The sequence below is a fragment of the Paraburkholderia steynii genome (assembly GCF_900100565.1).
Lineage (GTDB): Bacteria > Pseudomonadota > Gammaproteobacteria > Burkholderiales > Burkholderiaceae > Paraburkholderia > Paraburkholderia terrae.
Genome location: NZ_FNDI01000001.1, coordinates 204,448 through 262,118, shown reverse-complemented (window position 1 = coordinate 262,118; position 57,671 = coordinate 204,448). Strand labels below are relative to the sequence as shown.

The 57,671-nt window shown below is 62.8% G+C and carries 46 protein-coding genes and 6 tRNA genes (1 of these 52 running past the window's edge); 33 read left to right on the top strand and 19 right to left on the bottom strand.

What is annotated here, in order from left to right; translation table 11 throughout:
• The 4 genes from BLT65_RS01195 to BLT65_RS01180 all read left to right on the top strand — a co-directional run.
• A protein-coding gene (locus BLT65_RS01195) for an ATP phosphoribosyltransferase regulatory subunit (protein WP_091774172.1) crosses the window boundary here: on the top strand, window positions 1-935 show its 3' portion. Its footprint begins 217 nt before the window's first position; 935 of the gene's 1,152 nt are visible here — the last part of the coding sequence; its start codon lies off the left edge, out of view; its stop codon occupies window positions 933-935.
• Between the two features lie 220 nt (window positions 936-1,155).
• Complete coding sequence (locus BLT65_RS01190) at window positions 1,156-2,502, top strand: adenylosuccinate synthase (RefSeq protein WP_007580438.1); 1,347 nt, start codon at window positions 1,156-1,158, stop codon at window positions 2,500-2,502.
• 2 nt (window positions 2,503-2,504) lie between these two features.
• Complete coding sequence (locus BLT65_RS01185; RefSeq protein ID WP_165576652.1) at window positions 2,505-3,089, top strand: phosphoribosyltransferase; 585 nt, start codon at window positions 2,505-2,507, stop codon at window positions 3,087-3,089.
• A gap of 303 nt (window positions 3,090-3,392) precedes the next feature.
• Window positions 3,393-5,279 (top strand): potassium transporter Kup, encoded by a 1,887-nt coding sequence (locus BLT65_RS01180; protein ID WP_091774170.1) that lies wholly within the window; start codon window positions 3,393-3,395, stop codon window positions 5,277-5,279.
• 917 nt (window positions 5,280-6,196) lie between these two features.
• On the opposite strand, the gene BLT65_RS01175 is transcribed toward BLT65_RS01180, so the two are convergent.
• Entirely contained in the window at window positions 6,197-8,533 is a 2,337-nt protein-coding gene (locus tag BLT65_RS01175; RefSeq protein ID WP_091774168.1) for a Tex family protein, read from the bottom strand.
• 171 nt (window positions 8,534-8,704) lie between these two features.
• Between BLT65_RS01175 and BLT65_RS01170 the strand changes: the two genes are divergently transcribed.
• From BLT65_RS01170 to yoaA, 3 genes are all read left to right on the top strand, one after another.
• Window positions 8,705-9,703: a colicin transporter gene (locus BLT65_RS01170; RefSeq protein WP_244186393.1), complete on the top strand. Its 999-nt coding sequence runs from the start codon at window positions 8,705-8,707 to the stop codon at window positions 9,701-9,703.
• Between the two features lie 102 nt (window positions 9,704-9,805).
• Window positions 9,806-10,024, top strand: coding sequence for a DUF465 domain-containing protein (locus tag BLT65_RS01165; protein ID WP_035990715.1), 219 nt, complete (start codon window positions 9,806-9,808; stop codon window positions 10,022-10,024).
• Between the two features lie 70 nt (window positions 10,025-10,094).
• On the top strand, window positions 10,095-12,359 hold the full coding sequence (gene yoaA / locus BLT65_RS01160; protein WP_091774863.1) for a DNA repair helicase YoaA: 2,265 nt from the start codon (window positions 10,095-10,097) through the stop codon (window positions 12,357-12,359).
• Between the two features lie 261 nt (window positions 12,360-12,620).
• On the opposite strand, the gene BLT65_RS01155 is transcribed toward yoaA, so the two are convergent.
• Together BLT65_RS01155 and BLT65_RS01145 are read right to left on the bottom strand one after the other, a co-directional pair.
• Complete coding sequence (locus tag BLT65_RS01155) at window positions 12,621-12,896, bottom strand: hypothetical protein (protein WP_081767573.1); 276 nt, start codon at window positions 12,894-12,896, stop codon at window positions 12,621-12,623.
• A gap of 231 nt (window positions 12,897-13,127) precedes the next feature.
• Window positions 13,128-14,375 carry a cupin domain-containing protein gene (locus BLT65_RS01145; RefSeq protein ID WP_091774161.1) on the bottom strand — a complete coding sequence of 416 codons (1,248 nt, stop codon included), beginning with the start codon at window positions 14,373-14,375 and terminating at the stop codon, window positions 13,128-13,130.
• Window positions 14,376-14,407: 32 nt separating this feature from the next.
• Between BLT65_RS01145 and BLT65_RS01140 the strand changes: the two genes are divergently transcribed.
• Window positions 14,408-14,959 (top strand): FKBP-type peptidyl-prolyl cis-trans isomerase, encoded by a 552-nt coding sequence (locus BLT65_RS01140; protein WP_042307157.1) that lies wholly within the window; start codon window positions 14,408-14,410, stop codon window positions 14,957-14,959.
• 116 nt (window positions 14,960-15,075) lie between these two features.
• Here BLT65_RS01140 and BLT65_RS01135 read toward each other — a convergent pair whose 3' ends face one another.
• From BLT65_RS01135 to BLT65_RS01120, 4 genes are all read right to left on the bottom strand, one after another.
• Window positions 15,076-16,305, bottom strand: a complete 1,230-nt coding sequence (locus BLT65_RS01135) for a hypothetical protein (protein WP_143036461.1) — start codon at window positions 16,303-16,305, stop codon at window positions 15,076-15,078.
• On the bottom strand, window positions 16,292-18,970 hold the full coding sequence (mutS, locus tag BLT65_RS01130) for a DNA mismatch repair protein MutS (RefSeq protein WP_091774159.1): 2,679 nt from the start codon (window positions 18,968-18,970) through the stop codon (window positions 16,292-16,294). The genes BLT65_RS01135 and mutS overlap by 14 nt, the downstream gene beginning before the upstream one ends.
• A 115-nt stretch (window positions 18,971-19,085) precedes the next feature.
• Entirely contained in the window at window positions 19,086-20,384 is a 1,299-nt protein-coding gene (gene lplT, locus BLT65_RS01125; protein WP_091774157.1) for a lysophospholipid transporter LplT, read from the bottom strand.
• A gap of 133 nt (window positions 20,385-20,517) precedes the next feature.
• Window positions 20,518-21,321: an inositol monophosphatase family protein gene (locus BLT65_RS01120; RefSeq protein ID WP_091774155.1), complete on the bottom strand. Its 804-nt coding sequence runs from the start codon at window positions 21,319-21,321 to the stop codon at window positions 20,518-20,520.
• Between the two features lie 365 nt (window positions 21,322-21,686).
• Between BLT65_RS01120 and BLT65_RS01115 the strand changes: the two genes are divergently transcribed.
• A complete protein-coding gene (locus BLT65_RS01115) occupies window positions 21,687-22,505 on the top strand; it encodes an RNA methyltransferase (RefSeq protein ID WP_208545716.1) in 819 nt (272 codons plus the stop codon).
• Between the two features lie 263 nt (window positions 22,506-22,768).
• Window positions 22,769-23,581, top strand: a complete 813-nt coding sequence (gene cysE, locus BLT65_RS01110) for a serine O-acetyltransferase (protein WP_091774151.1) — start codon at window positions 22,769-22,771, stop codon at window positions 23,579-23,581.
• A 48-nt stretch (window positions 23,582-23,629) separates the two neighbouring features.
• Here the strand turns inward: cysE and BLT65_RS01105 are convergent, their stop codons facing one another.
• From BLT65_RS01105 to BLT65_RS01090, 4 genes are all read right to left on the bottom strand, one after another.
• A complete protein-coding gene (locus BLT65_RS01105; RefSeq protein ID WP_042307166.1) occupies window positions 23,630-24,430 on the bottom strand; it encodes a UDP-2,3-diacylglucosamine diphosphatase in 801 nt (266 codons plus the stop codon).
• A gap of 65 nt (window positions 24,431-24,495) precedes the next feature.
• Window positions 24,496-24,990: a peptidylprolyl isomerase gene (locus tag BLT65_RS01100; RefSeq protein ID WP_042307168.1), complete on the bottom strand. Its 495-nt coding sequence runs from the start codon at window positions 24,988-24,990 to the stop codon at window positions 24,496-24,498.
• Between the two features lie 247 nt (window positions 24,991-25,237).
• Window positions 25,238-25,819 carry a peptidylprolyl isomerase gene (locus BLT65_RS01095; RefSeq protein WP_035990737.1) on the bottom strand — a complete coding sequence of 194 codons (582 nt, stop codon included), beginning with the start codon at window positions 25,817-25,819 and terminating at the stop codon, window positions 25,238-25,240.
• An 82-nt stretch (window positions 25,820-25,901) separates the two neighbouring features.
• Window positions 25,902-26,735 carry a tetratricopeptide repeat protein gene (locus BLT65_RS01090; RefSeq protein WP_091774148.1) on the bottom strand — a complete coding sequence of 278 codons (834 nt, stop codon included), beginning with the start codon at window positions 26,733-26,735 and terminating at the stop codon, window positions 25,902-25,904.
• Window positions 26,736-26,983: 248 nt separating this feature from the next.
• On the opposite strand from BLT65_RS01090, the gene cysS reads away from it, so the two are divergent.
• The 7 genes from cysS to BLT65_RS01055 all read left to right on the top strand — a co-directional run bounded on the left by cysS (window position 26,984) and on the right by BLT65_RS01055 (window position 34,870).
• Window positions 26,984-28,381: a cysteine--tRNA ligase gene (cysS, locus tag BLT65_RS01085; protein WP_091774146.1), complete on the top strand. Its 1,398-nt coding sequence runs from the start codon at window positions 26,984-26,986 to the stop codon at window positions 28,379-28,381.
• A 47-nt stretch (window positions 28,382-28,428) separates the two neighbouring features.
• Window positions 28,429-29,478, top strand: coding sequence for a DNA-3-methyladenine glycosylase family protein (locus tag BLT65_RS01080; RefSeq protein WP_091774143.1), 1,050 nt, complete (start codon window positions 28,429-28,431; stop codon window positions 29,476-29,478).
• Between the two features lie 133 nt (window positions 29,479-29,611).
• Complete coding sequence (locus BLT65_RS01075) at window positions 29,612-30,583, top strand: acetyl-CoA carboxylase carboxyltransferase subunit alpha (RefSeq protein WP_007580477.1); 972 nt, start codon at window positions 29,612-29,614, stop codon at window positions 30,581-30,583.
• 52 nt (window positions 30,584-30,635) lie between these two features.
• Window positions 30,636-32,054, top strand: a complete 1,419-nt coding sequence (tilS, locus tag BLT65_RS01070) for a tRNA lysidine(34) synthetase TilS (protein WP_091774141.1) — start codon at window positions 30,636-30,638, stop codon at window positions 32,052-32,054.
• Between the two features lie 455 nt (window positions 32,055-32,509).
• Window positions 32,510-33,760 carry an aspartate kinase gene (locus BLT65_RS01065; protein ID WP_091774139.1) on the top strand — a complete coding sequence of 417 codons (1,251 nt, stop codon included), beginning with the start codon at window positions 32,510-32,512 and terminating at the stop codon, window positions 33,758-33,760.
• Between the two features lie 208 nt (window positions 33,761-33,968).
• A tRNA-Ser gene (locus BLT65_RS01060) sits at window positions 33,969-34,062 on the top strand.
• A gap of 448 nt (window positions 34,063-34,510) precedes the next feature.
• Window positions 34,511-34,870: a hypothetical protein gene (locus BLT65_RS01055; RefSeq protein ID WP_091774136.1), complete on the top strand. Its 360-nt coding sequence runs from the start codon at window positions 34,511-34,513 to the stop codon at window positions 34,868-34,870.
• 103 nt (window positions 34,871-34,973) lie between these two features.
• On the opposite strand, the gene fabI is transcribed toward BLT65_RS01055, so the two are convergent.
• A complete protein-coding gene (gene fabI / locus BLT65_RS01050; protein WP_091774134.1) occupies window positions 34,974-35,765 on the bottom strand; it encodes an enoyl-ACP reductase FabI in 792 nt (263 codons plus the stop codon).
• A gap of 109 nt (window positions 35,766-35,874) precedes the next feature.
• Here fabI and BLT65_RS01045 point away from each other — a divergent pair, with 109 nt between their 5' ends.
• From BLT65_RS01045 to BLT65_RS01025, 5 genes are all read left to right on the top strand, one after another.
• On the top strand, window positions 35,875-37,809 hold the full coding sequence (locus BLT65_RS01045; RefSeq protein WP_091774132.1) for an extracellular solute-binding protein: 1,935 nt from the start codon (window positions 35,875-35,877) through the stop codon (window positions 37,807-37,809).
• Window positions 37,810-37,859: 50 nt separating this feature from the next.
• Window positions 37,860-38,900, top strand: a complete 1,041-nt coding sequence (locus BLT65_RS01040) for a microcin C ABC transporter permease YejB (RefSeq protein ID WP_042307184.1) — start codon at window positions 37,860-37,862, stop codon at window positions 38,898-38,900.
• A complete protein-coding gene (locus tag BLT65_RS01035; protein ID WP_397326899.1) occupies window positions 38,854-40,005 on the top strand; it encodes an ABC transporter permease in 1,152 nt (383 codons plus the stop codon). The genes BLT65_RS01040 and BLT65_RS01035 overlap by 47 nt, the downstream gene beginning before the upstream one ends.
• Complete coding sequence (locus BLT65_RS01030; protein WP_091774130.1) at window positions 40,002-41,621, top strand: ABC transporter ATP-binding protein; 1,620 nt, start codon at window positions 40,002-40,004, stop codon at window positions 41,619-41,621. The genes BLT65_RS01035 and BLT65_RS01030 overlap by 4 nt, the downstream gene beginning before the upstream one ends.
• Window positions 41,622-41,781: 160 nt before the next feature.
• Window positions 41,782-42,453: a C40 family peptidase gene (locus BLT65_RS01025; RefSeq protein ID WP_042307190.1), complete on the top strand. Its 672-nt coding sequence runs from the start codon at window positions 41,782-41,784 to the stop codon at window positions 42,451-42,453.
• A 100-nt stretch (window positions 42,454-42,553) separates the two neighbouring features.
• Here BLT65_RS01025 and BLT65_RS01020 read toward each other — a convergent pair whose 3' ends face one another.
• On the bottom strand, window positions 42,554-43,639 hold the full coding sequence (locus BLT65_RS01020) for a patatin-like phospholipase family protein (RefSeq protein ID WP_091774128.1): 1,086 nt from the start codon (window positions 43,637-43,639) through the stop codon (window positions 42,554-42,556).
• 301 nt (window positions 43,640-43,940) lie between these two features.
• Here BLT65_RS01020 and gltX point away from each other — a divergent pair, with 301 nt between their 5' ends.
• The 7 genes from gltX (at window position 43,941) to BLT65_RS00985 (ending at window position 46,849) form a co-directional block, all read left to right on the top strand.
• On the top strand, window positions 43,941-45,350 hold the full coding sequence (gltX, locus tag BLT65_RS01015; protein ID WP_091774126.1) for a glutamate--tRNA ligase: 1,410 nt from the start codon (window positions 43,941-43,943) through the stop codon (window positions 45,348-45,350).
• Between the two features lie 120 nt (window positions 45,351-45,470).
• Window positions 45,471-45,546 (top strand) — tRNA-Ala (locus BLT65_RS01010).
• Window positions 45,547-45,688: 142 nt separating this feature from the next.
• A tRNA-Glu gene (locus BLT65_RS01005) sits at window positions 45,689-45,764 on the top strand.
• 76 nt (window positions 45,765-45,840) lie between these two features.
• Window positions 45,841-45,917: transfer RNA gene (locus BLT65_RS01000), tRNA-Asp, on the top strand.
• 66 nt (window positions 45,918-45,983) lie between these two features.
• A tRNA-Glu gene (locus tag BLT65_RS00995) sits at window positions 45,984-46,059 on the top strand.
• A 77-nt stretch (window positions 46,060-46,136) separates the two neighbouring features.
• Window positions 46,137-46,213 (top strand) — tRNA-Asp (locus tag BLT65_RS00990).
• A 171-nt stretch (window positions 46,214-46,384) separates the two neighbouring features.
• Window positions 46,385-46,849, top strand: a complete 465-nt coding sequence (locus BLT65_RS00985; RefSeq protein ID WP_007580501.1) for a GNAT family N-acetyltransferase — start codon at window positions 46,385-46,387, stop codon at window positions 46,847-46,849.
• A 55-nt stretch (window positions 46,850-46,904) separates the two neighbouring features.
• Here BLT65_RS00985 and BLT65_RS00980 read toward each other — a convergent pair whose 3' ends face one another.
• Entirely contained in the window at window positions 46,905-47,744 is an 840-nt protein-coding gene (locus BLT65_RS00980; RefSeq protein ID WP_042307253.1) for an AraC family transcriptional regulator, read from the bottom strand.
• Between the two features lie 217 nt (window positions 47,745-47,961).
• On the opposite strand from BLT65_RS00980, the gene rraA reads away from it, so the two are divergent.
• Together rraA and BLT65_RS00970 are read left to right on the top strand one after the other, a co-directional pair.
• On the top strand, window positions 47,962-48,456 hold the full coding sequence (gene rraA, locus BLT65_RS00975) for a ribonuclease E activity regulator RraA (RefSeq protein WP_091774124.1): 495 nt from the start codon (window positions 47,962-47,964) through the stop codon (window positions 48,454-48,456).
• A 48-nt stretch (window positions 48,457-48,504) separates the two neighbouring features.
• On the top strand, window positions 48,505-48,912 hold the full coding sequence (locus tag BLT65_RS00970) for a gamma-glutamylcyclotransferase family protein (protein WP_091774856.1): 408 nt from the start codon (window positions 48,505-48,507) through the stop codon (window positions 48,910-48,912).
• 105 nt (window positions 48,913-49,017) lie between these two features.
• Here the strand turns inward: BLT65_RS00970 and aceB are convergent, their stop codons facing one another.
• Entirely contained in the window at window positions 49,018-50,610 is a 1,593-nt protein-coding gene (aceB, locus tag BLT65_RS00965; RefSeq protein ID WP_091774121.1) for a malate synthase A, read from the bottom strand.
• A 73-nt stretch (window positions 50,611-50,683) separates the two neighbouring features.
• Window positions 50,684-51,472, bottom strand: a complete 789-nt coding sequence (locus BLT65_RS00960) for a haloacid dehalogenase type II (protein ID WP_091774853.1) — start codon at window positions 51,470-51,472, stop codon at window positions 50,684-50,686.
• A gap of 149 nt (window positions 51,473-51,621) precedes the next feature.
• Between BLT65_RS00960 and BLT65_RS00955 the strand changes: the two genes are divergently transcribed.
• Together BLT65_RS00955 and BLT65_RS00950 are read left to right on the top strand one after the other, a co-directional pair.
• Window positions 51,622-52,524, top strand: a complete 903-nt coding sequence (locus BLT65_RS00955) for a LysR family transcriptional regulator (protein WP_007742223.1) — start codon at window positions 51,622-51,624, stop codon at window positions 52,522-52,524.
• Window positions 52,525-52,777: 253 nt separating this feature from the next.
• The gene (locus BLT65_RS00950) at window positions 52,778-53,212 is read left to right on the top strand and encodes a universal stress protein (protein WP_007580518.1); all 435 of its coding nucleotides are present in this window, start codon (window positions 52,778-52,780) and stop codon (window positions 53,210-53,212) included.
• 314 nt (window positions 53,213-53,526) lie between these two features.
• On the opposite strand, the gene aceA is transcribed toward BLT65_RS00950, so the two are convergent.
• The 3 genes from aceA to BLT65_RS00935 all read right to left on the bottom strand — a co-directional run bounded on the left by aceA (window position 53,527) and on the right by BLT65_RS00935 (window position 57,590).
• Window positions 53,527-54,834 carry an isocitrate lyase gene (gene aceA / locus BLT65_RS00945; protein WP_007742222.1) on the bottom strand — a complete coding sequence of 436 codons (1,308 nt, stop codon included), beginning with the start codon at window positions 54,832-54,834 and terminating at the stop codon, window positions 53,527-53,529.
• Window positions 54,835-55,225: 391 nt separating this feature from the next.
• Window positions 55,226-56,899 (bottom strand): DEAD/DEAH box helicase, encoded by a 1,674-nt coding sequence (locus tag BLT65_RS00940; RefSeq protein WP_091774119.1) that lies wholly within the window; start codon window positions 56,897-56,899, stop codon window positions 55,226-55,228.
• Between the two features lie 421 nt (window positions 56,900-57,320).
• Window positions 57,321-57,590 (bottom strand): acyl-CoA-binding protein, encoded by a 270-nt coding sequence (locus tag BLT65_RS00935; RefSeq protein WP_042307259.1) that lies wholly within the window; start codon window positions 57,588-57,590, stop codon window positions 57,321-57,323.
• Between the last annotated feature and the right edge of the window lie 81 nt (window positions 57,591-57,671).

Sequence of the window (57,671 nt, the reverse complement as noted above, 5' to 3'; positions counted from 1 at the left end):
GCACGCTCGGCCTGCGCGCCGACATCACGCCGCAGGTCGCGCGCATCGACGCGCATTTGCTGAACCGCCAGGGCGTGACGCGTCTTTGCTACGCAGGCAACGTGCTGCATACGCGCCCGCGCGGCCTGCACGCGACGCGCGAGCAGATCCAGATCGGCGCTGAAATCTACGGTCATGCGGGTCTCGAAGCGGATCTGGAGATTCAGCAACTGATGCTCGACGCGCTGCATCTCGCCGGACTCGGCCGCGTGCGTCTGGATCTGTGCCACGCTGCCGTACTTGGCGCGCTGATCGATGGCGAGCCGGCTGCCGCGTCGCTCGGCGAGGGCCTTTATGAAGCGCTCGCGGGCAAGGATGTGCCGCTGCTCAACGAACTGACAGCGAACCTCACGCCCGTCACGCGCGACGCGCTGCGCGCGCTGCCCACACTGTACGGCGACGCGTCCGTGCTCGAAGAAGCGCGCGCGCGGCTGCCGAATGCGCCCGAAATCGCACGGGCGCTCGACGACCTCGCGTTCCTCGCGCAACAGGTCGACGGCGCGGAAGTGATGATCGATCTGGCCGATCTGCGCGGCTACGCGTATCACAGCGGCGTGATGTTCTCGGCCTACGTCGACGGCGTGCCGAATGCCGTCGCGCGAGGCGGCCGCTATGACAAGGTCGGCCAGGCGTACGGCCGCGCCCGCGCGGCAACGGGCTTTTCGCTGGATCTGCGCGAAGTGGCGCGCATCTCGCCCATCGAGGCGCGCAGCAGCGCAATCCTCGCGCCGTGGCAGCACGACGATGCGTTGCGTACGAGCGTCGCCGCGCTGCGCGATGCGGGCGAAGTCGTGATCCAGGCGCTGCCGGGGCACGACCACGCACTCGACGAATTCGCGTGCGACCGCGTGCTGGTCGAGCGCAACGGCCAGTGGGTCGTCGAAGCGAAGTCGTGATGCCGTGAAGGCCTGCCGCGTCATGTGAAACGTGACGCCGCAACCATCGAACGCGTGGCCGCTCTGTGCCACGCGCGGCCGGGCCACAGCGCCTCGCCGCTCCCATGCCTTTGAGCGCAAAAGGAAATTTCGGAAAAAATCCCGGTATCAGTCCGTGAAAAAATCGGGAACCTTTCGCGAACATAGGTAAAATACGTTTTTAACCAGCTTAAGAAACAACATGTCTGCCAGCGCAGTGAATGTGAACCCTGGGCGCAATGTAGTCGTCGTGGGTACCCAGTGGGGTGATGAAGGCAAGGGCAAGATCGTTGACTGGCTGACGGACCACGCGCAAGGCGTCGTTCGTTTCCAGGGCGGTCACAACGCCGGTCATACGCTCATCATCGGCGGCAAGAAAACCATCTTGCGTCTGATTCCGTCGGGCATCATGCGCCCGGGCGTCGCCTGCTACATCGGCAATGGCGTCGTGTTGTCGCCTGAAGCGCTGTTCAAGGAAATCGAAGAGCTGGAATCGGCCGGCGTTGACGTGCAGAAGCGTCTCTTCATCTCCGAAGCCACCACGCTGATCCTCCCGTACCACGTCGCCATCGATCAGGCCCGCGAAGCACGCAGCGGCGCCGGCAAGATCGGCACGACGGGTCGCGGCATCGGCCCGGCCTACGAAGACAAGGTGGCGCGCCGTGGCATGCGCGTGCAGGACCTGTTCGAGCCGAAGACCTTCGCTGAACGCCTGCGCGCGAACCTCGATTTCCACAATTTCGTGCTCACGCAATACCTCGGCGCACCGGCTGTCGATTATCAGCAGACGCTCGACATGATGCTGAGCTACGCAGACCGTCTGAAGCCGATGGTCACGGACGTCTCGCGCCGTCTGTATGACGAGAACGCCGCGGGCAACAACCTGCTGTTCGAAGGCGCGCAAGGCACGCTGCTCGATATCGACCACGGCACGTATCCGTTCGTTACGTCGAGCAATTGCGTCGCGGGTGCGGCAAGCGCGGGCGCGGGTGTCGGCCCGCAGAAGCTGGACTACATTCTTGGCATCACGAAGGCGTACTGCACGCGCGTCGGCTCGGGCCCGTTTCCGAGCGAACTGTACGACGCCGACAACGCCAACCGCCAGGAAGAAGTCGGCCTGACGCTCGCGAAGGTCGGCAAGGAATTCGGCTCGGTCACGGGCCGCCCGCGCCGCACCGGCTGGCTCGACGCCGCCGCGCTGCGCCGCTCGATCCAGATCAACGGCGTGTCGGGCCTGTGCATCACGAAGCTCGACGTGCTCGACGGCCTCGATGAAGTGAAGCTGTGCGTCGGTTACACGATCGACGGCAAGAGCGCCGACATCCTGCCGCGCGGCGCGTCCGAAGTCTCGCGCTGCGAGCCGGTTTACGAAACGTTCGGCGGCTGGCAGGAAAGCACGGTCGGTATCAAGGAATGGAGCAAGCTGCCCGCGAACGCTCAGGCATACCTGTCGCGCGTGCAGGAAGTGGCGGGCGTGCCGATCGACATGGTGTCGACGGGTCCGGACCGCGACGAAACCATTCTTCTGCGTCACCCGTTCAAGGTTTAAGCATGATCCAGGGTGTACCCATGATTGAAATGAAGGACCCGCGCAACGACGAGCGCAACCTGTGGGTCGGCTGGGACGAATATCACCGGCTGATCGAGTTGCTTGCACTCGCCGTCCACGACTCGGGCTGGAAGTTCGACAAGATCCTGTGCCTCGCGCGCGGCGGTCTGCGGGTCGGCGATCAGCTCTCGCGCATCTACGATCTGCCGCTTGCGATTCTCGCGACGAGTTCGTACCGCGAAGCGGCGGGCACGGAGCAGGGCGACCTCGACATCGCGCAATACATCACGATGACGCGCGGTGAGCTGTCGGGCAACGTGTTGCTGGTCGATGATCTCGTCGATTCGGGTGTGACGCTCGCGCGCGTGCAGCAGCATTTGAAGGAGCGTTATCCCGCGATCACGTCGGTGCGTTCGGCGGTGCTGTGGTGGAAGGCGTGCTCGAAGGTGAAGCCGGACTATCACGTTCACTATCTCGCGACGAACCCGTGGATCCATCAGCCGTTCGAGGAGTGGGACACAGTACGTCCGCACAACCTGAGCGCATGGATCAAGCGTGGCCAGGAGCGTTCGACGGACGCCAGCTAGCATCCGCCCGCCGTCGTGCAAGTCGATGGCGGCGTGCTGCAAACTGAAACGGAGCCTCTCGAGGCTCCGTTTTTTATGTTCGCTTCACATTCGTCGATGACCGCGGTCAAACGGGAAGAATTTGACAATGCAGCCCTTGACACGCGCAAACACACGCCGGCCATGGGGTGTGATGCTACACTCGACCGACGCTGCCCGACTTCGTGGCGTCAGCACAACGGGCCGAATGGTGGGCTTTGTCGCCTATATTCTTTAGAATAGCGTTCGTTTTTTGCCGCTCAGGAACGGATTCTTTTCGCGTTTATGACAGACAACTCTCACGTCCCCAAGCAGCCGTTGCCCTCGCTTGCAGTCGCTGCGATCGGCGTGGTTTTCGGGGATATCGGCACCAGCCCCCTGTATTCGCTGAAAGAAGCCTTCAGCCCCTCCCACGGCATTCCCCTCACAGAGAGTTCTATTCTCGGCGTCATCTCGCTGCTGTTCTGGGCGATCATCGTGGTGGTCAGCATCAAGTACGTGATGTTCGTGATGCGCGCCGACAACAACGGCGAGGGCGGCGTGCTCGCGTTGATGGCGCTGTCGCTGCGCTCGTTCGACACGAAGAGCAGGGCGGCCGGCCTTCTGATGATGCTCGGCATTTTCGGCGCCTGCATGTTCTACGGCGATGCCGTGATCACGCCTGCCATTTCGGTGATGTCGGCTGTCGAAGGTCTGGAGATCGCTGCGCCCAAGCTCTCGCATCTGGTGCTGCCGCTGACGATGGTGATCCTCGTGCTGCTGTTCTGGATCCAGCGACACGGGACGGCGATGGTCGGCAGGCTGTTCGGCCCGATCATGGTGTTGTGGTTCGTGACGATCGCGGTTCTCGGCCTGTCGCATATCGTGCAGGCACCGGAAGTGATCAAGGCGCTCAATCCGTACTACGCGTTCTCGTTCATGTCGGCGCACCTGCTGCAGGCGTACGTGGTGCTCGGCTCGGTCGTGCTGGTGCTGACGGGCGCGGAAGCGCTGTATGCCGACATGGGCCACTTCGGCGCGGCGCCCATTCGTTGCGCGTGGTATTCGCTCGTGATGCCGTCGCTGGTGCTGAACTACTTCGGCCAGGGTGCGTTGCTGATGCACGACCCGAAGGCGATCGAAAACCCGTTCTTTCTGCTTGCGCCTGACTGGGCGCTGCTGCCGTTGGTTGTGCTGTCGACGGTCGCGACGGTGATTGCATCGCAAGCGGTGATTTCGGGCGCGTATTCGCTGACGAGCCAGGCGATCCAACTCGGCTATGTGCCGCGCATGAAGATCCTGCACACGTCGGAGCTGGCGATCGGGCAGATCTATGTGCCTGTCGTCAACTGGATGCTGTTGTTCATCATTCTGTGCATCGTCCTGGCGTTCAAGAGTTCGGACAATCTGGCCGCGGCCTACGGTATTGCCGTGACGGCGACGATGGTGATCACGACGATCCTCGCGAGCGTGGTGATGGTGAAGGTGTGGAACTGGAACAAGGGCGTCGTCGCGTTGATTATCGGCGCGCTGCTGATTGTCGACCTTGGGTTCTTCGGCGCGAATCTGCTGAAAGTGGCGGAGGGCGGGTGGTTGCCGCTCGGCATCGGCGCGTTGCTGTTCTTCCTGCTGATGACGTGGTTCAAGGGGCGCATGATCGTGAAGGAGCGCACTGCCGCCGACGGTATTCCGTTGATGCCCTTCGTGCAAGGACTGCTTGCGCATCCGCCGCATCGCGTGTCGGGTACGGCTATTTATCTGACGGGGAGCGCGACGCTCGTTCCCGTGAGCCTTTTGCATAATCTCAAGCACAACAAGGTGCTGCACGAGCGGACCATCTTTCTGACTTTCATCACTCGGGATATTCCTTATGTCGAGGATAGGGACCGGTTGACTGTCAAGGATGTTAGCGGTGGGCTATTTCTTGTGAAGGCTGCGTATGGCTTCAACGAGACGCCGGATGTGAAAGCCGTGCTCGAGCAGATCAGCGTGTCGCACGATATGTCGTTTGAGTTGATGGACACGTCGTTCTTTCTCGCGAGGGAGACTGTCGTGCCGACACAGTTGCCCGGTATGTCCGTTTGGCGTGAGCGTGTGTTTGCATGGATGCATCAGAATGCTGCGAAGCCGACTGATTTTTTTAGTATTCCCGCGAATCGTGTTGTTGAGCTTGGGACGAAGATAGAGATTTGAGGTTTTTTTTCGTCTTGCGACGCTGGGTGGTGTTTTTGCTTTTTCGCTGGCATCCGCGTTACGGCGTTTTGGCCTTTGCGCTGGCATCCGCGTTATGCCTACGTGCTTCAAGCGTCGCCCCTGTGCGGGGCGGCACCTACTTTTCTTTGCCGCCGCAAAGAAAAGTAGGCAAAAGAAAGCGGCTAACACCGCCAACATTTCTTCTTGCCTGAGGGCCCCCGAAGGTTCTTACGCTTCACGCGGCAATCACGTGACCCACGGTCGTTGCCAACGCTTTTAAAAGGCGCCTCACCCGCTTCAAACTCCCGCACAAAGGTCAGCGCCAGCGAATGGTTGCTGCCGCCCAGGTGGCATACTGTGTGTAGGTTGTCGCGGCGTATAGGTTGGCGCTCTTACATTGAGGCACGCCGCGCGCTATCGGGTTCGAAGTGAGGCGTGTGGAGCACCGAGGCCTACACACAGTTTGCCACCTGGGCGGCGGAGGAACATCTGGCGCGGCATCCGGCGACGCGCGCACATGAAGCGGGTGAGGCGTATAGAGAGAGCGTTAGCAACGCACATGGACCAGTGCGTTGCCGTGTGAAGCGTAAGACCGGTTGGGGGCCCTCAGGCAAATACAAGAACTGGCGGTGTGAGCCGCTTTCTTTTGCCTACTTTTCTTTGCGGCGGCAAAGAAAAGTAGGTGCCGCCCCGCACAGGGGCGACGCCTGAAGCAGGCTAACTAATCGCGGATGCCAGCGCAGTGGCAAAATCACCGGGCCAACGCATGAACAGCGAAGCCAAATCGCGGATGCCATTGAAAGACTAAAGCCTGCACCGCGCCCGGCGGCAACCCGCACCCGCTTCGCAGAGCAAAAAACCACCCCACGCGCAACGCAACAAAAACGGGGCACACGGGGCAAAAGCCCCGCCCACACTTACCGTTTCAATTTAGCAAAAGCCGCCGCCATAGCATTAACCGGCTCCGGCCCACGCGCGCGTTGCTGCGAACGCCCGGCACCTGCACCCGAGGCCGACCCGGACCCCGACCGCCCACCCGAGCGCTCCTGCGGGGCACCCGCAGCCACATCATCATCCATCCGCATGGTCAACGAAATCCGCTGCCGCTTGACGTCGACCTCAAGCACCTTCACCTTGACGATCTGCCCGGCCTTGACGACCTCATGCGGGTCCTTGATGAACTTTGTCGACATCGCCGACACATGCACGAGGCCATCCTGATGCACGCCGATATCGATAAACGCACCAAACGCAGCCACGTTCGTCACGACACCTTCGAGCACCATGCCCGGCGCCAGGTCGGAAATCTTCTCAACGCCTTCGCGGAAAGTAGCAGTCTTGAACTCAGGACGCGGATCACGCCCAGGCTTTTCGAGCTCGGAAAGAATATCCCGCACAGTCGGCAGACCGAAACGATTGTCGACGAACTCGGCAGGTGACAGCTTCGACAGCGCATCGCGATTACCGAGCACGTCGCCAATGTTCCTGCTGATCTTCGCAAGCATCCGTTCAACGACGGGATACGCTTCCGGGTGAACTGACGAGCGGTCGAGCGGATTCTCGCCGCCATTGATGCGCAAGAAGCCCGCCGCCTGCTCGAACGTCTTGTCGCCAAGACGCGGTACCTTGCGCAGATGGTCGCGCGTCGGGAACGGACCGTTCGCATCCCGATAATCGACGATATTGCGCGCAAGCGTCGCGTTCAGGCCGGACACGCGCGCGAGCAGCGCAACGGAAGCCGTGTTCGCATCCACGCCGACAGCATTCACACAGTCTTCGACGACGGCATCGAGCGAACGCGCGAGATCGCGCTGGTTCACGTCATGCTGATACTGCCCGACGCCAATCGCCTTCGGCTCGATCTTCACGAGTTCGGCGAGCGGGTCCTGCAGGCGGCGCGCGATCGACACCGCGCCGCGCAGCGACACGTCCATATCCGGGAATTCCTTCGCCGCGAGTTCCGAGGCCGAGTACACGGAAGCGCCCGCTTCCGACACGACGATCTTCTGCAACTTCAATTCCGGATGACGCGACATCAGTTCGCTGGCGAGCTTGTCCGTTTCGCGCGACGCCGTGCCATTACCGATACTGACCAGTTCCGCTTGCGTCTGCGCAGCGATGCGCGCGAGCTTCGCGATCGAGCCGTCCCAGTCGCGGCGCGGTTCGTGCGGATAGATCTGATCCGTGGCGAGCACCTTGCCCGTGCGGTCGACGACAGCTACCTTCACGCCCGTGCGCAGACCCGGATCGAGGCCGATCACGGCCTTCGGGCCGGCCGGAGCGGCCAGCAGCAGATCCTTCAGATTGCGCGCGAACACACGGATCGCTTCGTTTTCGGCTTCTTCGCGCAGATTCGTCAGCAGTTCGTTTTCGATGTGCGGCTGCACCTTCACGCGCCAGCACCAGCGGCATACATCGGAGAGCCACTTGTCCGCCGGCCGGCCCTGATTCGCAATGCCGAAGTGGCGCGCGATCATCGCTTCACCCGGATGCGGCACCTGCGCGTCGAGTTCTTCGCCGAGTCCCAGCTTGATCATCAGCACGCCTGCATTGCGGCCGCGGAACAGGGCCAGCGCGCGGTGTGACGGCACGGTGCGGATGGTTTCCGAATAGTCGTAGTAGTCGCGGAATTTCTCGCCTTCTTCGCCTTCCTTGCCTTCGACCACCGCCGAGCTCACGACGCCCTGATTGAACAGATAGTCGCGCAGCTTGCCGAGCACTTCGGCCGTTTCGCCGAACTGCTCGGAGAGAATGTCGCGCGCGCCGTCGAGCGCGGCCTTGACGTCCGCGACGCCTTTCTCGGCATCGACGTATTGCGCGGCTTCCGTCTGCGGATCGAGCAGCGGGTTCGCCAGCAGCGCGTCGGCGAGCGGCTGCAGGCCGGCTTCGCGGGCGATCTGTGCGCGCGTGCGGCGCTTCGGCTTGTACGGCAGATAGAGGTCTTCGAGGACCTGCTTGCTGTCGGCGCCTTCGATCGCGACGCGCAGTTCGTCCGTGAGTTTGCCTTGCTCGTCGATGCTCGCGATGATCGCGGCGCGCCGGTCTTCGAGTTCGCGCAGATACAGCAGGCGTTCTTCGAGCGTGCGCAGTTGCGTGTCGTCGAGATTGCCGGTGACTTCCTTCCGGTACCGGGCGATAAACGGAACAGTCGCTCCTTCATCGAGTAGTTGCACCGCGGCCGCGACCTGGCGCGGCTGGACGGTCAGTTCGGTGGCGATGCGCTGTACGATCTTGATTGCTACGGTGTCCGTCATAGGGTCTTGATGTTCCTGCCGGATTCGACTGTGGCCGCGCTGCGCAATACTTGCGGTACGTGCGGCGGCCGGGTTGCGGAAAAGTCGTCAAAGCTCGTGAAAGCTTGCTGAAGCGGGGCATTTTGCCATAAATGACCGAGCGCTCAAGCGCGGGGTGATAGAATTTCAGGCATGTTCCGCTGCCCATCTACGACGTTGCCGACCTCACGCCTCACGTCCGGAAATCTGCCCGGATCTTCACGCCGATCTCCGCTCGCATCGCCCGTCTTCAGGCCAGAGGCCGCGTCCGTTGCCCTTTGGTTTGCCGGGTCTGTCCGCCGGTTCGCGCTCGCCGCGTCGCTGGCGTTCGTCGCGAGCGCGGCGCTTGCGCCCGCACTTGCCGATGCGCAGGAGAATGCCGTGGCGGCATCGTCGGCCGCTTCGACTTCGGATACGGCTTCGGGCGTGCCGGCCGCGAATGATTTCGAAGCGCGTCAAAAGACGCTCGATACCCGCACGGCGGAGAACAACTACCGTTACGGCGTCGCCCAGCACAACTGTTATAGCAAGTTTTTCGTCAATCATTGCCTGGACTCGGCCCGTGAAGACATGCGTGTCGTCGCCGCCGACATTCGCAAGGAGCAGCTCGCGCTCGACGACGAAAAGCGCGTCGAGCACGCACGGCAACGCGACGAGCAGGCAGCCATCAAGCGCGCGCAGTACGAAGCGGACGCGCCCGCGCGCAATGCGCAGGACGAGCGCAATGCGCAGGCGTACGAAGACAAGCAGCGTCAGCATCAGTTGAGTCAGGCGCAGCGCAACGCAGAAGCGCCGCAGCGCGCCGCCAACGAGCAGGCTTTCCAGCAGAAGCAGCAACAGCACGCCATCGATCAGGCGCAGCGCGGCATTTCGCCTTCGCAAGCGGCCGCGAACCAGAAGGCCTACGATGCGAAGCAGGCCGACTTCCAGCGCAAGCTCGACGAGGCGCACCAGCAGGCCGCCCAGAAGGCTCAGGAGCGCACCGAGAAGCAGCAGCGCTTCCAGCAGAAGCAGTCGGAAGCGGCGCAGCACAAGACCGATGTCGAAGAGCGCCAGAAGCAGGCGGCCGAGAAGGCCAAACAGAAACAGGAAGAGCAGGCGAAACAGCAGCAGCTCGAGCAGCAACAGAAGCAGCAGCAACAGCAGCAGTGAGCATCAGTCAGCAACAGCCGTAACGCGTTTCAGGCCGGACAGCAACCTCGAGCGGAGCGACCGCGCAGCGCGGCCTTCGCCCTTTCGAAAGAGGAGGCGAGCATGCGCGACCATCATCGCGTCGTCAATTCGGACACACTGCGCGACCGCATTCTGCAACTGGAATCGGAGCATAGTGGGCTTGATCGGTTGATCGACAGAATGTCCGAGGAACCCGGCATCGACGACCTCGAGATCCAGCGCCTGAAAAAGCGCAAGCTCAAGGTCAAGGACACCATCATCTTGCTGCAATTGCAGCTTGAACCGGAAGCCCGCAACTGACGGAGCGGCCAGGCAGGCGCCGGGCCCCGTTCAGCATGTGGCGCGCCGGACTTTGCAGGAATCGCTTGCCTTGAATTCATCGCTTCAATCTTCTTCCCGGACGGCATCGGCGGGCGCTTCGGACGCCGCTGCCGCCGACGAGCACGCGGCGAAGCCCGCATCGGGCGGCGGCGCACTGGCCGCGTCGCTGAGTCACAAGCGATCCTCCGAACTCGCCGACATCTTCGCCGCCGACGGGCTGCTCGCACGCCAGATCGACGGCTACCGGCCGCGCGCGTCGCAGATCGAAATGGCGCGCGCCGTGGCCGCCGCGATGGAAGCATCGGGCCGCGCGATGCCGGAGCCCGCGATGTTCGAGGCGCAGAAACGTCCGGCGCGGCGCTTGCAGCAATCGGCGTCGGCAGCGCAGTCCGCACCTGAAGACGCAGCGGCCGCTGACGGCAATACCGAAGGCGGCGAGAACACGCTGATCGTCGAAGCGGGCACGGGTACGGGCAAGACCTACGCGTACCTCGTGCCGGCGATGCTGTGGGGTGGCAAGGTGGTCGTCTCGACGGGCACCAAGCACTTGCAGGACCAGCTCTTTCAGCGCGACATTCCGACCGTGCGCGACGCGCTCGCGGTGCCCGTGTCCGTCGCGATGCTCAAGGGCCGCGCGAACTATCTGTGCCACTACTATCTGCAACGCACGGCTGACAATGGCCGTCTTCCGTCGCGGCAGGAAACGTCGTATCTGCAGGACATCATCCGCTTCGCGAAGATCACGCGCACGGGCGACAAAGCCGAGCTTGCAAGCGTGCCGGAGACGGCGGCCGTGTGGTCAATGGTGACGTCGACGCGTGATAACTGCCTCGGCCAGGAGTGTCCGCACTACAAGGACTGCTTCGTGATGCAGGCGCGCCGTGAGGCGCAGCAGGCCGATATCGTGGTCGTCAATCACCATCTGTTCTTCGCCGACATCATGCTGCGCGATACGGGCATGGCCGAACTGCTGCCGACGGCGAACACGGTGATCTTCGACGAAGCGCATCAACTGCCTGAAACCGCGACGCTGTTCTTCGGCGAAACGCTTTCCACCACGCAATTCCTCGAACTTGCGCGCGACTCGGTCGCGGAAGGCCTCGGCCATGCGCGTGATGCCGTCGATTGGGTGAAGCTCGGCGCAGCGCTCGAACGCTCGGCGCGCGACGTGCGGCTCGCATTCAAGGAAGATTCAGTGCGGCTGTCGATTGGACAGTTGCCCGACGATCATCCGTTGTTCCCCGCGCTCGAAGCCGTCGAAACCGAACTCGATGCGCTCACGAGCGCGCTCGCCGGGCAGTCGGAGCGTGCCGAGTCGCTGGGCGCGCTGGTGCGCCGCGCGCGCGAGTTGCAGGAGGTGCTGTCGGGCTGGACCACGCCGCCCACCGAAACCGAACGCGACGCCGCAACGGACGCCGCAAAAGCGGCGGAGAAAAGCGATCCGAACGAGAAGGTTCGATGGATCGAAGTGTTCTCGCATACCGTGCAGTTGCATGAGACGCCTCTATCCGTCGCGCCAATTTTCGCGAAGCAGCGCGCGGGCGTGCCGCGCGCGTGGGTCTTCACCTCTGCGACGCTGTCGGTGCGCGGCGACTTCGCGCACTACGCGGCGCAGATGGGTCTCAACTCGCGCCGCTCGATGACGCTGCCCAGCCCGTTCGACTACGGCACGCAGGGCCTGCTCTACGTGCCGCGTAATTTGCCGCAGCCCTCGTCGCCGACGTTCACCGATGCCGTATTCGATGCCGCGCTGCCGGCGATCGAAGCATCGGGCGGTGGTGTGTTCATGCTGTGTACGACGCTGCGCGCCGTCGATCGCATCTCGACGAAGCTGCGCGACGTGATCGAGTCGCGCGGCTGGAACATGCCATTACTCGTGCAGGGCGATGCGAGCCGTACTGAACTGCTTGACCGGTTCCGCTCCTATGGCAATGCGATTCTCGTCGGCAGCCAGAGCTTCTGGGAAGGCGTCGATGTGCGCGGCGATGCACTGTCGCTCGTCGTCATCGACAAGCTGCCGTTCGCGCCGCCTGACGACCCTGTGCTGTCCGCACGGCTCGATGCGCTGACGAAGAAGGGCTTGAGTCCGTTTGCCGTGCATCAACTGCCGCAGGCAGTTATCACGCTCAAGCAGGGCGCAGGACGTCTGATCCGCTCCGAGACCGATCGCGGCGTACTGATGATCTGCGACACGCGCCTCGTCGACAAACCGTATGGGCGCCGGATATGGCAGAGCCTGCCGCCATTCAAGCGCACGCGTGAAATCGACGTCGTGCGCGAGTTCTTCGAAGAGAAGGCGCAGGCTTCAGAATAAGCGCTCGTTACACCGAAAACACCCTGTTGCCGATGCGGCAGGGAAATCACTTTGTTATTAAGGCCGGACTGCGTGTTGTCGCTTAACGACATGAATTGACCAAAATGCATCGGATGCATGCAAGCAGAATAATCGCGATTAATAGCGGCGCATAAAGCAAAACGCCACGAGTTTGAACTCGTGGCGTTTTGTTTTTTGCCCGGGAAGCCCTCGGACTTCCCGTCGCAGTTTTCGCCCTGAGGGCGAACCCTGTGCTACAGCTTACTGGCTTGCGCCCGAAGCCGGAGCAGCTGCCGAAGCAGCAGCGTCCGAGGCAGCAGCGCCTGCGTCCGAAGCAGCAGCCGTAGCCGAAGCAGCAGCGTCGCTCGCAGCAGCAGCAGCGCCCGAAGCGGCAGCAGCCGAATCCGAAGCAGCAGCAGCGGGTGCCGAAGCGGCAGCAGCGTCGCTAGCCGGGGCAGCTGCCTGGTCGCTGCTCTTGTTGCATGCAGCCAGTGCCACAGCTGCCAACAGGGATGCTACGAGGAGGGATTTCTTCATGATCACGTCCTTTTATGGTTAAAGGTAAGCAACAGCGCAAAATAATACCGGTAATGTGCTCCAACACCGACCTGGGCCGCTGGTGGAGACCGCACTTCATGAGCGTGAATCTTCCCTACGGCTTGGGCGGAAATTATATGCACTTTCGTATCGACCGTCGACAAATCCGGGGCCAATACGTTGTCTTTCTCAGACAATTTTTCGCTATACGGTATGACAGCGGAGCGAATCTTATCTCAGATCACCCATCTGTATCCAGCCCGCACGATACCACTCGTGAAGTAGTGCTGTCACCGACGATTGCCCCGAGAGTGTTACAAAGCGTTTCGCACTCAGATAGCGGTTGTCGGCGAGTTCAATCACCGCGCTTTTGACGCCCGACAGCCTGCTTTCTTCTCCATTCAGGTAGTAAGCACGACTGTCGTAAAGCAGCACAGTCTTGCGATCCAGACGCACGCCATCCTTGCTTGCGCGCTTGATGAAACGCGCTTCATCGAGCGGTCGCTCGGGCGGATCGAACACGACACTCGGCTTCGGTTCGCTCAGATAAGTGCCAAGGAATGACGAGACATCCTTCTCGTTCCAGTCGATCTTAGCAAGGATCGCACCCACCCGGTCGACGAGCGCGGCGGGCAGCTCTGCTGGTTTCGCCACGGCCGGCTGCTGCGGGTCGCGATAGAGCGCGGCGCCATCCGGCGAGCCGGCCGCTTCGCCGCGCTCCGCAAGGTAATACAGGAACTGCGCGGCGAGTTCGGACGTCGACGGCGCGCGAAAACCGATCGAGCACGTCATGCATTCGCCTTCCGCCACGCCGTCGTGGGCGATGTGCGGCGGCAGATAAAGCATGTCGCCTGGCTCTAATAGCCATTCCTCTTCCGGCTCGAAGCTTTGTAGAACTTTCAAGGGCAGGCCGGGCTGCAACGACAGATCGCGTTGCGCGCCGATGCGCCAGCGGCGCTTGCCGTGAACCTGCAGCAGGAAGACATCGTAAGAGTCGAAATGAGGACCGACGCCGCCGCCGTCCGTTGCGTACGAGATCATCAGGTCGTCGAGACGCGCGTCGGGCACGAAGCGAAAACGGTCAAGTAATGCGCGCGCGCGGTCGTTATGCAGATCGGCGCCTTGCACGAGCAACGTCCACGCGCGCTGTTTGACGGAAGGCAATTCGTCTGCAGCAAACGGACCATGTTCGAGCTGCCACTTGTTGCGAAAGTGCGTGATGAGGCGCGACTCGACTTCGTCCTGATCGGCCAGTTCGAACAGTTCGTCGCGCGAGAGCGGCGCGGCGATATCCGGGATTGCCTGACGAATCAGCAAAGGCTTTTTCTGCCAGTAGCGCCGCATGAACTGCGACGGCGTCAGATTGCCCAGCAACGACGCAGGCTGATCGGGCGCTGGCGCGGAAGAAGCGGTGGCGGGAGTCGGAGTGGAACGCGCTGAAGCTTTGCCAGCGGGGTAGTCAGGGGGCCGCACGGGCATCGTATAATGTGAGTCGTAATCTGGAGAATCGAATGAAAATCGCAAAGAACACCGTCGTATCGGTCACTTACAAACTGTCGGATGCGCAAGACAATCTGATTGAGGAAAGCGACGAGCCGATGGTTTATCTGCACGGCGGCTATGATGGCACGTTCCCCAAGATCGAGGAAGAGCTTGACGGCCATGAGCCCGGCTTCGAAACCCAGATCCAGCTGGAACCGGGCGACGCGTTCGGCGAATACGATCCTGACCTCGTGAAGATCGAGCCGCGCAGCCGTTTCCCTGAGCCGCTCGAAGTCGGCATGCAGTTCGAAGGCACGCCGGAAGAGGGTGATGAAGATCTGGACTCGTTGATCTACACGGTCACCGATGTCGCCGAAGACAAGGTCGTGCTCGACGGCAATCATCCGCTCGCGGGTATGGCGCTGCGTTTCAGCCTGACCGTGAAGGACGTGCGCGAAGCGACGGAAGACGAAATCCAGCACGAGCATGCACACGGCGCGAGCGGCTTGGAAATCGTCGACGAAGATGATGATGAGGATGATGGCGACGACGCTGAACCGTCACGGCCCACGCTGCACTGAATTGGCAGGGTTCACGTCGTGGTTGAGGGCGGACGATCGAGCAGTTCCCGAAGCGGGCGCGTAAGCGCCCGTTGTCGTATCTGGGGCGGTGTAGCGCGGTATGTGACGCTGTTGCCCTAATCCGGCGACGTCGTGCGCGACGGTTCAGGCAGGATCGGCGGCAACTCGGAAGCGGGCGCGGAGTCCGGCACGGCGGGCATCGACGGCGGCATCGGCGGCGTGGCGTTATCGTTGTGCGACGGCATGGTGGGCGCGGCCGGCAGCGGCAGATTCTTCGGCACGTCGCGCACAGTCACGCGAAACGGCGGCCGCTTCTGCAGATCGACATCGACCTGTATCCACTGGTTCTGAGGGCTACGCGGCGCGAATGCGATGCGCGTCAGATTCGTCACCAGATCGCCCTTATCGTTGCGCAGCGGCTGGTCGATCATAAAGCCGGTATGCGATCTGTCGTCGTCCTGATGAATCACGACGACCGGTCCGCGAAACGTCTCGGCCAGCTTCACCAGACTGCGCTTGAATTCCATGAACCCGTCGCGCTTCGAGCGATGCCCGAAGCGCAGCCACGCGAAGCGCTCGGGGCGCTCGTAACGTTCGGGATCGAAGTCGCCCTGAACCAGTACGACGATCGCGCGCGCGCCACGGCGTTTCGCGTACTCGGCGGCGTGATCGAGCCAGAATGCATTCGCGATCACGCGGTCTTCGAACTCGCCGTTGCGCCCGCCCGCATACAGAAAATGATTGTTCGGGCCCGGCACGTTCAGGCCGACGAACACGGTTTCGCCAACCAGCCAGCGCACATTCTCGCGATACGGCCGGAACCGCGACACTTCACTTTCGCGTGCGAGCGGAATCGGATTCTGTCCCATCGACGACGCATCGGCGAACAGCGTCTGCCGCAGCAGATCGAGCCGTTCGACGGGGTCGTAACTGCCTGCTTCGGCCGTGCCGCAATCGGTCCAGTCGTGCTGGCCGGGAATGAACACTAGCGCGGGCTTCGACGTTTCGAGCAGCGTATGGCGCGTTTCGAACAGCGAATCGCGGCAGGCTTCCTTGCTGCTTTTCAGATTGCCGTCATACACGATGAACGACACGTCGGGATCGCGCCCGATCGCATCGAGCAGCCGCTGCGTGAGCGCTTCGTCGGCGGAACCTTGGAGTGTGCCGCCAATGACCGCGAACGCGTACTGGGGCGCCGGTTCTTTCGCGAAAGACTCACGAACCGGCGCCGCCAGCGACAGCACGCTCAGGTACGCGAGCGCCAGCGCGAGCGCGCGTGCGGCGCGGCGCGCGCGCAGGCCAGGAGGCGGCGTCGCTTGACGATCGCGCGCGTCAGTGTCGCGCATCTGGCGACTTGGCCAGTTCATGCAGTTCGAACAGCAGGTCGAGCGCGTCGCGCGGACGCAGATCGTTCGGGTCGATCTCGCGCAGGCGTTCGACGAGCGCCTGCGTGGCGGGATCGATTGCCGGCGCGGGCGGCTCGTCGTCGGCGTCTTCGAGCATTGCAAGGGGCGTTGCGAACAGATCGAGTTGCGGCGCGGGTTGCGCGGCCGACTGCTGCTCCAGATAAGCGAGATGCTTGCGCGCGGCACGAATCACCGCGTTCGGCACGCCCGCCAGTTGCGCGACCTGCAGGCCATAGCTCTGGTTCGCGGGGCCATCGTTGACGGCATGCAGGAACACGATGCCGTGCCCATGCTCGACCGCTGACAGATGCACGTTCGCCGCATGCGGAAACTCGGCGGGCAGTTGCGTCAGTTCGAAATAGTGCGTCGCGAACAGCGTATGGCAGTTGTTGTGCGCAAGCAGATGCCGCGCGATGGCCCAGGCAAGCGCGAGGCCGTCGAACGTCGACGTGCCGCGGCCGATTTCATCCATCAGCACGAGGCTCTGCGGCGTCGCGTCGTTCAGAATCGCGGCGGCTTCCGTCATTTCGACCATGAAGGTCGAGCGGCCGCCCGCCAGATCGTCGGCGGCGCCGATGCGCGTGAAAATGCGGTCAATCGGGCCAAACGACGCACGCCGCGCGGGCACATAGCTGCCCACGTACGCCATCAACGCGATCAGTGCCGTCTGACGCATGAACGTGGATTTACCGCCCATGTTCGGGCCGGTGATCAGCAGCAGCTTGCGTTCGGGATTGAGCACGCAGTCGTTGGCGATGAACTGTTCGACTTGCGCTTCGACCACGGGGTGGCGGCCCTGTTCGATATCGATGCCGCCCGTCGGCGTGAAGCTCGGGGCAACCCAGTCGAGCGCGCGAGCACGTTCCGCGAACGCGGCGAGCAGATCGAGTTCGGCGAGCGCCAACGCAACGCGCTGGCAATCGGCGATAAACGGCAGCAACGATTGCAGCAACGCGTCATACAGCGCTTTCTCGCGCGCGAGCGCGCGTTCCTGCGCGGACAGCGCCTTGTCCTCGAACGTTTTCAGCTCAGGCGTGATGTAGCGCTCGGCGTTCTTCAGCGTCTGACGGCGGCGATAATCGTCGGGCACCTTGTCCGTCTGGCCGCGCGTCACTTCGATATAGAAGCCATGCACCTTGTTGTATTCGACGCGCAGATTGCCGATGCCCGTGCGCGCACGTTCACGTGTTTCGAGATCGATCAGGAACTGTCCGCAGTTCTCCGAAATATCGCGTAGTTCATCGAGTTCCGCATCGTAGCCGCGCGCGATCACGCCGCCGTCGCGCACCATCGCAGCGGGTTCCTGGGCGACTGCGCGCTTCAGCAGATCGACGCAGTCAGCGGGCGGCACCAGCGCCGTATCGATGCGGGCAAGCGAATCGGCAGCGGCCGTCACGGCGGCAAGTTGTGCGCGCAGTTCGGGCAGCGCAACGAACGTGTCGCGCAGGCTCGACAGATCGCGCGGACGCGCCGACAGCAACGCGAGCCGCCCGGTGATCCGTTCGATATCCGAGATCTGTCGCAGCGCGCTGCGCAGCCCGTCGAGGCTCGCTTGCGGCGGCGCGTCGAGCAGCGCGCCGATCGCCTGCTGGCGCGCCTGCGCGTACGACGCGTCGCGCGGCGGATGATGCAGCCAGTGACGCAGCAGACGGCTGCCCATCGTCGTGCAGCAGGTATCGAGCAGCGAGCAGAGCGTGGGCGAGTCCGTGCCGCGCAGCGTTTCCGTCAGTTCGAGATTGCGGCGCGTGGACGGATCGAGGCCGATGTATTCCGATTCGTATTCGACTTTCAGGCTGCGCACATGGCGCAACTGCTGGCCCTGGGTCGCCGCCGCGTACAGCAGCAGCGCGCCCGCCGCGCCGCATGCGCTCGAAAGCGAATGCGCGCCGAAGCCATCGAGGCCCGCCACTTCCAGTTGATCGCACAGCCGTTGCGTACCCGAGGCGACGTCGAAGTGCCAGACGGGCACGCGCGTCGTCGCGCCGAAACCGGTGGGCACTGTCCATGCGTTCGAATCGTTCGACGACGGCGCGTCGGCAACGAGAATTTCAGCAGGACGGATGCGCTCCAGCGCGGCCGCGACCTGATCGGGCGCGACTTCCGCGAGGCGCAGCGCGCCGCTCGCCAGATTGAGCCATGCGAGGCCGATCGTGGTCACGACGCCGCGCCGGTTGTGCCCCGCGCACACGGCGAGCAGATACGTGTCGTTCTTGTCGGACAGCAGCGCGGCATCCGTCAGCGTGCCGGGCGTCACCACGCGCACGACCTTGCGTTCGACAGGGCCCTTCGATGTCGCGGGATCGCCAATCTGCTCGCAGATCGCAACCGACTCGCCGAGTTTGACGAGCTTCGCCAGATACTGTTCGACGGCGTGGTGAGGCACGCCCGCCATCTTGATCGGATTGCCGCCCGAGGCGCCGCGCTGCGTAAGCGTCAGATCGAGCAGGCGCGAGGCCTTTTCGGCGTCGTCGAAGAACAGTTCATAGAAATCGCCCATCCGGTAGAACACGAGCGTGCCCGGATGCTCCCCTTTAATGCGCAGATACTGCTGCATCATGGGGGTGTGTTGCGCGTTGTCGCTTGCGGCTGCGGTTTGAGTGCCCATCCTCGTGTCTTTCTTGCGTGACTGTTCAGGGCGTGAGTTTAACCCGCCGAGGCGTCGAGCGAACCTGGCCGGATGGCCAGGTTGCTGTCGCCGTACAGACACGCGTACGCTTTGCTCATTCTTCGATGAGCGCGCGCATGTCGACCTTGTGCGCGTTCGCGGCGCTGCGCCGCTGCGCAAGCCACATCATGCCGGTGATGAATACGCCGAACACAGCGATGATCCACTGCACGGGCATCTTTGCCGTCAGCAGGATCGCGTACGCGCCGAGCATCAGCAGCACGGCGAGATTCTGGTTGAAGTTCTGCACGGCGATCGAGTGGCCCGCCGTCAGCAATGTCGCGCCGCGGTGCTGGAGAATTGCGTTCATCGGCACGATGAAGAAGCCCGACAGCGCGCCGAGCAGCACCATCAACGGATACGCGAAGATGATGTAGGCGGGCGCAAACAGCTCGCCGATACGCAGGCCCGCGCCGGGCGGAAACAGGTTCTTGTTGTAGAAGGCCATCGCGACGGCCACGGCGCCCGTGATCAGGCCGACGGGCAGCACCTTGAGCGACGCGCGCAACGGAATCCACGCGGCGGCAGCCGCTGCGCCGATCGCGATGCCGAGGCCGGCCACGCCCTGCATGACGGCCGCTTTCGACAGCGATAGCCCGAGATTCGCGTCGGCCCATTTGAGTACGAGCAATTGCAGCGTGACCGCGCCGCCCCACATCAGCGTCGTGACCCACAGCGCGATCTGTGCGAGACGGTCGGCCCACAGCATGTTGAAGCAGCGCACGAACTCGCCGACCAGTTCGCCCGGCTCCGCCAAGCGGTTTGGATAACGCGCGCCCGTGTCGGGAATGCCGACGTTGAGTGCGGCCGCGATCGCGTAGGTGATCATCACGGCGAGCATCGCGAGGTCGGCGGCGGAATGGATCAGCGGCCAATGCACGTGCTGCACGAAGTGCGACGCGTAGGTGCTGATCAGCGCGCCGCCCAGCATCGTGCCGACGATAGTCGACAGCACGGTCGCCGATTCGAGCCACGCGTTCGCGGCGACGAGCCGGTCGGCGGGCAGCAGCTCGGTGAGAATGCCGTACTTCGCGGGCGAGTACGCGGCTGCGCCGAAGCCGACCACGCCGTAAGCGATCATGGGATGCACGCCGCCGATCATCAGCAGGCAGCCGCACGCTTTTAGCGCGTTCGAGATGAACATCACGTGGCGCTTTTGCAGCGCGTCGGCGAATGCGCCGACGAACGGCGCGAGCAGCACATAGGAAATCGTGAAGAAGATCTGCAGCAGCGGCGTGATCCACGCAGGCGAGCGGATCTCGGTGAGCAGCGCAATGGCCGCGATCAGCAGCGCGTTATCGGCGAGCGACGACACGAACTGTGCCGCGATGATCGTGTAGAAACCTTTCTTCATGGTCCCGATTGAAACACAGCGCCCGCAATTTTGCCTTTGATGCACGTGTCCCGTTGATGTGCGCGACGTATCGCGAGTCACGAGCCCAAAAAGAAAAAAGCGGCCGAGGCCGCTTTCAACCGCATGCAGCGTCTTAAGCTGCCTGTTCCTTCGTCTTGGTGTAACGCGACAGAATTGGAATCATCTGTGCATACACCTTCGGGTTGCCGGCGACGATCTCATGCAAGTGCAGGAAGTCCGAGTCACCCGTGTAGTTACCGACCAGGCCACCCGCTTCCGTGACGAGCAGGCTGCCTGCCGCCATGTCCCACGCGCTGATGCCTTGCTCGAAGAAGCCGTCGAGGCGGCCCGCCGCGACGTTCGCCAGATCGAGCGCCGCTGCGCCCGGACGGCGCAGGCCCGCGCACGCCTTCGTCATGTCGGCGAAGAGGTGCGTGTACGCTTCGAGCGTGTCCTTTTCGCGGAACGGGAAGCCCGTGCCGATCAGGCTGTCGGCGAGCCGGTCGCGGCGGCCGACGCGGATGCGCCGGTCGTTCAGGTACGCGCCGCGGCCGCGCGAGGCCGTGAACAGGTCGTTGCGCGTCGGGTCATAGACGACCGCCTGCGTGATGATGCCCTTGTGCGCAAGCGCGATCGACACGCAGTAATACTGGAAGCCGTGGATGAAGTTCGTGGTGCCGTCGAGGGGATCGATGATCCACTGGAATTCGGACTCGTTGCCCGATTCGCCGGACTCTTCGGCGAGGATCGCGTGATCGGGGTAGGCGGTGGTCAGCGCTTCGATGATGGCCGCTTCGGATGCCTTGTCGACCTCCGTGACGAAATCGTTGTGCTGCTTCTTGCTGACCTGCACGAGGTCGAGATCGAGCGACGCGCGGTTGATGATCTGCCCGGCGCGGCGAGCGGCCTTGACAGCGATATTGAGCATGGGATGCATGAGTCTGGATCCTTGTGCCGGACGCGCGCGGCGGCGGCCCGTTGTTGAGCTGAAAATAAGCTGTTAATCATGCGAAACGGGCGCCCGATATGACTGAGTCGAGATCTGGCAGCACATTCCGTCGACGGAGACGAATTGAAGAAGAGCGATGCGCGGTGCCCGATGTTCCCCTTGAGAGGCAATGTGGCACGGCGCGAATATCGGGATTTTACCTGAGTCTCGTCGTTTCGAGGCGGTTCGGGCCGACCTGCGCGCGGGCAAACAGGCCTATGACGTTCGTCTGGTGCGGTATTGGCCGATCGGCAGATGGAAAGAGGTGGCGGGTTAGGGCTACCATTACTATTTCCTTGTCTCCAAAGCTCATCGTGGTTCAAACGCCTGCTTCGCCTTCCTCCAGCACCGCTTCCGACAACTCCAGCATCGGCGGCGGTTTCACGTCCACGCGTTTCGTACTCGTCGAGCCGAGTCATCCCGGCAACGTTGGCGCGGCGGCGCGCGCGCTGAAAACCATGGGCTTCTCCCGGCTCGTGCTCGTGTCGCCGCGCGTGGCGGACGTGAAAAACGACCCGGAGGCGATCGCGATGGCCAGCGGCGCGGACGACGTGCTTGCGTCCGCCCATGTCGTGCCGACGCTCGCCGACGCGCTGTCGGGCGCGCACTGGTCGTTAGCGTTGACGGCGCGCGCCCGCGAGTACGGGCCGCCGCAGCTCGCGCCGCGCGCGGCCGCGATGCAGGCGCGCGAGCATGCCGTGCATGGCGATATCGCGCTCGTGTTCGGCAACGAGCGCACGGGGCTGTCTAACGAGGACGTCGAGCGGTGCAGCGCGCTCGCGCATATTCCGGCCAATCCCGCGTACAGCTCGCTGAATCTGTCGCAGGCGATTCAGGTCCTGTCGTACGAGTTGCGCATGGCCTATCTGGTCGACAGCGACGGGTCGGAATCGGTGGCGGGCGGCGCGGGCACGCTCGCCCCAAGCGATGAAATCGAGCGCATGTATGTGCATCTGGAAAACGCGCTGATCGCGCTCGACTTTCTCGATCCCGGCAACCCGAAAAAACTGATGTCGCGCTTGCGGCGGCTCTTCGCGCGCTCGGGTCTCGAGCGCGAAGAGGTCAACATCGTGCGCGGAATCGCGAAGCACATTCTGCTGAACGCGAAAGGGCGCGACGGCGATCAGCGTTGAGCGGCGCGCGCATTCCACGACAGCCGTAACCATGTGCGCTGCGGCTGTCGCCGTCCGCGAACGCTCAAACCTTGTCGTCCGCGTGGGCTTCCGGCAGGTTTCGCGCATTCGCCCTACAATGGCCCGAAACGTCATAAGCAAAGCTCGCCGGCTGGAATGCGCATCACTGCGGACGCAATAGCGGACGCAAAAACGCACGCACCGGCGGCCCGCTCCCCGCGCAATGCGCGGCGGCGATCAATCCCTACGACAGCCTCACTGCCATGTTCACGAGACTCCGCGAAGACATCGCCACGATCCGCGAGCGCGATCCCGCCGCCCGCAGCGCCTGGGAAGTCCTCACGTGTTACCCGGGCTTGCACGCGCTGATATTCCACCGCGTCGCGCATGCCTGCTGGCGTGCGAACCGTCGCTGGATTGCGCGTTTCGTGTCGCAGTTCGGCCGCTTCATGACAGGTATCGAGATCCACCCCGGCGCGACGATCGGGCGGCGTGTATTCATCGATCACGGCATGGGTGTCGTGATCGGCGAGACGGCTGAAATCGGCGACGACTGCACGATCTACCAGGGCGTCACGCTCGGCGGCACGTCGCTCACGCGCGGCGCGAAACGCCATCCAACACTGGAGCGCGGCGTGATCGTCGGCGCGGGCGCGAAGGTGCTCGGCGGCTTCACGATCGGCGCGGACGCGAAGATCGGCTCGAACGCCGTCGTCGTGAAGCCAGTGCCGGCGGGCGGCACGGCCGTCGGCAATCCGGCGCGCGTGATCATGCCGGCGACGGCATCGGTGACAGCGGCTCCCGCATCCATGGGCGCCGATGGCAAGGCGACAACGGCTCGCCCGGGCTTCTGTGCGTACGGCATCACGCCGAATGCGGACGATCCCGTCTCGCTTGCCATTCATGGGCTGGTCAATCACGCGTCGACGCAATCGCAGCGCATCGACGAAGTCGTCGCGGCGCTCGAACGGCTCGGCGCGAGTCTTGAAGCGCTGCATGGCGCGGACGCGGCGTTGCTGGATCTGCGCCGTCTGTCGGCGGCGATCGACGGGAAGGTCGAGGTGGCGGCGCGCTGAGCGGCGCCAAACTGAAGGGCGCGCGCAAGGGGCGAAGGGTGAAAACGACTACTTGTCCAGCCGCAGCGCCTTGATCCCTTCGGAGTCGATGCGCACATAACCGCCGCGGCGCTCGCCGTGGTCGAGATCCCAGTCCGGCAGCACCCAGCGCATGCCGCCTTTCTCATGGTGCAGCGCCGGCCTGTGGGTATGGCCGTGAATAATGGTGGCTGTCTTCGTCTTCTTGAAGAGCGCGGCGATGCCTTCCGACGTCACGTCGTAACGCGGCGACACAGGGCGTTGGCGTCCCGCTTCGCTCGATGCGCGCATTTTTTCCGCCAACGCCTTACGCCAGCGATACGGCCACACCAGAAACAGCCACTGCGCGAAATGGTTGCGCGCGAAGCCACGAAAGCGCTGATATTTACGGTCCGACGTGCATTGCGCGTCGCCGTGCGTGAGCGCGATTTTTGTCCCGAACGCGGTGATGACGAACGGATCGGGCAGCCAGATCGCGCCCGCCGCTTTCATGAAGCGCTTGCCCAGCAGGAAGTCGCGGTTGCCGTGCATGATGTAGAGCGCGATGCCGCGCTCCGAGAGCGTGTGCATCAGTTCGGCCATGCGGGCGGGGAAAGGTTCGGCGAGCATGTCGTCGCCGATCCAGTATTCAAACAGGTCGCCGAGAATAAAAACGGAATCCGCATGCTCGGCCGTCACGCGGATGAAATGCTCGAACGCGGCGACCGTCTGTGGGATCGCCTCGCTCAGATGCAGGTCAGCGATAAAGAAAAACGGGCGCGCCGCGTGCGGGCGTTTGCCCTCGCCAGGCACGCCCGCAGCGACGCTTCGCAGCGGCGTCTCTTGCAGCATGGAAGTGTGCTTCTCTAGTTGCTCAGCGCTTCTTAAAGAATAGGCTGTTCGTTTGAGTAATTCTCTTACTCGACGACGACGGCCTTTTCGATGATCACGTCGTCGACGGGCACGTCCTGGTGGAAGCCCTTCGAGCCCGTCTTCACTTTGCGGATCGCGTCGACGACTTCGAGGCCTTCGACGACCTTGCCGAACACCGCGTAGCCCCAGCCTTGCGGCGTCGGCGACGAGTGGTTCAGGAAGTCGTTGTCGTTCACGTTGATGAAGAACTGGGCGGTCGCCGAGTGCGGGTCATTCGTGCGCGCCATCGCGACCGAACCCTTCACGTTCTTCAGGCCGTTGTTCGCTTCGTTAGCGATCGGCGTGCTGGTCGGCTTCTGCGTCATGCCCGGCTCGAAACCGCCGCCCTGGATCATGAAGCCGTCGATCACGCGGTGGAACACCGTGTTGTCGTAGTGACCGGCCTTCACGTAGGCGAGGAAGTTTTCAACCGACTTCGGCGCCTTCTCGGCGTCCAGTTCCAGCTTGATGACGCCGTGGTTCGTGTGCAGTTCAACCATGATGATTTCCTTTGGGTCTAGGTGAGTGGAGGGCGCTGTGCATCGCCGTCTGAGCGGCCATTGGCCTGCGCCCGTGGCATGGTTAGTTCCGGTGCAGCGCTGGCTTTCGTGCAGTGCATCGAGTTGCCGGCCGCTCGCGCGTCACCCTGTTTGCAAATGCGTCGTCTGCTCGTGTGCTATCGAGCGCCTTCTCGCGGCCTGCACGGCCGCTTCATTGCCAATCTTTGTTCCCGGCTTATTTGCCAACTTACTTGCCGACAATTGTCGCCGACTGGAGCACGATCTGCTTTTGCGGCACATCGCTCATCGGGCCGCGCGACGTGGTCGGCGTGCCCTCGATCTTCTTCACGACGTCCATACCCGACGTCACCTTGCCGAACACCGCGTAGCCGTTGCCGTCCGGATTCGGGTAGTCGAGGCCGGCATTGTCGACCGTGTTGATGAAGAATTGTGCCGTAGCCGAGTTCGGGTCGCTGGTGCGCGCCATCGCGATCGTGCCCGTCATGTTCTTCAGGCCGTTACGGCTTTCGAGCGGAATCGGCGCGCGGGTCGGTTTCTCCGCGTAGCTCGTCGTGTAGCCGCCGCCCTGGACCATGAAGCCGGGAATCACGCGATGGAAGATCGTCCCGTTATATTGACCGGATTTCACGTAGTCGAGGAAATTGGCAACCGTCTTCGGCGCTTTCTCAGGATACAACTCGACGCGGATATCGCCTTCCGACGTCTTCAAGAGAACGGACGGATGCGCAGCCTGTGATCCGTTTTGCGCAAAAGCCGGTGCGTTCGCGATCAGGGCGGCGCTGCCGAGCGCCAACATCAACCATTTCATGTAAATCCTCGGGGTGAAAACAGGGTGAACTCAGATGAAAAACGTCGGCAGGCGCGCTGCCCGAAAGCCTGCGCGCCAGCGCTCACTGCGATGGTGCAACGTACGGCGGCGTCGCGAGCGAACCGTTTGGGCCGCCGAACGTAAAGCCCGGCGTCTCGGTAATGTTCTGCATGGCGCGATTCGTGTAGTCGGTATCAGCCGGCTGGCTGGTCTTCTTCACGGGCGTCTTGCGCGGGGTGACGATTTTCTCGATGTCGGCGATACGCTGGGTCGTCGTGCCGTTGCCTGCGCCCAGGCCTTGTGCGCGGCGATACGCCTGATCCGCCATGCGCAAATAGAGGTCGCCGAGATTCTCATACGCGAGACCATAGCCGGGGCTCGCCTTGACGGCCGTTTCCAGCGCGGCGCGCGCTTCCGTATAGCGGCCCTGCTTCGCGTAGAGCGCAGCGAGGTTGTTGTACGGTTCGGGCAGTTCGGGGAATGTCTCGGTGAGTTCGGTGAATGCGGCGATCGCTTCGTCGTCGCGGTTCAGGCGCGCGAGCACGGTGGCGCGCTTGAATTTGGCCTGTGCGTCGCGCGGATTCGCGGCGATGCGCGCATCGAGTTGCGAGAGCGCGGCCGTCCAGTTCTTCTGCTGGATCGATGCGTCGGCGTCGGGCGTCGCGTCACGCACGGCTGGACCGTGGGCGACGGTCGGCGTTTTCTGCGCGAAGGCGGGCACGGCGGGCAGGACCATGAGGGCGAGGCCGCAGCAGGTCGCGCCCGCTGCCGTGCTCAAGGCCGCGAGCAAACCTGGACGGCTACCCGGACGGGAACCCGTACGAGACGACGCGCCGGAAATCGGGCGAAGCGTCGAGCGGAGCGCCGTCGCGAAGAGGGGCGTGGCGCCTCGCGCGCGGCCGCTGGAGTGTTTCATAGGCTCAGGTCGGGATGTTATACTCCGACCCATTCTAACAAAAGGTCTGCGCGTTCCGTCGAACCACAGACTGTCTTTTCGCCACTCGTGGTCGTCTCCGCCTTGACGTCAGCCTGATCCCGCGCCGTTGCGCGACAGGCTGTCAGTCATGCCGCACCGCCCGTGTTCGTGCATGCAGTTGCATGCTTTCATCGGGCGCGGTATGAACGAAGACCAAGCGGATCTCTTTCGGCCCACGCATCGTCTCTATGGAATCTCTGCGCATCTACAACACGCTCGCGCGTGACAAGCAAAATTTCGTGCCGCTTCATGAAGGCGAAGTGCGTATGTATGTCTGCGGGATGACGGTGTACGACTACTGTCACGTGGGCCACGCGCGGGTGATGGTCGTATTCGACATCGTGCAGCGCTGGCTGCGCACGCTCGGCTACAAGGTCACCTACGTGCGCAATATCACCGACATCGAGGACAAGATCATTCGCCGCGCAGTCGAGAACGGCGAGTCGATCCGCGCGCTGACGGACCGCTTCATCGCGGCGCTGCACGAGGATGCGGACGCGCTCGGTATCGAGCGGCCCGATCTCGAGCCGCGCGCGACGGACTTCATTCCGCAGATGCTCGGCATGATCGAGAAGCTCGAGCAGAACGGCTACGCGTATCAGGCCGCCGATGGCGACGTGAACTACGCGGTGCGCAAGTTCGCGAACTATGGCGCGCTGTCGGGCAAGTCGCTCGAAGATCTGCGCGCGGGCGAGCGCGTGGCCGCCAACGACGCGAAGCAGGACCCGCTCGACTTCGTGCTGTGGAAGCAGTCGAAGCCCGACGAGCCCGCCGACACCGGCTGGGATTCGAAGTACGGGCGCGGCCGTCCCGGCTGGCACATCGAGTGCTCGGCGATGGGCTGCACGTTGCTCGGTGAGCATTTCGACATTCATGGCGGCGGCCAGGATCTGCAGTTTCCGCACCACGAAAACGAAATCGCACAAAGTGAAGGCGCTACCCGACAAACCTTCGTTAATTATTGGATGCACAACGGTTACGTGCAGATCGACAATGAGAAGATGTCGAAGTCGCTTGGCAACTTCTTCACGATCCGCGAGGTGCTCGCGAAGTACGATGCCGAAGTCGTGCGGTTCTTCATTGCGCGCGCGCATTACCGTTCGCCGCTGAACTACAGCGACACGCATCTTGACGACGCGCGCAGCGCGCTTGCGCGTCTGTACACGGCACTGAAGGACACGCCGCCAGAAGCGGGCGAGATCGACTGGAATGAAGCGCATGCGCAGCGTTTTCGCGCGGCGATGAACGACGACTTCAATACGCCTGTCGCCGTGTCGGTGCTGTTCGAACTGGCGAGCGAAGTGAACCGCACGCGCGATGCGGCGCTGGCGCGTCAGTTGCACGGTCTCGCGCTGGTGCTCGGATTGCTCAGGCGCGAACCGCGCGCCTATCTGCAGCAGGCGGCGGGCAGCGAAAGCGAGGGTGCGCTCGATGTCGCAGCGATCGAAACGAAGATCGCCGCGCGCGTCGCCGCAAAGCAGGCAAAGGACTACGCCGAGGCAGACCGGATCCGCAAGGAATTGCTGGACGCCGGTATTGCGCTCGAAGACAAACCGGGCGGGTTGACCGAGTGGCGGCGCGTGTGAGCGCACCTCGTACTTCCCTCTGATCGACTCGCCAGGCAGGAGGCAGGATGGCAACGGCCACGAAGACGCCGGCTAAACGGGCCACGTCTCAATCAAACGCGGCAGCTAAGGTAAAGGCAGTACGGGCGCGAAGCGGCGCAGCGAAGGTGGCGGTGAAATCGGCGTCGGCGAAAGGCGCCAAGGCGGCCCTGCATGGCCCGCGCAAAACGACGGGTTCGCATGGCGCGCTCGCAAAGCCGGCGTCGTCCCGACACCTGCCCAACGGCGCGGACCTGCCCGAAGCAACGGTTGTGAAGCCGTCGCGCGCGCGGGCCGCGCACGCGAAGGGCAACGGCTCGCTGCCAGCGGAACTCGCAGGCGATGCGCAGGAACTCGTATACGAAAGCCATGAGGCCGAAACGGTGCGCAAGCCGCGCGCCGCTGTGTCGTCGACGGAAGTAGAGCAGGCTGTGCAAGGCGACCCGCAGTCGTCCGTCGTCACGCGTCCGGCGTACTGGGACAAGGCTTGTGCCGATCTCGTCAAGCGCGACCGCATTCTGAAGAAGCTGATCCCGAAGTTCGGCCCCGTGCATCTGTCGAGCCGCGCCGATCCGTTCGTCACGCTCGCGCGCTCGGTGGTCGGCCAGCAGATTTCCGTCGTGTCCGCGCAGTCGATGTGGCAGCGCATTGTCGCCGCCTGTCCGAAGCTCGTGCCGCAACAGATCATCAAGCTCGGGCAGGACAGTCTGATGAGTTGCGGCGTCTCGAAACGCAAGGCCGAGTACATTCTCGATCTCGCGCATCACTTCGTCTCGGGTGCATTGCACGTCGGCAAGTGGACGTCGATGGAAGACGAGGACGTGATCGCCGAGTTGACGCAGATTCGCGGTATCAGCCGCTGGACGGCTGAGATGTTCCTGATTTTCGATCTGTCGCGTCCAGACGTGCTGCCGCTCGACGATCCGAATCTGATTCACGCGATCAGCCAGAACTATTTCAGCGGTGAGCCGGTGACACGCAGCGAAGCGCGTGAAGTCGCCGCAAACTGGGAGCCGTGGCGCACGGTTGCGACCTGGTACATGTGGCGTAGCCTCGATCCGGCGCCGGCCGGCAGCTGAATCAGGCATTGAAGCAGAAGGAAAAACCGTCGGAGTCTATCGATTTGTTAAAATTGATAGATTCGAGACGGTTTTGACATGGGCGCGCGCGGTTAGAATACGCGCTGCCGGTAAGTCGAAGGATTAAAAACCAATGAAGACCACCTTTCTGGATTTCGAGCAGCCGATCGCGGAGCTCGAAGCGAAAATCGAAGAATTGCGCTTCGTGCAGGACGATTCGGCCGTCGATATTTCGGAAGAGATCGAGCGGCTGTCGAAGAAGAGCCAGCAGCTCACGAAAGATCTGTATACGAACCTGACGCCATGGCAGGTTTCGCAGATTGCGCGTCATCCGCAGCGTCCGTACTCGCAGGATTACATCAACGAACTGTTCACCGATTTCCACGAACTGCATGGCGACCGCTCGTATGCGGACGACCTGTCGATCGTCGGCGGCCTTGCGCGTTTCAACGGCCAGCCGTGCATGGTGATCGGCCATCAGAAGGGCCGTGACACGAAGGAGCGCGCGCTGCGCAACTTCGGCATGCCGCGCCCCGAGGGCTATCGCAAGGCTGAGCGTCTGATGCGTCTTGCCGAGAAGTTCGGCCTGCCGCTCTTCACGTTCATCGACACGCCGGGCGCGTATCCCGGCATCGGCGCGGAAGAGCGCGGCCAGTCCGAGGCGATCGGCCGCAATCTGTACGTGATGGCCGAGCTGAAGACGCCCATCATCTCGACGATCATCGGTGAAGGCGGTTCGGGCGGCGCGCTGGCTGTCGCCGTCGCCGATAGCGTGCTGATGCTGCAATTCTCGACGTACTCAGTGATTTCGCCGGAAGGCTGCGCGTCGATTCTGTGGAAGAGTGCCGCGAAGGCGCCCGAAGCAGCCGAAGCGCTGGGTCTGACCGCGCATCGCCTGAAGGCGCTGAACCTGATCGACAAGATCGTCAACGAGCCGCTCGGCGGCGCGCATCGCGATCCGAAGGGTATGGCGGCCATGCTGCGTCGTGCGCTCGCCGATTCGCTGCGCCAGTTCCAGGGCATGAGCACGAACGATCTGCGTCAACGCCGCTTTGAACGCCTGATGGCCTACGGCAAGTTCAAGGAAACGACGCCGGGCGCGTAAGCCTTGCGTTCTCGTCCGAAGGCGCCTTGCGTACGATAAGCGCCATCACAACGTGACTCCCTCCGCTGACACTCCCGCCGACCGCCTCGTTCTCGATGCGGTCGGCGTTGCGTTTGGGGCCTTGCCCGACGATGCGCGCATCGCAATTGCGTTTAGCGGCGGCGTCGATTCGACGGTGCTGCTCGACGCCGCAGTGCGTGTCGGTGGTGCGTCGCGCTGCATCGCGTTGCATGTTCATCACGGACTGAGCGCCAATGCCGACGAATGGCTCGACCATTGCGGCGCGTTTGCGCGCGAACGGGATATTGAGTTTGCGTCGCTGCATGTCGACGTGTCGCGCGCGGGCGGTCTGAGCATCGAAGCCACGGCGCGCGACGCGCGTTATCGCGCGCTCGATGCGCTTTGCTCGCAGCATCGCGTGCGCACGCTGTGGCTTGCGCAGCATGCCGACGATCAGGCCGAGACGGTGCTGCTGCAACTATTGCGCGGAGCAGGGCTGGCGGGCCTGGCAGCGATGGCGCCGGAATATCTGCCGTCCGGCGCGTCCGTTGCGCGGGTGCGTCCGCTGCTGCATCTGCTGCGCGCGCAACTGGAGCAATACGCGCACGGGCGCGATCTGCGCTGGATCGACGATGAGTCGAACAACGACACACGCTACGCGCGCAACGCGCTGCGTCACGATGTGTTGCCACCGCTCGCCGTGCATTTTCCGGGCTTTCGCGACGCGCTCGCCCGCACGGCGGCGCACGCGGCTTCGGCGCAGCGTCTGCTCGACGAACTTGCTCGCATCGATCTGCAAACGGCGCGTGGCGAAGAGGAGGGCGCGTTGTCGCGCGACGCGCTGCTCGCACTCGATGACGATCGCGCGGCGAATCTGCTGCGTTACTGGATGCGTACGCTCGGCTTGACGGCTGCATCGACTGCGCGTCTGACGGATGCGCTGCGCCAGTTGCGTGCGATCGGCGACGCTCACAGCTTGCGGGTCGATCACGCGGGCCAGGCGTTGCGCAGCTATCGCGGCCAGGTCTATTGGGAAGCAGGCGACAGCGCCGATCCCGCCGACGAAACGTCACTCGTCGAACGCGCTGAAAGCGTGCTCATCTGGCAAGGGCAGAGCGTGTGGCGTTTGCCGCAGTGGCGCGGCACGTTCGTATTCAGCGAGGCGGGCGCCGACGCGCCCGATGCGATTCCCGCCGATGCGCTCATGCGCGCGCCGCTCGTCGCACGCTCGCGCCGCGGCGGCGAACGGATGCGCTGTGCTGCGAACGGCCCGAGCCGCACGTTGAAGAATCTCTTTCAGGAGCGCGGCGTGCCGTCGTGGAAGCGCGATGTGCCGTTGCTTTTCGCAGGCGGCGCACTGCTGTTCGTGCCGCTGATCGGCGTGAACCACGCCGCGCCCGCCGACCCGGCGCAACACGCAAGCGCGCGTTACATCAGGATCGACTGGCGCGAGGATCTGACGCTCGCCTGATGTTCATATCGTCCGCCGGCGACGCCCGACCGGCCGGACAGCCACTGTCATCCACGCGCAACAATTGCCGCAAATCCTTCTACGACAAGCATTTGCAACGGCTTTTGCCTGGATTGCGGCTTGTCTTTTTATTGCCGATCAGGTAGGGTAACTTGTTTGCCCGACTCGCTTTTTGTCGTGTTACCTGGCTGTTCTTATGCGGACGTCCGGGGCGCGCTCCAAGCCGTTAGCCACCCCGTTAGCGTCCGTCAGCCCTGTTTACCGGCAGGTTTCGGCAGGGCCGGAAAAAGCAAACCCGGCAAATCCGCGCGTACCCTACGCACGCTGCATCTGCGCCGCCCACACTGCGCCGTCGTTCCCGAACGTTGTGCCCTGTGCTTTCTTTGTGCGGCCGTCTCCAGCGCGCCCGGCGCGCGCCGGTTGGCGTATCAGTTTCCCTTCAGTTCAGAACGACAATGGCACTCATCGTACATAAATACGGCGGCACATCGATGGGCTCGGTCGAGCGCATCAAGAACGTCGCGAAGCGCGTCGCGAAATGGCACAAGGCAGGCCACAAGATGGTCGTCGTGCCTTCGGCGATGTCCGGCGAAACGAACCGTCTGCTGGGTCTCGCGAGAGAGATTTCGCCCCAGCCCAGCCCGCGCGAACTCGACATGATCGCGTCGACGGGCGAACAGGTCAGCGTCGGCCTGCTGTCCATCGCGCTGCATGACGCAGGCGTCGATGCCGTCAGCTACACCGGCTGGCAAGTGCCCGTCAAAACGGATAGCGCCTTCACGAAAGCGCGTATCAGCGACATCGACGGCGAGCGCGTGCTGCGCGATCTCGACGAAGGCAAGGTCGTCGTCATCACGGGCTTCCAGGGCATCGACCCCGAAGGCCACATCACCACGCTCGGCCGTGGCGGCTCGGACACGTCGGCTGTCGCGGTGGCCGCGGCGCTGAAAGCGGACGAATGCCTGATCTACACGGACGTCGACGGCGTCTACACGACGGACCCGCGCGTGGTCGAAGAAGCGCGCCGTCTGGATCGCGTGACGTTCGAGGAAATGCTGGAAATGGCCAGCCTCGGTTCGAAGGTGCTGCAGATCCGCTCGGTGGAATTCGCCGGCAAATATCAGGTGAAGACGCGCGTGCTGTCCAGCCTGACCGATCCGCTGATGTCGCTCGACGAAGAAATGAAGTCGGGCACCCTGATTACTTTTGAAGAAGACGAAACCATGGAAAAAGCAGTCATCTCGGGAATCGCGTTTCAGCGTGACGAAGCCCGTATCGCCGTGATGGGTGTGCCCGACAAGCCGGGCATCGCATATCAGATCCTCGGCCCGGTTGCCGATGCGAATATCGATGTCGACATGATCATCCAGAACCAGAGCGTCGAAGGCAAAACGGCGTTCACGTTCACGGTCGGTCGCGGCGATTACCAACGCGCCATGGAGATCCTCACGAACCAGGTCAAGGGTCACGTGAATGCCGAACAGGTGCTGGGCGATCCGAAGGTGTCGAAGGTCTCGGTGGTCGGCGTCGGCATGCGTTCGCACGTGGGTATCGCGAGCAAGATGTTCCGCACGCTGTCGGAAGAGGGCATCAACATCCAGATGATCTCCACGTCGGAAATCAAGATCTCGGTGCTGATCGACGAGAAGTACATGGAGCTCGCCGTGCGCGCGCTGCATAAGGCATTCGAACTCGACCAGGCGTGATGTGTACGCAGTACCTGTTTGCTTCGGTGACAGGCATCTGCGTAAAAGCTTGTGTGCGATAAAAGCGCGGTAAAAGGGCGGGTGAAGGAAGTGACATTCGATTGACACTTCAGGCACAAAAAGTGTGAAGTAGAAATTGACCGCTGCCTCGTAACCCGCTATTATCTTGGCTTCGTTGCGCTGCCTCCCTGGCGCAAGCGAAAGTTTGGGAGACGTGGCCGAGAGGTCGAAGGCACTCCCCTGCTAAGGGAGCATCTGGGCCAAAACCTGGATCGAGGGTTCGAATCCCTCCGTCTCCGCCAGAAATGGCGGTGGAACCCCGTAGAGCTGCGGCTCTGCGGGGTTTTGTTTTTTGCGCGTCTGTTTTTCTTTCATGTGTCTTCGTGATTGACTCCGCTCGCTCTCAACTTTTCATTCCCGGGTCCGTAAACATCGGTATTGGTGAATTGCGTTCGCGATGAATGCGCCATTCACGCGATTCATGCGGGATATCGTTTTGCCTGGGATAACCAAACGAACTGCCTTCGGTTAGCGAATTGCAAAGAACCCGCGAAACGTGCGTGTACGCAACAGTGGAAACGCTGGGCATATCACCAAATGCTGTCGCGTGTAACAGGACGTTACGAAGCGCTTTGCGACGCGAAGTTATGCATCAGTTATTACAAAGTTGAAATACGCGTTAAGCGTCGCTTTGTTATATTCGAATCAAGCAGTCGATAAAACACAACTCCCGCAAAGAAAGGTGAAACCATGAAGTCCACGCGTCTTATCCCGCTGATCGCTGGCGTGCTCGCGATCGGCGCGTCGAGTGCGGCGATGGCTGGGGGACTGAACGTCGGTGTCAACATCGGTATTCCCGCTCCCGTCTATGTCGCGCCGGCGCCTGTGTATGCACCGCCGCCGCCGCCTCCGCCGCCCGTCGTGTATCAGCCGTATCAGCCGGTGCCTGTCGTCGCTGGACCCGCCATCGTGATCGGCTGGCATGGCGATCGTTACTGGGATGGCCGCCGCTACTGGGGCCGCGACGACTACTATCGTCATCACGGCGGCTACGATCATGGCCATGGTCATGGTCACTGGGATAACGGCCATCACAACGGCTGGCATTGATCCCGCGCTGCGTCGCATGCGCCCAACAAAAAACCGCCCCGAGAGGCGGTTTTTTTTCTGGTTGCACGCGCAACGACGCGCGCATTCGAGTAAGCGCGTGCGCTTACTCGGCGACGGCGGCCATCCCACCGACCACGGCGCTGAAGCCGCTATCGACATGCATGATCTCAGCCGTCACGCCGGAAGCGAGGTCCGACATCAGGAATGCCGCTGCATTGCCGACCTGTTCGATCGTGACATTGCGCTTGAGCGGCGCATTGCCTTCGACGAAATCCAGAATCTTGCCGAAGCCCTTGATGCCGCTTGCCGCGAGCGTCTTGATCGGGCCAGCCGAAATGCCGTTCACGCGAATGCCCTTGCCGCCCAGCGACACGGCGAGATAACGCACGCTCGCTTCGAGCGATGCCTTCGCGAGGCCCATCGTGTTGTAGTTCGGGATCGCTTTTTCTGCGCCGAGGTACGAGAGCGTGAGCAGTGCTGCATCGTTCGACAGCATCGGCAGCGCGGCCTTCGCGAGAGCGGGGAAGCTGTAGGCGGAGATGTCGTGCGCAATGCGGAAATTTTCACGCGTCATGCCGTCGAGGAAGTCGCCCGCGATCGCTTCGCGCGGCGCGAAGCCGATCGAATGAACGAGGCCGTCGAGGCTGTCCCAATGTTCTTTCAGCGAAGTGAACAGTGCTTCGATTTGCGCATCGTCGGCGACGTCGCACGGGAAGATCAGATTGCTGCCGAATTCGTTCGCGAACTCGGTGATGCGATCCTTGAAGCGGTCGCCGACATACGTGAACGCGAGTTCTGCGCCTTCGCGCTTGCAGGCTTGCGCGATACCGTACGCGATCGAACGGTTCGACAGCAGGCCCGTCAGCAAGATTCGTTTACCAGCGAGGATGCCCATGGATTCTCCTAATGAGGTCAGTGCGCCGCGATGACAGAGTGCGGGAACGCGCGGGATTTTGGGTAGAATTCTCTCACATTGCAACTGCCCACCGACCAACAAGGCACCTATGACCGCAGGCACGCGACGGGTTGAAGCGCCACGCCCGAGATGGCGCACTCTGATTCGTCCGCTGTTGCGTCCGTTGTTGCGTGTGCGTTGCAAGGCGATGCCGCGCGCCGTGATCGCCGTGTGCGTCGGCTCGCTGATCGGCTTGTCGCCCATGACGGCGCAGCATGCGCAGGCCGCGTATGCGATCGCGCAGTACGGCAACCCGAAGTATCCGCCCGACTTCAAGCACTTCGACTACGTCAATCCCGACGCGCCGCGTGGCGGCACGCTCGTGCTCGCAAATCCCGACCGCTCGACGAGCTTCGACAAGTTCAATCCGTTCACGATGCGCGGCAGCGCGGCGCCTGGTATCGGCCTGTTGTTCGAGAGCCTGACGACGGGCAGCGCCGACGAAGTCGCGTCCGCCTACGGCCTGCTTGCCGACGACATCGCCGTCGCGCCGGACGGCCTGTCGACAACCTTCCACATCAATCCGCGCGCGCATTTTTCGAACGGCGATCCCGTCACGGCCGAGGACGTGAAGTTCTCGTTCGATACCTTGAAGAGCCCGCAGGCCGCGCCGCAATTCGCCGCGTATTTCGCGGAGATCACGCGCGTCGTGATCGTCGATCCGGCGACGGTGCGTTTCGAATTCAAGCAGCACGATCGCGAGTTGCCATTGCTCGCGGGCGGCATGCCTGTGTTCTCGCGCAAGTGGGGCATGAAACCGGACGGCAGCCGCACAGCGTTTGATCAGCTCGCGTTCGAAAAACCGCTCGGCAGCGGGCCGTATCTGATCGAGAGCTACGACAACGGGCGCACGATCACCTATAAACGCGACCCGAAGTACTGGGGTGACAAGCTGCCCGTGCGCGTCGGCATGTATAACTTCGAGCGAATCAACTACAAGCTGTATTCGGATACGACTGCGCGCCTCGAAGCGTTCAAGGCGGGCGAGTACGATGCATTGGTCGAATACGTCGCGCGCAACTGGGTGCGCCGCGACGTCGGCAAGAAGTTCGACAGCGGCGAGCTGATCAAACGCGAGTTTCCGCAACATAACGGCACGGGGATGCAGGGTTTCATCCTCAACCAGCGCCGGCCGCTTTTCTCCGACGTACGCGTGCGCAAGGCGCTCGATCTCGCGCTCGACTTCCAGTGGCTCAACCGGCAACTGTTCTACAGCCAGTACAAGCGGATCGACAGCTACTTCGTCAATACGGATCTGCAGGCCAAGGGCTTGCCGTCGCCGGGCGAACTGAAACTGCTCGAGCCATGGCGCGCACAGCTTGAGCCCGGCGTGTTCGGCGTGCCGCCGAAGCAACCCGACACGGACCCGCCGGGTTCGCTGCGGGCGAATCTGCTCGAAGCGCGCGCGCTGCTCGCGCAGGCTGGCTGGACGTATCGCGATGGCGCGTTGCGCAACGCGAAGGGCGAGCCGTTCGCGTTCGAGATACTCGACGACTCGGGCTCGTCGGCTACGTTCGACCCGGTCTACGCCACCTATATCCGCAATCTGAAGAAGCTGGGCATCGATGCGCGTACGCGTACGGCGGACTTCGCGGTGTATCAGAAGCGACTCGACGCGTTCGACTTCGACGTCACGACCATCCGTTTTCCCGACGTGCAGGTGCCGGGCGCGGACATGATCGACCGGTTCGGCAGCAAGGCTGCGGGCGAACCGGGCTCGGGCAATCTGATCGGTCTGAAATCGCCCGCCGTCGATGCGATCCTGCGCGCGCTGGTCGGCGCGCAGACCCGCGAGCAACTCGTCGATGCCACTCACGCGCTCGATCGCGTGCTGATCAACGGCTACTACATGGTCCCGCACTGGTACAGCGCGACGCATCGCGTGGCGTTCAAGCGCGGCATGGCGTGGCCGTCGACCTTGCCGCTGTACTATACGGCGGAAGGATGGATCACCTCGATGTGGTGGTTCGCCACGCCGCAATGAGCGCGCTGATCGCGTACCCCATCATGTACTTTTGATTCTGGACGGCCGCCATGTGGAGCTACATCCTCAAACGTCTGCTATTGATGATCCCGACGTTGATCGGCGTGCTCACGCTGACTTTCGTCGTGATCCAGTTCGTGCCAGGCGGACCCGTCGAGCAGGCGGTTCATGAACTGCGGCGCAGTACCGCCGAAGGCGGCACGCCGTTCGGGCTGCGCGCGCATAGCGGCGTCGATGCGCAGCAGATCGCGCAACTCAAGGCGTTGTATGGCTTCGACAAACCGCCGCTCGAACGCTACTGGCTGATGCTCAAGCGCTTCTCGCACTTCGATCTTGGACAAAGCTATTTCCGGCATCAAAGCGTGTGGTCGCTGATCGTGTCGAAGCTGCCGGTGTCGATCAGCATCGGGCTGTGGACGTTCTTCCTCACGTATCTGATATCGGTGCCGCTCGGCATCGCGAAGGCGGTGCGCAACGGCTCGCGCTTCGACGTCGCGACGAGCCTCGTCGTGCTGATCGGCTACGCGATTCCCGGCTTTGTGCTCGGCGTGCTGCTGCTCGTGCTGTTCGGCGGCGGCTCGTTCCTGCAGTTGTTCCCGCTGCGCAATCTCACATCCGACAACTGGGACCAGTTGAGCTTCTTCGGCAAGATTCTCGATTACCTGTGGCACATCACGCTGCCGATCGTCGCGTCGGTTGTGGGCAGCTTCGCGGTTGTCACGATGCTGACCAAGAACGCGTTCCTCGACGAAATCCGCAAGCAGTACGTGCTGACCGCGCGCGCAAAAGGGCTGTCCGAGCGGCGCGTGCTGTGGAAGCACGTGTTCCGCAATGCGCTGTTGCCGTTGATCGTCGGCTTTCCGGCCGCGTTCATCGGCGCGTTTTTCACGGGCAGCCTGCTGATCGAAACGCTGTTCTCGCTCGACGGGCTCGGGCTGCTGTCGTATGAGTCGGTCGTGCGGCGCGATTATCCCGTCGTGCTCGGCACGCTCTATCTCTTCACATTGATCGGGCTCGCGACCAAGCTCGTCTCCGATCTCTGCTATGTGTGGGTCGATCCACGCATTCAATTCGAACAACTGGAGCGCTGATTTGAGCCGCGTTCGTACAGATGCCGAAGTGTCGCGCGCGCAGCCGGTACGCGCGTTCGTGTCGCCGTCGCCCGCGCGCCGTGTGTGGCTGCGCTTCCGTCAGCAGCGGCTGGGCTACTGGAGCCTGATCGTGTTCGTCGTCGCGTTCGCGGCGAGCCTTGCCGCGCCGCTGTGGTCGAACGACAAGCCGGTCGTCGTGCGCTACGACGGCCACTATTATTTCCCGCTCGTGAAGGACTACGCGGAGACGACCTTCGGCGGCGACTTCCCGACGCCCGCCGACTATCTCGATCCGTACGTCAAGCAGCGTCTCGACGCGCCGGGCAACTTCGTGATCTATCCGCTGAACCGCTACTACTACGACACGCTCAACTATTTTTCGAAGCGGCCGAATCCGGCGCCGCCTTCGCGCGACAACTGGCTAGGCACCGACGATCGTGGCCGCGACCTGTTCGCGCGTCTCGTGTACGGCTTTCGCGTGTCGGTGGAGTTCGCGCTGGTGCTGACTTTCATCGGCACCGTGCTTGGCGTGCTGGCGGGCGCCGTGCAGGGTTACTTCGGCGGCAAGACGGACATCTTCGGGCAGCGTCTGATCGAAATCTGGAGCGCGATGCCGGAGCTGTATCTGCTGATCATCTTTGCGTCGATCTTCGAGCCGGGCTTTATTCTGCTGATCGTGCTGTTGTCGCTGTTCGGCTGGATTGGCCTTGCCGACTACGTGCGCGCGGAGTTTCTGCGCAACCGGCAACAGGACTACGTGCGCGCCGCGCGTGCGATGGGCTTGTCGAACTGGCAGATCATCTGGCGACACGTGTTGCCCAATAGCCTGACGCCCGTCATCACGTTCCTGCCGTTCCGGATGAGCGGCGCGATCCTCGCGCTGACGAGCCTCGATTTCCTCGGTCTCGGCGTCCCGCCGCCGACGCCCAGCCTTGGCGAACTGCTCGCGCAAGGCAAGGCGAATCTCGATGCGTGGTGGATCTCCATGTGGACGTTCGGCGTGCTGGTCGTGACGCTGCTGCTGTTGACGTTCATGGGCGACGCGCTGCGCAACGCGCTCGACACGCGCATCTCCGACGCGATGAAGGCGGGAGGCAACCAGTGAGCGCGAACGCGACGAAACACGACGGGCCGCTGCTCGAACTCGATCATCTGCGCGTGACCTTCGGTGACACAGTGGCCGTCGACGATCTGTCACTCACGATCGGCCGCGGCGAGCGCGTCGCGCTGGTCGGCGAATCGGGCTCCGGCAAGAGCGTGACGGCGCTGTCGATCCTGCGTCTGTTGAACGACGCGCAGACGAGCGGCGTCGTGCGCTTCGACGGCGAAGATCTGCTCGCGAAGAGCGAGCGCGAAATGCGCGGGATGCGCGGCTCCGCTATCGCGATGATCTTTCAGGAGCCGATGACGGCTCTCAATCCGCTGTACACGATCGGCGATCAGATCGCGGAAACCATCGTGCTGCACGATGGCGTCAGTGCCAACGAAGCGCGCAAGCGCGCCGTTGCGCTGCTCGACCGCACGGGCATCGCGGAGCCGGGCAAGCGCGTGAACAGCTATCCGCACCAGTTGTCGGGCGGCCAGCGGCAGCGCGCGATGATCGCGATGGCGCTCGCGTGCCGTCCGCGGCTGCTGCTCGCCGACGAGCCCACCACGGCGCTCGACGTGACGATCCGCGCGCAGATCGTCGAGCTGCTGCTCGAACTGCAACGCGAGGAAGCCGAAAAGCGCGGCATGGCCGTGCTGCTGATCACGCACGATCTGAACCTCGTGCGGCACTTCGCGCAACGGGTCGCGGTGATGGAGAAGGGCGTGCTCGTCGAGAGCGGCCCCGTCGATACGCTGTTCGCATCGCCGCAGCATCCGTACACGCAGCGTCTGCTGCAAAGCCGTCCGGAGCGCGCCGTCGTGCCCGTGCTGCCGATCGCGCCCGTGCTGCTCGACGCGCGCGACGTCTGCGTGGATTTCAGGACGAAGCTGTCGGGCATGGCCGGCTGGTTCCGGTCGGGGCGCTTTCGCGCGGTCGACGACGCGACGGTGTCGGTGCGGCAGGGCGAAACGCTCGGCATTGTCGGCGAGTCGGGGTCGGGGAAATCGACGCTCGCGATGGCGATGCTCGGCCTGCAAAGAACCTCGCACGGCGCGATCGATTTTCAGGGCAGGGCGCTCCGCAGTTATCGCGGACGCGAGCAGACTACGCTGCGCTCGAACATGCAGGTCGTCTTTCAGGATCCTTTTAGTTCACTTTCACCTCGGCAGACGATCGAGCGGATCGTCGGCGAGGGGCTCGCGCTGCATCGGCCGCAACTGAATGCCGACGCACGGCGCGACAAGGTGATTGGCGTGCTGCGCGAAGTGGGGATCGACCGGACGGCGCTGCATCGCTACCCGCACGAATTCTCCGGCGGACAGCGGCAGCGCATCGCGATTGCGCGCGCGCTGGTGCTGGAACCGCGCATCCTGATTCTCGACGAACCGACCAGCGCGCTGGACGTCTCAATCCAGCAGCAGGTGTTGAAGCTGCTCGCGGGTTTGCAACGTAAATACAACCTGGGATTTGTGTTCATCAGTCACGATCTGGCCGTGATCGGCGCCATGGCTCATCGCGTTGCCGTCATGCAAAACGGGGCGATCGTGGAGACGGGCGAGGTCGAGCGAATCTTCGCAGAACCGACCCATCCTTACACACGTAAGCTGTTGAAAGCGGCCTTGACGACTTGACATTCACCAATTGGGTGCGGCGAGTCATTGTTTTTTTCTATTTGTTTTGACATTGGAATACTTACTGGCTAGTATCGACCAAACTTTTTTCCTAGCCTGTTGATTTTCAGGCAAAAACTACCGCCGCACCCAGCCCTAACCAAAACCAACCACCAGACCAATGCAGCACCAAAACCTAACCCAGGCTTGCACGCGCGTCGTCGCCGGGATGTTCATTGGCGTACTGATGGCCGCAGCTCCCGGCGCTTTCGCCGATGAAGTAAGCAGCTTTAACCAGAATGCCTCATTCTCGACCTCTTCCGGGTCGAGTTCAGTGTCCTCCACCACACAAAGCACGCAAAGCGCTGCCTCGAATTCCGAGAGCGGCGCTCGTTCGTTTTTGTCCGGCATGGCCGGCAAGGCGGGTGATGTGGTGGTCGGCGCCCTCAACATGATCGGCGTGCGTTACCGCTGGGGCGGCGATACGCCGGATTCCGGCCTCGATTGCAGCGGCTTCGTGCGCTACGTGTTCCAGGACACGCTAGGTATGGCACTGCCGCGCCGCGCGGAAGAAATGAGCCGTGTCGGCGAGAAGGTTCGGGTTTCCGACCTGAAGCCGGGCGACCTCGTGTTCTTCAACACGATGCGCCGTACGTTCTCGCACGTCGGCATCTACATCGGCGACAACAAGTTCGTGCATTCGCCTTCTACGGGCAGCACGATCCGCGTCGACGACATGGATGACGGTTATTGGGAAAAGCGCTTCACGGGCGCGCGTCGTATCGAATCGACGGTGCCGCAGCAGCAGGAGCTGCGCCAGCGCGTGAGCGCGACGATCGGTGGCAACAATTAAGACGATCGTTGGTTGACTGGTTTCAAACGAAAGGCCCGCTTCATCTGAAGCGGGCCTTTTGCGTTGCTGTGTCCGTTTTCGCGTATGACGCCGCCGCCGGTCAGACCGTTGCGCGCGCCGCCGCCAGTTTGCGCAGCAGTTCGGGCGCGATGCGCGCGGCGGCTTCCTCACCCGCCAGAATCGCCGCATTGCGTTGTCCGAAGTCGGTGCCACTCATCGCGTTCAGATTCGGACGGATCACGACGTCGGCGTATTTGTCGAGTTCGTATGCCTTGATTGTCTGACCCATGATCGTGAACGTCTGCATCAGTACGTCGAAGGAGCTTTCGGTAAGCGCTGTTTCGGGCCGCGCGGAAATATCGACGGCGATCACGAAGTCCGCGCCCATCTTGCGCGCGAACGACGCGGGCACCGGGCTGACGAGGCCGCCATCGACGTATTCATGTCCGCCGATCTTCACCGGCTCGAACACCGACGGCACGCTCGACGACGCGCGCACCGCGATGCCCGTGTTGCCGCGCTGGAAAAGAATCGGCTGGCCCGTTTTCAGATCCGTTGCGACGACGCCGAGCGGCTTCGCCATTTTCTCGATCGGGCGATTGTCGAGCGTCTTGTTCAGGTAGTTCTGGAGCGCTACGCCTTGCAGAAGGCCGCGCGTGCGAAACGGCATCGCCCAGTCGCTGATCGACGCTTCGTCCATCGTCAGCGCGAGCTTGTTGAGCGCGAAACCGTTCAGGCCCGAAGCATACAGCGCCCCGACCACCGACCCGGCGCTGGTCCCGCACACCAGATCGATCTGGATGTTGCGCGCCTCCAGTGCCTTGATCACGCCGATATGCGCAAAGCCGCGCGCGGCGCCGCCGCCAAGCGCGAGCCCGATGCGCAGCGGCCGTTCTGGCTTGACGGTTGGCGTCGGCGGGTTGGACGCGGTGTTGGGCGTTGGCGTGACAGTGTCGGGCTTGCTGCCCGTCGACGCGCAGGCGGAGAGAACAGCGGAGGCCGCGGCAATCGAGAACGTGCGGCGGGACAAGCGTGGCGATGACGGTTTCAACGAATTCTCCAGCGACGGCGCCGACGTCCATGCGAAAGTGTCGTGCCGCGTGTCATGCAAAAGCGATCGCTGGCGGCGATCCTCGCGCGCTGCACGGAGCCTGTCGGGAGCCGGACGGCAGCGCGCGCACATCATAATGCAAAGCGGGCGCGCGGCGACAATCGGTTGAGGAAACCGTCTACACGTCTAGTTGTCGGTGTCGGGTACTGACGACGTCCGTTGTCCGATGTTTCGGCCTATGCCTTCCGGCGCGGCTGCCGGACGCGCCTGCAAACCCATGTTGTCAGTATTCGACGGGTATAATTCGTCTCTCTTTTTCAATCGCGTTCGCGCCGTCGGCAGGCGTTGTCAACGTCGCCGGGCGCGATCCGTTTCCGTTGCCGCGCCTGGCTTCGATGTTCGCCGGGCGCAGGCGTCTGCCTCCGAGTTACCGCACATGACCACTCCCGTTCGCACCCGCTTCGCTCCGAGCCCCACCGGCTTCATTCACCTCGGCAACATTCGCTCTGCGCTGTATCCGTGGGCGTTTGCGCGCAAAACGAAGGGCGTGTTCGTGCTGCGTATCGAGGACACCGACGTCGAGCGTTCGACCGAGCAATCCGTCGACGCAATCCTCGAAGGCATGCAATGGCTCGGCCTCGATTACGACGAAGGTCCGTTCTACCAGATGCAGCGCATGGACCGTTATCGCGAAGTGCTGCAGCAGATGCAGGAGCAGGGGCTCGTGTATCCGTGCTACATGTCGACGGAAGAACTCGACGCGTTGCGCGAGCGCCAGCGCGCCGCCGGCGAAAAGCCGCGCTATGACGGCACGTGGCGCCCCGAGCCGGGCAAGGTGCTGCCGACGCCGCCCGCAGGCGTGGAGCCCGTGCTGCGTTTCCGTAATCCGCTGACGGGCGTGGTCGCGTGGGACGATGCCGTGAAGGGTCGCGTCGAAATTTCGAACGAAGAACTCGACGATCTCGTGATTGCGCGCCCGGATGGCACGCCGACCTATAACTTCTGCGTGGTCGTAGACGATCTCGACATGAAGATCACGCACGTGATTCGCGGCGACGACCACGTCAACAACACGCCGCGTCAGATCAATATCCTGCGCGCGCTCGGCGCCGAGCCGCCCGTCTACGCCCACCTGCCGACCGTGCTGAACGAGCAGGGCGAGAAGATGAGCAAGCGGCACGGCGCGATGAGCGTGATGGGCTACCGCGACGCCGGCTATCTGCCAGAAGCCGTGCTGAACTATCTCGCGCGTCTGGGCTGGTCGCATGGCGATGCGGAGATTTTCTCGCGTGAGCAACTGATCGAATGGTTCGATCTCGATCACCTGGGCAAGTCGCCGGCGCAGTACGACCACAACAAGCTCAACTGGCTGAACAACCACTACATCAAGGAAGCCGACAACGCACGTCTCGCCGATCTGAGCAAGCCGTTCTTCGCGGCGCTCGGCATCGACGAAGCGACGCTCGCGAAGGGCGCGGATCTGGAGGCGGTGATCGGGCTGATGAAGGATCGCGCGTCGACGGTGAAGGAGATCGTGGACAACGCCGCAATGTTCTATCGCGAACCGAATCCGGATGCCGACGCGCTCGCGCAGCATGTGACGGATGTCGTGCGTCCGGCTCTCGCCGATCTCGCCGCGGCATTGAAGACCTGTGAGTGGATGAAGGAGGGCATCGCCGCCGCGTTGAAGGCGACGCTCGGCACGCACAAACTGAAGATGCCGCAACTCGCGATGCCCGTGCGTTTGCTGGTGGCGGGCACGACGCATACGCCGTCCATCGATAGCGTGCTGATGCTGTTCGGTCGCGACGTGGCCGTGAGCCGCATCGAAAAGGCGCTTGCCTGAGCAGGCGAAGCGAGGCCTCCCGGCATCGTTGTGCGGCCTCGCAAAAAAATTGTAGAAAGCGACTTAAGAGGTATTTACAAAGCGAAAATTGCTCACTACAATCTCGCTTCTGTTCTGCAAGGGGGTATAGCTCAGCTGGGAGAGCGCTTGCATGGCATGCAAGAGGTCAGCGGTTCGATCCCGCTTACCTCCACCATCAGAGCAGAGTGAAGTCTTCCGGTTAGCTGGAAGTTGTAGAAAAAAGACTTCACAAACGGTAGTAAAGCAGTTAGAATAGCGGTCTTCGCTGCTGATGAATGAAGTTAGCAGCAAGAACGAGACAGATCTGAAAAGATTATGTCCCCTTCGTCTAGAGGCCTAGGACATCACCCTTTCACGGTGAGTACAGGGGTTCGAATCCCCTAGGGGACGCCAAATACTGGCGTTGCTTGAGATTCAAGTAATGCGCTTGCGAGAAATAACCGACGCTCGCAAGTCAGGTAGCAAGACTGGAGTGGTAGTTCAGTCGGTTAGAATACCGGCCTGTCACGCCGGGGGTCGCGGGTTCGAGTCCCGTCCACTCCGCCAGATTAAGCCCGTTCGGTGAGCGGGCTTTTTCATTAAAGGTGTAAGCAGTAGCATGTGAAGTACGTTGTCCCCTTCGTCTAGAGGCCTAGGACATCACCCTTTCACGGTGAGTACAGGGGTTCGAATCCCCTAGGGGACGCCAGAATACTGGCGTTACTTGAAGTTCAGGTAATGCGCTTGCGAGAAATAACTGACGCTCGCAAGTCAGGTAGCAAGATTGGAGCGGTAGTTCAGTTGGTTAGAATACCGGCCTGTCACGCCGGGGGTCGCGGGTTCGAGTCCCGTCCGCTCCGCCAGAAATGAGAAGCCCGCTGAGTTGTCAGCGGGCTTTTTGTTTTTGCGCTTACCATTCGACTCAGTCCGCAACGCATCCAGGGGCCGCTTGCTTCACTGTGGGGCAAACAGCCATTGCCAGCGCGGTCCGCGTGTCTTAACGTTGTGCGGACCGACTCTTTCGTCCTTGCACGATGCTCGACCCGACTGACGATCCATCTCCCTTCCATTTGCGCAAGGCCAGCATGGACGACTTCTCGTTCGCCGAGGCGCTGACGCGCAGCAACATGGGCGGCTACTACCGCCGGCACCATCTCGTGTGGCGCAGCGACCTGTTTCTCGCAAGCTGGCGCGAGTCGGAAAATTTCATTCTCGAAGCGGACGGCGAACGGATCGGCGTGTTGCGCATCACCGAAGAAGGCGACTCGCTGCATATCCGCGACGTGCAGATCGCCGAGGGACATCGGCGGCGCGGGGCGGGCACGTATCTGCTGAATACGTCGCACCGTTGGGCGCGGGCGCGCGGTCTCTCCGAACTGCAGCTGCGCGTATTCGTCGACAATCCTGCGGCACGTCTCTATCAACGGATGGGCTACCGGCTCTCCGGCCCGCGACTCGCACAGCTCGGTTCGATCCGGCATATGGCCCGGCGCGTCTGAGGACGTTGCGGGCGGATCGACTGCGTGTTCACGTTCGTGGCGGCAGCCCGTCTCATCAACTCTGATCGTCCTGATCGTCGTCTTCGTCCCGGTCCCGTTCGTCACGCCTATGCTCCGGGCCCCGCACCATGAATGCCCGCGGACTTTCGCCGAACGCGCGCCGGAACATCGCGGAAAACGCACTCTGACTCTGATAGCCCAGCTCTCGCGCGACGTGCGACAGCGGCCGCCCCTGACTGAGTAATGGAATCGCGCGGGCCAGCACGGCTTGCTGACGCCATTGCGAAAAGCTCACCCCAAGCTCCTGACGAAAAAGCCGCGCGATCGTGCGCGTGCTCGCGCCAACCGTCGACGCCCATCGCTCCAGTGAATCCGTATTCGCGGGATCGGCCAGCACCGCCTCGCACAAGGCACGCAGACGTTTTTCCGTCGGCATCGGCACGGACAGCGGCAAAGGCTGCGACCGGGTGATTTCGTCGAGCGCCAGCGAGCCGAGCAGGCGTTCGCGGTCAGGCGGCAAGCCGGGCGTGTCCAGCGAGGCAATGACCTCGCGCAGCAGCCCCGACACTTCGACGACCCGGCACGCATCCAGTCCCGGCGGCACGACCGTCTCGTTGACGTAGAGCGTTCGCAGAAACGCCTCTTCGACGATGGTCACTTCATGCAGCACATACGGTGGCACCCAGATTGCGCGCGACGGCGGCACCATCCACGTCGTGCCGAACGTGCCCACCCGCAGTACGCCGCGCGACGCATACGCGACTTGCGCCCACGCGTGCGTGTGCCGCGCGATGCGTACACCGGCGGGCATCGGCCGCGAGCGCACGCGGATAGGATGCGTCGGCGTGGGCGCGAACTCCGGCGGAATGTCGGCGAAATCGACGCGCGTCGACATTTCGGCAGACGCTTTCGATGCGGACGGCGTCGAGCGGGTCGTTGAACGGGCAGCTTCAGTCATGGCGTAACGGAGTGGGCGGCAGCGAATCTGCCGCATGACGCTTGTCATTGTAGGGTCGCGCAGGTCATCCGAACATTGGCCGAATGGACGATGCGACATCGAAGAAATGGCGCGGCATAATGCACCGGATTCCTTTCGCCGACGGGAGAAGCTCATGAACTTTGCCACAGCCGACTTGTGCGACGCGCATGAAGATCAGCTCGCCGCCGGTACGTTGCGCGTGCTCGATCCCGTATTCAGCCGTTTCGGCCGCGCATCATGTTTTGGCGGCGAGGCTGTCACGCTCAAAGTGTTCGAAGACAACACGCTGGTGCGCGCGACGCTCGAAGAAAAAGGGGCGGGCCGTGTACTGGTGATCGACGGAGGCGGCAGTCTGCGTTGCGCGCTGGTCGGCGGCAATCTGAGCAAGCTTGGTGAGAAAAATGGCTGGGCGGGCATCGTCGTGTTCGGTTGCGTGCGTGACGTGCTGGAACTGAACGAATGCAACATTGGTATCGTCGCGCTCGCGACCCATCCGCAGCGCAGCGAGAAGCGCGGCGGCGGAGAGCGCGATGTGCCCGTGCGTCTGCCAGGCTCGGCTGTGCGACCGGGCGAATGGGTGTATGCGGATAGCGACGGCGTGCTGGTGGCGAGCGCGCCGCTCTTGTAAAGCCTCAAGTGATGAATGGATGTTGTCTGGACGGAGGGTAGTGAACTGATGCAGAACGTTTTTGTATATGGCACCTTGCGTGCCGGTGAGATCAATGACATCGGCGCCGCGGCGGCGCGCAACGATATCGCTTCGCCGACGCTGGTCGGTGCGGCCACCTTGCGTGGCCGTCTGTTCGATTTCGGCGCCTACCCGGGCCTGGTGCCCGACGCCGCCGGCGTTCACGTGCGCGGCGACGTCTACGCGATCGACGACGAGCTCGTCGCCGTGCTCGATGAGATCGAGCAGGTGTATCCGGGCATCGAGGGTCTGTTCATGCCGCGTGAAGTGACCGTCGATGTCGAAGGCACGCCCGTCACGTGCCGTTACTATCCCGTGCAGCGGGACGCTGTCAAAGGGCTGCCTGAGATACGCAGCGGCGATTGGGTCGAGCACCGGCGTTCGAACGGGCGCTGAGGGCAGCGCCGCAATCGGCAAAACGCAGTCGATAAAAGAATGGCCCAGCAGGCATGACGCCCGCCAGGCCATCCCGGTCGGTCAACCATCGAGCAATTGCGTTGCTCAGAGTTCTTCGTAAAGCGGCAGCGTCAGGAACTCGGTGAAATTCTCCGACGTCGACATGTCGCTAAAGATCTGTGCGGCGCGATCGTACGGCTGCGTATCGCCGGTAATCGCGGCCTTCACCTTGTCGCGTTCTTGCGCCGTCAGATTGCGCACGAGCTCGGCCGTCACCTTGCGGCCGTCGTCGAGTTTGCCCTTCGGCGAGCGGATCCACTGCCACACCTGCGAGCGCGAGATTTCTGCAGTCGCCGCGTCTTCCATCAAGTTATGAATCGGGACGCAGCCGTTGCCCGCGAGCCACGAGCCGAGGTAGTGAATGCCGACGTTGATGTTGTTGCGCAATCCTGCCTCAGTGATGGGCGCTTCCGGACGGAAATCGAGCAGATCCTTGCCTGTCACCTGCACGTCGACGCGTTGCTTGCCGATCTGGTTTGGCCTGTCGCCAAGCACTTTCACGAACTCTTCCATCGCGATGGGCACGAGTCCCGGGTGTGCAACCCAGCCGCCGTCGTAGCCGTCCGTCGCATCGCGCGCCTTGTCCGAGCGCACGCCTGCCATCGCCTTGTCGTTCGCGGCCGCATCGCTTTTGATCGGAATCAGCGCGCTCATGCCGCCGATGGCGGGCGCATTGCGGCGGTGGCACGTCTTCAGCAGTTGCAGCGCGTACGCGCGCATGAACGGCACGGTCATCGTGATCTGCGAACGGTCGGCCAGGCAGAAGTCCTTGTCGTTCTTGAACTTCTTGATCGCCGAGAAGATGTAGTCCCAACGTCCGGCGTTCAGCCCTGAGCTGTGTTCGCGCAGTTCGTACAGGATCTCATCCATTTCGAACGCAGCCAGGATCGTTTCGATCAGCACGGTCGCGCGAATCGTGCCGCGCGGCACACCCACGGCTTCCTGCGCGGCGACGAAGATGTCGTTCCACAGACGCGCTTCGAGATGACTCTCCAGCTTCGGCAGATAGAAGTAAGGCGCCGTGCCGCGCGACAGTTGCTCCTTCGCGTTGTGATGCAGGAACAGCGCGAAGTCGAAGATACCGCCCGACACGCGCTGGCCGTCGACGCTCACATGCTTCTCGTCGAGATGCCAGCCGCGTGGACGCACGATCAGCGTCGCGATTTTGTCGTTCAGCGTGTACGACTTGCCGTTCTGCGCCAGAGAGATCGTGCGCCGCACCGCTTCCTTCAGGTTGATATGCCCGGTGATCTGGTTGTCCCAGCTCGGCGCATTCGAATCCTCGAAGTCGGTCATGTACGAGTCCGCGCCCGAGTTCAGCGCGTTGATGATCATCTTGCGATCGACGGGACCCGTGATCTCGACGCGGCGGCGTTGCAGATCCTGCGGCAGCGGGGCGATTGTCCAGTCGCCTTCGCGGATGCTCTTCGTCTCGGCGAGGAAGTCAGGGCGCTCGCCCGCGTCGAGGCGCTGCGCACGCTCGACGCGCGCTTTCAGCAGTTGCTGGCGACGCGGCTCGAACGTCCGGTGCAGGCTGGCGACGAGTTCGAGCGCTTGCGGCGTCAGAATCGCTTCGAAGCCGGGCTTGATGTCGCCGGTGATGGTCATGCCCTGCGGGAGCGACAACGTGTTCGCCATGATTTCTCCTTGGTCGGTCAGTTTCAAAAATGCGTGGTGATGCCACTGCGTTGCTTCACGGGGTTCGCTGCCGTCATGCTCCAGGGCTGTGGCGCGTGCGGCTGCCTGTTTCCCGTTTCGCTGGTTTTCCGGACGACGTCTGGTGTTCGATAAACGTCATCAAATCGCTCATGCTCCTGCCTGTGCCGTGCGGCGTGACGCCGAGTTCTTCGGCGGGCGCGCCCAGGCGGTTGAGCCAGAACACGGTGTAGCCGAACCAGTTCGCGCCGCTCGCGTCCCAGCCGTTCGACGACACGAACACGATCTCGCGCGCAGTCGCGCCGAATGCCTGCGTGCCGAGCGCATAGGTCGCGGGTGCCGGTTTGAACGCGCGCACGGCGTCCACCGACAGCACGTGATCGAACAGTCCGGACATGCCCGCGCTCTTCACCGCGATGTCGAGCATCTGCGGATTGCCGTTCGACAGGATCGCGAGACCAATCGGCTCGTGGCGTCCCGCTGTACGCACGTCGCGCAATTGGCGCAACGCGGGTAGCACGTCGGGAAACGCGGACAGGCATGCGTATTCGTCCATCAGGCGTTTTTCGCCGGCCGCGTTCAACGCGAGGCCGAGCTTGCGCGCGGAGAACCGCAGCGCGTCGAGCGTGATGTTCCAGAACGGCTCGTAGCGCGCACCGGCGGGATCGGAGGCCGTGCGCAGCTGCGTGTATTCGATCTGTTTTTGCCGCCACAACTGCGAAAGCGCATCGCCGTGGCCTGGAAACATCTGCTCCGCGGCAGCGACGACGGAATGCACGTCGAACAGCGTGCCGTATGCGTCGAAAATCACTGCCTTGGGGAAGAGTGTCGTTGTGGCCGACATTGCCGTGCGCTCCATCAGAGGTCAGGATCGATTCTATTCGTGACGGCTTGTACTAAAAAAGACTCTAAAGATCACTTGATCTTTTACTTTCATCAACCTAATCTGACGCGACCTCTTATTCGTGCGCGATCGACGCGCCACTATCCGCCGTGGACCGCTTCAAACAGATCGAGACTTTCGTGACCGTCGCGGCGCGCGGCAGCCTGTCGGCGGCGGCGCAGTCCGAAGGCGTTGCGCCCGCGATCATCGGACGCCGTATCGACGCGCTCGAGGAGCGGCTCGGCGTCAAGCTGCTCGTGCGCACCACGCGCCGCATCACGCTGACCTACGAGGGCTCGGCGTTTCTGGAAGACTGTCAGCGCATCATTCACGACATGCAGAATGCCGAGGCGAGTGTGTCAGCGGGCGGCGTGAAGGCGAGCGGCCATCTGCGCCTGTCGGCGCCCGCAGGATTTGGGCGGCGGCACGTCGCGCCGCTGGTGCCCGCGTTCACCGTCGCGCATCCCGACGTATCGATCTCTCTCGATCTGTCCGATCGCATGGTCGATCTCGTCAACGAAGGGTTCGACTGCGCGATACGGCTTGGTGAATTGCCTGATTCGTCGCTTGTCTCGTTGAGACTCGGTGAGAACAAGCGCGTATGCGTCGCATCTCCGACTTACCTTGCGCACCGCCCGGCACCGCAGACGCTCGCCGATCTCGCGCATCACAACTGTCTCGCGCTCGGCGCAAGCGCGAACCAGCAGCGCGGCTGGGTGTTCCAGCAGGGCGACAAGGTCGTCACGATCAAGGTGTCGGGCACGATGGAATGCTCGGACGGCGCGGTGCTTCACGAATGGTGTCTGGAAGGCTATGGGCTCGCGTGGCGCTCGTGGTGGGAAGTCGGCATGGATATCGCGGCGGGGCGCCTCGTCAGCGTGCTCGACGATTTCGCCGCGCCGCCCATCGGCATTCACGCGGTGTTTCCGCAGCGGCGGCATCTGCCGTTGCGCGTGCGTCTTTTTCTCGATTTCCTCAAGCACACGTACGGCAATCCCGCGTATTGGGGCTGAGCGCGGCGCGCGCCGTGCTGCGAAGCCCGGATCGCGCGCGGGTTTCCGATATGCGGACATGCCCGCACGCGCCGCTTGCGCGACTTTTCGGCGCACTACAATCGTTCTGACAGCCCGCCGCGCGGCATCGCAACCGCTGCGGCGCAGGCGGTTGCACGCGCATGCCGGCATTCGCGTTCCTGCTCGCCAGGTTGCGAGGCCGCGAATGGCATGAGCGCGCATTCCACACCTGCAGTCGACGACGGAGGGCACCATGTTCAAGCACATCCTCGTTCCGACGGATGGTTCGGACCTGTCGAAGAAGGCGATCGACGGCGCGATCGATCTCGCCCAGGCCGTCGGCGCGCGCGTGACTGCGTACGCGTGTCTGCCGCAATATCCGTACTCGCCGTTTTCCGAAGTCGTGATCGAGCCGCCCGTGGATTTTCAGGACCGCAGCGAGCGCGAGGCGCGCCAGCATCTGCAGGAAGTTGAGGAGGCCGCGCGCGGCGCGGGTGTCGAATGCACGAGCCAGACGAGCGTGCATCCGTCGCCGTATCTGGGCATCATCGAAGCGGCCGAGTCGGGCGGTTGTGACGTGATCTTCATGGCGTCGCATGGGCGGCGCGGACTTGGCAGTCTGCTGATCGGCAGCGAGACGCAGCGCGTGCTCACACATACGAAAATTCCGGTGATCGTCTATCGGTGATGAGCGTTTTCGGCCGCGTTCTTTGCGGATGCCGGGTCTTCACCCGGTGTGTCTAAAAGAACGCGCGCCAGCGGATAGCCGGCGCGCGATTTGTGAAAGCAGCAGCCCGATGTGGCTTGCCGTCGAGTGTGTCTATTAAGTTCTCTCTCAGGTTCGTCTCATTCATATCGGGCGTCATGGACAGACCGCCTGACCTTCCTCCTTGGAAGTGATGGAAACCGGCCCTCTGCGGGGCCGTTTTTCATGATGCTGCGAGTGAGAGGCGCGTATCTTCCGGCCGCTGAATCCGCCGACGTCGGAGGACGTCAGACGCTTCAGGCGACCTTCTTGTTATCGAAGAACTGTTCGTCTTCCGTCGAGCCGTGCAGGGCCGTCGTCGATGCATCGCGCTCGACCGTCTGCGTGACGGCGTCGAAGTAGCCCGTACCGACTTCGCGCTGGTGCTTCACGGCCGTGAAGCCCTTTTCGGCGGCGGCGAACTCGGCCTGCTGCAGTTCGACGAACGCGCTCATCTGCTGGCGCGCGTAGCCGTGCGCGAGGTTGAACATCGAATAGTTCAGCGCGTGGAAGCCGGCGAGGGTGATGAACTGGAACTTGTAGCCCATCGCGCCGAGTTCCTTCTGGAACTTGGCGATCGTCGCGTCGTCGAGGTTCTTCTTCCAGTTGAACGACGGCGAGCAGTTGTACGACAGCATCTTGCCTGGGAATTCCTTGTGGATCGCCTCGGCGAATTTCTTCGCGTATTCGAGGTCCGGCTTGCCCGTCTCGCACCAGATCAGATCGGCGTACGGCGCATACGCGAGACCGCGCGACACGGCCTGGTCGAGGCCCGGCTTCGTGCGGTAGAAACCTTCCACCGTGCGCTCGCCCGTGAGGAACGGCTTGTCGTTGTCATCGACGTCCGACGTGATCAGATCGGCAGCTTCCGCGTCGGTGCGGGCGATCAGCACGGTCGGCACGCCGCACACGTCGGCGGCCAGACGCGCGGCCGTCAGCTTCGCGACGTTTTCGCGCGTCGGCACGAGCACCTTGCCGCCCATGTGGCCGCACTTCTTGACGGACGCCAGCTGGTCTTCGAAATGCACACCCGCCGCGCCCGCTTCGATCATCGCCTTCATCAGCTCGAACGCGTTCAGCACGCCGCCGAAACCGGCTTCCGCGTCCGCAACGATCGGCGCGAAGTAATCGATATAGCCTTCGTCGCCGGGATTCTTGCCTTCCGACCACTGAATCTGATCGGCGCGCGTGAGCGTGTTGTTGATGCGCTTCACGACGAGCGGCACCGAGTTCGCCGGATACAGCGACTGGTCGGGATACATTTCACCTGCCACGTTGGCGTCGCCCGCAACCTGCCAGCCCGACAGATAGATCGCCTTCAGGCCGGCCTTGACCTGCTGCATCGCCTGATTGCCCGTCAGCGCGCCGAGCGCGTTGACGAACGGCTGTTCGTGCATGTCATTCCACAGCTTCTCGGCACCGTGGCGGGCGATCGTATGCTCGGCTTGCAGCGAGCCACGCAGGCGCACGACGTCTTCCGCGGTAAAGCTGCGCTTGATGCCCTTCCAGCGGCTGTCCGTTTCCCATTGTTGCTGAAGCTGCTTTGCCTGGTCGTTGCGCGTCATGGTGTGCTCCTTTTGCCTTGTAAGTGGGTTCGGTGGACTCGTGACCTCCGCGAAGCGAGACCGCCGAAGGCGTTTCGTTTCGTGAAGTCTTATATAAGAGTCTAGGCGTAAGGCGCTAGGTGGGACAGACACCATCAAGGCTTTTTCGGCGATTTTTATTTTATGATTTTCAATGGGTTACGTAACACGTTTCGCAATGAGAAATGGAATTTTCCATGTTGCAATAGCGCCGGTTGTGCCGTGCAACACGATTTTTTACGACGCAGAAAATTTTTTCGTATCGTGAAATCATGGCTGGGGCGAAAAAAACCGACGCCGGGGCGTCGGTTTTTCGGGATGCGGCAGATTTGCCCGCATGAGTCAGGCGCCGTGTGAGGCGCCTGCGCGACATTTAGTCGCCGCGGCGCGTGTTGCGCGGGCCGTCGTTGCGGCGAGCACCGAAACCACCGTCACGCGAGAAACCGCCTTCGCGATTGCCGCCACGATAGCCGCCTTCGCGGTTGCCACCGCCGAAGCCGCCTTCACGCGAACCGCCTGCCGGCTTGTTGTTGCCCCAGCTGCGACCACCGCCGCTGCCGGCTTCGCGCGGCGCGCCGTAGCCGCCGCCATTGCCGCCGCCATTGCCGCCGCTGTTGCCGTCACGCGAACCACCGTAGCCCGGCTTGCCGCCGCCGCTGCCGAAGCGTCGGCCACCATTGCCGCCGCCCGGACGGCCACGGCCGCCGCCGAAACCACCGCGGCCGTTAGCCGGCGGGGACTTGCGCGGCTCGAAGCCTTCCACGACGTTGACAGGCAGCGGCGAACGCACGAAACGCTCGATGCGCTTCAGCGCGCCCTGTTCGGCGTGATGCACGAGGCTCACTGCGATGCCCGAGCGGCCCGCGCGGCCCGTACGGCCGATACGGTGTACGTAGTCTTCAGCGAACTTCGGCAGGTCGTAGTTGAACACGTGCGTGATGCCGGGAATGTCGATACCACGCGCAGCAACGTCGGTCGCCACCAGCACGCGCACACGGCGCTCGCGCAGTGCGCGGATCGTGCGGTTACGCGCGCCTTGCGGCAGGTCGCCGTGCAGCGCAGCCGATTCGAAACCGGCGTCGGCCAGACGGCCAGCCAGCGAGTCGGCGTCGCTCTTCGTCGCCGTGAAGACGATGGCCTGGTCGAGGCCGTCGGCGCGCAGCAGATGGTCGAGCAGGCGGTCCTTATGATCGCGGTCGTCGACGTAATGCACCGTTTGCGCGATGTTGGTGCGCTGTTCCATGCGCTGGACGATCTCAATACGCTCCGGATCCTTCAGCAGGCGGCCCGTCAGCGAACCGATCTTGCCGTCGAGCGTGGCCGAGAACAGCATCGTTTGACGCGTGGCGGGCGTCGCGGCAACGATCGTCTCGATGTCGTCGATGAAGCCCATGTCGAGCATGCGGTCGGCTTCGTCGAGCACGAGCATCTGCAGTTGCGACAGGTCGATACGGCCGCGCTCCAGATGGTCGAGCAGACGGCCCGGCGTGGCGACCAGGATTTCGGGGTTCTTCGCCAGCAGCATCAGCTGCTGGCCGTAGGCGACGCCGCCCAGAATGCTGACGGTGCGCAGACGCTTGAGGTGCTTGCCGTACGTGGATGCTGCCGTCGTCACCTGCATCGCGAGTTCGCGAGTCGGCGTGAGGACGAGCAGGCCCGGACGCGCGACGGGCATCGGACGGCGGCCACGGCCACCGGCGTTGCTGTCGCTGCGCGGCTCGCGCGGTTGACTGGCCAGCGTTTTTTGCAGCTGCGCGAAGCGCTCGATGGCGGGCAGCATGAACGCGGCCGTCTTGCCCGAACCCGTCGGGCTCGACACCAGCAGATCGCGGCCCGCAATGCCGGCGGGGATGGCGCGCTGCTGGACGGGCGTCGGCGTCTTGTAGCCGGCTGCCGTCAGCGCAGAGACGATATCCGCCGACAGACCCAGCTCAGCGAACGTCGGGCCTTCAGCTTCAACGGCTTGCACGGCCGTTTCCGGCGTGTCGAGACCGAGGGCTTGTTCGGCGATGGCGTTCAGCGGGCTGGTGGTATTGCTCGAAGTCATGAGAATCCTTGAAACATGGGAAGTAACACGTCGGCGCCAATCGGCATACCCAAGTCGTCGGATTCAGCGAGCAAAAAATCAGCGAGCAAATCGAAAAACGGGGGCAACTCGCAACAATGAAGGCGAGTTTCTCGTTAGAAGCTGTATCGAATGCGACATGCCGGAATTGGCGTGCCGCCAGCCTGGACTTGACGGCCCGTAGGGCCATGCAGGAGGGGACAGGTTCTAAACTGGATTGGAGCAAAACGCTACGAGACGCTTTTCCGCAGCGTCTCCGGAACAGACCGGACATAAGCGGTGAAGCGCAGCCAGCATTATACCGATTTTTGCTGCACCGCGCCACCGTTAAGAACTTTCCGAATTAAGGGGGCTAATTCGTGAGAAGAATGGATGCTTAGCCGCGCCTTCAATGCGTTCCGTATCAGGCCGCCGTACCGTTTTTCAGCGATTCGACCAGCTCGACATATTGCTGTTTGGCCGTTTCCTGCGCGGTGCCTTGCAGCGCGGCCCACGCATCGTACTTGTACTTGCCGACGATATCCGTGAAGCCGGGCTTGTCGCCATGCACGTCGCCGTCGGTGCCCTGCTTGAAGAGCGCGTACAGGCGCAGCAGCGTGAGATTGCCCGGACGCTCCGGCAGTTGCTTCACATCTTCCAGTGCCTTGGCGAAGAGACCGTCCACGTCGCTCATCAGATTCTCCATGCTTTATTCGAGATAGGGCGTCGATCATAACAAGCGATGCGCGGCGCGCGGCCCCGGGAGGCTGGAGCG

Coding starts and splice junctions, on each gene's coding strand:
- BLT65_RS01190 (WP_007580438.1), top strand. CDS start 1,156: ATGTCTGCCAGCGCAGTGAATGTGAACCCTGGGCGCAATGTAGTCGTC.
- BLT65_RS01185 (WP_165576652.1), top strand. CDS start 2,505: ATGATCCAGGGTGTACCCATGATTGAAATGAAGGACCCGCGCAACGAC.
- BLT65_RS01180 (WP_091774170.1), top strand. CDS start 3,393: ATGACAGACAACTCTCACGTCCCCAAGCAGCCGTTGCCCTCGCTTGCA.
- BLT65_RS01175 (WP_091774168.1), bottom strand. CDS start 8,533: ATGACGGACACCGTAGCAATCAAGATCGTACAGCGCATCGCCACCGAA.
- BLT65_RS01170 (WP_244186393.1), top strand. CDS start 8,705: ATGTTCCGCTGCCCATCTACGACGTTGCCGACCTCACGCCTCACGTCC.
- BLT65_RS01165 (WP_035990715.1), top strand. CDS start 9,806: ATGCGCGACCATCATCGCGTCGTCAATTCGGACACACTGCGCGACCGC.
- BLT65_RS01155 (WP_081767573.1), bottom strand. CDS start 12,896: ATGAAGAAATCCCTCCTCGTAGCATCCCTGTTGGCAGCTGTGGCACTG.
- BLT65_RS01145 (WP_091774161.1), bottom strand. CDS start 14,375: ATGCCCGTGCGGCCCCCTGACTACCCCGCTGGCAAAGCTTCAGCGCGT.
- BLT65_RS01140 (WP_042307157.1), top strand. CDS start 14,408: ATGAAAATCGCAAAGAACACCGTCGTATCGGTCACTTACAAACTGTCG.
- BLT65_RS01135 (WP_143036461.1), bottom strand. CDS start 16,305: ATGCGCGACACTGACGCGCGCGATCGTCAAGCGACGCCGCCTCCTGGC.
- mutS (WP_091774159.1), bottom strand. CDS start 18,970: ATGGGCACTCAAACCGCAGCCGCAAGCGACAACGCGCAACACACCCCC.
- lplT (WP_091774157.1), bottom strand. CDS start 20,384: ATGAAGAAAGGTTTCTACACGATCATCGCGGCACAGTTCGTGTCGTCG.
- BLT65_RS01120 (WP_091774155.1), bottom strand. CDS start 21,321: ATGCATCCCATGCTCAATATCGCTGTCAAGGCCGCTCGCCGCGCCGGG.
- cysE (WP_091774151.1), top strand. CDS start 22,769: ATGTTCACGAGACTCCGCGAAGACATCGCCACGATCCGCGAGCGCGAT.
- BLT65_RS01105 (WP_042307166.1), bottom strand. CDS start 24,430: ATGCTGCAAGAGACGCCGCTGCGAAGCGTCGCTGCGGGCGTGCCTGGC.
- BLT65_RS01100 (WP_042307168.1), bottom strand. CDS start 24,990: ATGGTTGAACTGCACACGAACCACGGCGTCATCAAGCTGGAACTGGAC.
- BLT65_RS01095 (WP_035990737.1), bottom strand. CDS start 25,819: ATGAAATGGTTGATGTTGGCGCTCGGCAGCGCCGCCCTGATCGCGAAC.
- BLT65_RS01090 (WP_091774148.1), bottom strand. CDS start 26,735: ATGAAACACTCCAGCGGCCGCGCGCGAGGCGCCACGCCCCTCTTCGCG.
- cysS (WP_091774146.1), top strand. CDS start 26,984: ATGGAATCTCTGCGCATCTACAACACGCTCGCGCGTGACAAGCAAAAT.
- BLT65_RS01080 (WP_091774143.1), top strand. CDS start 28,429: ATGGCAACGGCCACGAAGACGCCGGCTAAACGGGCCACGTCTCAATCA.
- BLT65_RS01075 (WP_007580477.1), top strand. CDS start 29,612: ATGAAGACCACCTTTCTGGATTTCGAGCAGCCGATCGCGGAGCTCGAA.
- BLT65_RS01065 (WP_091774139.1), top strand. CDS start 32,510: ATGGCACTCATCGTACATAAATACGGCGGCACATCGATGGGCTCGGTC.
- BLT65_RS01055 (WP_091774136.1), top strand. CDS start 34,511: ATGAAGTCCACGCGTCTTATCCCGCTGATCGCTGGCGTGCTCGCGATC.
- fabI (WP_091774134.1), bottom strand. CDS start 35,765: ATGGGCATCCTCGCTGGTAAACGAATCTTGCTGACGGGCCTGCTGTCG.
- BLT65_RS01045 (WP_091774132.1), top strand. CDS start 35,875: ATGACCGCAGGCACGCGACGGGTTGAAGCGCCACGCCCGAGATGGCGC.
- BLT65_RS01040 (WP_042307184.1), top strand. CDS start 37,860: ATGTGGAGCTACATCCTCAAACGTCTGCTATTGATGATCCCGACGTTG.
- BLT65_RS01035 (WP_397326899.1), top strand. CDS start 38,854: ATGTGTGGGTCGATCCACGCATTCAATTCGAACAACTGGAGCGCTGAT.
- BLT65_RS01025 (WP_042307190.1), top strand. CDS start 41,782: ATGCAGCACCAAAACCTAACCCAGGCTTGCACGCGCGTCGTCGCCGGG.
- BLT65_RS01020 (WP_091774128.1), bottom strand. CDS start 43,639: ATGATGTGCGCGCGCTGCCGTCCGGCTCCCGACAGGCTCCGTGCAGCG.
- gltX (WP_091774126.1), top strand. CDS start 43,941: ATGACCACTCCCGTTCGCACCCGCTTCGCTCCGAGCCCCACCGGCTTC.
- BLT65_RS00985 (WP_007580501.1), top strand. CDS start 46,385: ATGCTCGACCCGACTGACGATCCATCTCCCTTCCATTTGCGCAAGGCC.
- BLT65_RS00980 (WP_042307253.1), bottom strand. CDS start 47,744: ATGTCGACGCGCGTCGATTTCGCCGACATTCCGCCGGAGTTCGCGCCC.
- rraA (WP_091774124.1), top strand. CDS start 47,962: ATGAACTTTGCCACAGCCGACTTGTGCGACGCGCATGAAGATCAGCTC.
- BLT65_RS00970 (WP_091774856.1), top strand. CDS start 48,505: ATGCAGAACGTTTTTGTATATGGCACCTTGCGTGCCGGTGAGATCAAT.
- aceB (WP_091774121.1), bottom strand. CDS start 50,610: ATGGCGAACACGTTGTCGCTCCCGCAGGGCATGACCATCACCGGCGAC.
- BLT65_RS00960 (WP_091774853.1), bottom strand. CDS start 51,472: ATGTCGGCCACAACGACACTCTTCCCCAAGGCAGTGATTTTCGACGCA.
- BLT65_RS00950 (WP_007580518.1), top strand. CDS start 52,778: ATGTTCAAGCACATCCTCGTTCCGACGGATGGTTCGGACCTGTCGAAG.
- aceA (WP_007742222.1), bottom strand. CDS start 54,834: ATGACGCGCAACGACCAGGCAAAGCAGCTTCAGCAACAATGGGAAACG.
- BLT65_RS00940 (WP_091774119.1), bottom strand. CDS start 56,899: ATGACTTCGAGCAATACCACCAGCCCGCTGAACGCCATCGCCGAACAA.
- BLT65_RS00935 (WP_042307259.1), bottom strand. CDS start 57,590: ATGAGCGACGTGGACGGTCTCTTCGCCAAGGCACTGGAAGATGTGAAG.